We start from the raw sequence: 57,671 nt of genomic DNA, 5'->3' as shown, positions 1-57,671 counted from the left end.
CTTTCTGAGAACCGCTATACTTACCAGAAAGAATTGGTTGAAAGCCGGAACCATTTGAAGGAGAAATTAAAATTAGACTATTCATTACTCGAATCCTCGGACTTCTAGGTAGAGGCCGCTCTCAAACTGTCAACTGTTGAACTATTTTCGCTCTCACATCCTTACTATGTATACTGCAAGTTGGCTCGCTCCGAACGATTTTTAGGATTGAGGTTATTACTTCTTGTTCAATCCGGTTATGAAGATTGAAATCGGTACTAGAAAGCAATTTTAGTCGTCCGGATTTAAGTAAGGCTCAATTAGTTTAATTATCGCATCATCGTCATAGCGATCGACTAACTGCCAAATTTTCCGAGCAAATAAGGTATAAGTCGGATTTAACTCTTGCAGGCGCTGTGCTTCGTACTTAATCTGCTCGAAATTACCGATTTGAGCGGCTTCATACAAATAAAGTAACTCTTCGTGGGGAGGCATTTCTACGTCTTCTGAGCCGATCGCCAATTCAGCGAAAGTACGCGGGGCGCAGTTATCCCGTAGGGAATCGCCCGAAGCCTCAAAAATCCAAATCACTCCCAGATAATTTTGTATTTTCGCCAAGAAATCATCAATTATAAAAAATTTACTGATAAAATCAGTGTAGCCTATTTCCTCTTGCTTTTCCAAATCCAACTCAAACAGCCCGCTAGTAGCAATCAAGATTGGCGTCTCCCGAAACATTGGCAAACAACGCAATTGAGCGCAGAGTTCAAAACCGCTGATTCCGGGCATCAACAAGTCAGCAATAATTAAATCCGGTTCCTGGGAAATTGCTGTTACTAAACCTTTTTCACCAGAATCAACCTCAATTAACTCAAAACCCAGCGGTGCTAAAATATCCACCATCAAAGAGCGATTTTCTGGACTATCGTCAACAACTAATATTTTACGCCGTTGACCTTCATAACCTGTAATTACGGGTTGCTGTGGTGGTGGCGAAACTGGTAGGAGCAAATCTGCAAGTGACAATTCAATCTCAAACCAAAACGTACTCCCAACACCCCAACAACTTTCGACTTTGAGTTCCCCTCCCATCAGCGAAACTAAGGTTTTGGCAATGTTTAATCCCAAACCCGTACCTTCTGTTTTTTGGCCGATTTCGCTCACTTGTTCAAAAGGTAGAAATATTCGTTCTATTGCATCGCTAGTAATTCCGATGCCTGTATCTTTAACTTGAAAGTGGATTTTGGTAATTGGGAAGGCGGGACTTGCATTAAATAAAAAATCTGATTCCTGGCCCGCGCTCAATATTCCTGCAACAGGTTCACTGTTCTCAATTACCTCTACTTTAAAAAGTATGCTACCTTCATCAGTAAATTTAATCGCGTTACTTAATAAATTCAGGAGAATTTGACGCAACCGCTTTTCATCTACAGATACAAAATTCGGAATTTTACCTGCTATTTGGGTGACAAAGACCAGGTTCTTTTCTTCGGCTTTGAACCGAAACATTTCTAATATGTCATTGAGAAAATCTGACAAACAAACATCGTTAACAGTTAACTCCATCTTTTCAGCTTCAATTTTAGCCAAATCTAAAATATCATTAATTAAAGTCAGCAACTGAGAACCGCACTGCTGGATCGTGCGAATTTGCTCTTTGTCGCGGGGAGAAAAATCTGGCTGTCGGGAAAGTATTTGAGCGTAGCCGAGAATGGCATTGAGGGGAGTCCGCAATTCGTGGCTCATATTGGCAAGAAAGGCACTTTTAGCTCGGTTGGCGACTTCGGCGGCTTCTTTTGCTGCTTGGAGTTCCGCAGTGCGATCGGTCACCTTTTGTTCTAAAGTGCGATTGTAGTCTGCTTGCAACTTTTCGGCTTTTTTGCGATCGGTGATGTCTTGAGAAGCGCCGATCGCGCCGATAATGTTGCCAGCTTCATCAAACAGCGGCGTACTGAAAAATTCTAAGGGAATAGTGCGATCGGGCAAACGAATTTCTATGTCTTCCACTCTCACGGTTTCTCCTTTGAGCGATCGGGCGAGCGGATTTTTGATTATTGAATATAATTCATCTGTTCCTGCATCGTAAAGTCTAAAAACTTCTGCTATTTGCTCAATAGTAGACTCCGGTATAGTTTGGATATTTACTAATTGCCGCGCTATCTGATTTATGTAAATCAGTTGCCCGGTATAGTCGTGAACTGACACTCCCACCGGCATAGCTTCTAGGATTTGTTTCATGCGGCTTTCACTGTCGGTTAAGGCAGCATTTAAAGATTGGAGCGATTTGAAAGCATATTGCAGTTTGTCTGCCATATAATTGAACGAATTTGCCAATTGCCCGACTTCATCAGCGCGATCGATCTCGACATTTGTATTCCCTTCATTGTTAGCTAGAGCTTTGGCGGCAGTATTTAAACGTAAAAGTGGCTCTGTTATCCATTTAGCTGTGAAAATACCGACAACAATTGCTCCCATCAAGGCAGTCACACATAGTATAATTGTGGTGAAATTATTGGCGTCAATTTCTGCCATAAAATCAGATTCTGGGATGACGATCGCAATCAACCAATCTAAACCAAAATTATCCCGGTAAGGTACTACTTTGAGTAATTGGGATTGGCCGTCAATTTCAAATTCAATGTGTTGAACATCATTAATTTGGGAAAAATCGCCAAAGTGATTCGTTAAAAATAGACCCGTGGCGCGGATTGTAGCATTTGGGCTTGCCGTTAATTTTAATCGATTAAACTGCTGGTTCCTCAAAATATAGGGATTGTCGGGCCCGGAATTGGCTACTAACAACCCGCTGCGTTCGACAATAAAAATTTTTGCCGATTTGCTAGTTTTTATGCTGTCGAGAAAAATGGCAATCTTTCTAATGTTGAGGTTTACCGAAAAGACTCCCAGCAGTTCCTTTGTCGCCTCATCATAAATCGGTCGATTGCCGTTAATTACTAAATCTGTATTGTTACCGACTTGAAAAATATTACTCCAGGTGGATTTCCCGGCAGCTTTAGCAGCTTGGTACCAAGGTCTTTTTGTGGCATCAGGTTGTCGAAAAGTTTTGTATAGTTTGGTTCTATTACCTAGCAAGTCTGGAACATACATATTGATGATGCCCCGATCGAACTCATCCGATCGCATAATCAGATTCTGTCCGATAGTGCGATCGCTTCCCACGAAGTCTCCCCGTTTGCTACCAAAAATAATGGTTGTCGGCGAATCGAACTGTTTGAGTTGAAAGAAAAGGTAGCGTTCGAGTTGCCGCAAATCTTGTAAATTGATTGTTTTTTGGCGCACCGCATCGGTGTTAATGCGGTTGATCGAATGAGGCGCAGACAGATATGTATCGAGGTAATGTATGACGCGATCGCCCATTTGTGCTGCTAGCCGATCGGCTAGGTTGTTAACCGCCTTTTGCCCGTTGGTATAGGAAAGATATCCCACCAACCCCGCAGTCCCGACAATTTGCAGCACAAACGGTACAATCAGCACTGTTCGTAGCGGGATTTTTTTGAGATGGGCAGTTAGGCGATAGACTGTTTTAATCGACATGATAAAACCGTGCTTATCAAAGTGGGGAAAGCGAACGATCGCACTTAGTAACGCAAGGCGATCGCTGACTGAGAGTTGGCAGGCTTTTTTTTAAATGTTTTGCAGAAATATAAAAAAGCACTCCAACAATGGTTGGTATGTGAATTATAGTACATTGGAAGGCGTGGGCGATCGAATCAAAAGAAATCCGACAGCGACAACTTCCGTAAAGCAGGACAAAAATCAGCTAGGAAATTAAAAAAGTGCGATCGAGTAGTGGCAATATTTTTTACCCTAGCCGCTGCCGACGGCTAAATTCTGTATTTCTTCTTGTCAATATAATCATCAATATTATTCAGCATATGAGTTAGATATTTAACCAATTTATCTTTGTCATCGACTAACTTGCTCCAAAGTATTTGACTCGAAGCATCAGAAAACGAAACATTGCCATGTGCCAAATCGCATCGAATCTTAACCACAAAATTCAGAAGGTCATCTATTTCTCTACTCGCAACTCCTAAATTCCCAAGGAAGCCATACATATCTATGGGTTCTTTGATATTTTTAGCATCCAAATTTCCCGATATGGGAATATTAGATGGATCTAACGGCACCATCTCATCATCCAAAACCGATTTAATTAATTCCTGAAGATTGTCAGCGATCGAATCTTTTTTGATATATGAATCTCTGAAACTTTTACTTCGATCGTTCAGCAACCACAATCTCTTTATTTTCGGACTTAAATCTTTATAAGTTAGTCAATCGATTACAATAACATCATGAATTGCAGTTATGCCGTTTCTAATAGAAGATTCGACGACATTGTATAATAGCAAATAACAATGAGACTTCAAGATTTTTTGAATTTCGCTATCAACAATATATTGCCCTGAGGGGAAAACGATCGATTTAGCAGACAATGCACCAAGTTGTTCTATTTTATCTACTAATTCAAAATATTTCTGAATTTCTGCCACTCGCCTGTTAAAGTCTCTGATAAACTCTTTCATTGGCTGTGACTTAAAAGTTGGTTTTTAATGTCATATGTCTTCAGCTTAATTGAGAAATCTGTCTTTACGCAATTCAATATCTTCTCAAGAATTTATGCGATAAAAGACTTCATTTATTACTCTGTCATCAGCTTTTTCTGAGAGAACGATCGTTCGGAGTGAAGTATTTTTAAACTTTCTTTGGCGTGAGGGTGCGAGATCCTTAAAATAGGAACCATTTAGAGAAGCTAATGTTTTGAGGTTGCTCAGTTGCAACTGATTTGTCAGGAAAGCTGCGAGAGTCATCACCCTCTGAGCTCCATCAACAATCGCTATTTTTCCAGTTTCTTCGATTTCTGCGACAATGATGGCAGCAATGGGCATACCAAGAATAAGGGATTCAATGAATCGAGATTGATAATTAGCGCTCTTTAATCACTCTAAGAAAGGAAAAATCTGACCATAATTTGATAATGCTAATCTGGCATGGCTTTGTGGAACGATTTTCTAACACCTTGCTGGCTTTGGGAGCATTTGGCAAGAGATCCTTTGCTGTCGTGTCTTCGAGAATTTACTCTCATGAAAGTGACAAAAGAGCGTTAGTATCCCATATCAATTTTCTTTGAAATTCAGGGATATAAATCTCACCGAGCCCTCCATCATCTTGTTGCAGGTATTTATTGACTAGGAATTCGATCGTGTATTCTGTGGTATGGTAGTCGATCTTTTTCCTTATTTCGTCAATCTGCTCTTCGGCGATATTGATGATGTCTTGCCTAATTGCTTGAGACATAACCACCTGCGTTTATAATCACAAGGACGTACAAAAATACTCCAACTTTTGTTGGTATCTGAATTATAGTACATTGGAAGGCACGGGCGATCGGGAGCATCTCAGTTTTGCAAAAAGTATTTTTTTATTTATTATAGTGCGAGCGTCCCCGCTCGCGTATTTTACAACTCGCGAGCGGGGACGCTCGCACTATAAATTCCAAACGCACTATAAATTCCAAACTGAGATGCTCCCGGGCGATCGCTGCTATTTGACATAAATCGATCGATCTAAAATCACTGATTTGCTGCGTGGAAAACTATATGAGTTTTCGATGGATCGCCTATTCCGGTTCTTAAATGCGCTGGGTAGTGATGTGGAGATTCGGGTAATTGCAAAACCTGCAAAGCTTCCAGAACAATAATTTTTAGCTCGTCATCTGGCAAAATCTTTATCGCTTCGTGAATAATGCCATATTCATCGCAGAGCGTAATAGTCTGTGCCATAAATAAACTTACGAAATTTGGGCAGTTGCTAGATTGTGGTGAAGCATATCCTGATATAAAGACTCTGCTACACCCTGATATGCGCGATCGAGCTCATCGTGTTTGACTACTCCAAAAAGAGTAAAAATAACTTGTCCAAAAATTGGATCTTCGTCAACTGCCCAAATTACTCTTAATGTTCGAGAAACCGTTAGTGTGTAAAGTGAAGATTCGTAGCCATTAAGATTTGACTGTAGGGGAAGGCGGTGTAGTTTACGATATAAATCAGCTTTTTGAGTTGGGAAGAGACTGGCGCAATCGTTGATTTTTTGAATTGCTGCTGTTTTTTCATCTTCACTCAACTTAGTAAGATCGTTTTCAAATCCTTTTGTTGACTCAATTAGAATATCCACGTTACTAACCGCCAGTCTGATTAAGTCTATTATACCGCTGTTATGGTACTATCGCCTGTTCCGGTTCTTAAATGCGCTTGGTAGTGATGTGGAGATTCGGGCGATCGCCAAACCGGAATCTGATCCTCAGGCTAAAACAAGGGCGATCGCTATTTAGGCGCAATAGAGCAAAGCATCTCAGAAATGGCGATCGCTGTTATTGTACGATTCATCTTCAACCATTTTCTCAATATCTCAAATTTCATAATAAATGTTTATCCATCTTTGTAAAGTTCAGATTCATATTGCTCTCTGTCAAACTTAAATGGCCCCAGACTATATTCCCAATCGCGATGAAACTGACCAAAATCTGCCCACTCAACAGTAGATTCATTAAGTGAGATCCGAACTTGCATAAACCAGCAGTCAATTACCCCACAAGTACAACCTAAAATAGTTGCTTTGCCAGCCTGCGTATCTTTCGATTGCAACTCAAATCCACAATCCCAAGGCTCGTCAAGCAAGTTGCGCGAGGGAAGCAGAATCATAGAAGGTGGTAAATACAAGTAGTCTCCTGCTGACAAGACTGATTCATCAATAGTATCTCCTGCCAATCGCCGCTCCTGAATCTCAGCTAAAACCAGCGGTTTTTCAACTTGGCGCACTAATTCTAGTAGCGGTTGATGATTGATAAAAATCTCAGCTACATAAAGTTTGTGGCCTAGTATCCAAGGAAAAGATCCTGGAGTGATTCGTACTTCAAAGCGGTCGTAATTTGGCACTTTAAGCAATATTTAAATGTCAAAATATTGATTATGACATTAAAGTTTATAATGGATGTTTTGCAAACTAAGTTTATACTTTCTGAACCTTTCTCTCACACCCAAACTGAGGATGTTTGGATTTAATCGAGAGTTCTGAATTATTTGTCTCGATAGAATCCTAGTCGCTGACTCAGTAACTATTCTATGAATTACTGTAAATAAATCGGTTGAATAAAATTAGAACAGCAAATTAACAACCAAAATTTTTGTCGTTAAGAACATAACGAATAACATTTCCTTCATTCTCAACTTCTGTAGCACATTGCCAGAACATTTCTTCTGACCATAAAGGCTCATGGTAGTACAAAGTCTCGAATGAAATGCAAGCCATATCCTCTTCTAGCGATAAAGGTTTGTCGTAAGGCACATCCTTAGGAACATCTCCAGACCAAGGAGGAGGCGGCTCGCCTGTATTGGTTTTATAGTCCTCATTTGTGAATTGTTTTTCCCTCCATTTAACTTCTCGATCGCAGTATAAGTCTGTTGCGCCGATAAACTCGCCTTGTTCTGCAAAGATTTCGATAAAGCTAGTATTGTTTTCCCAACCATCATCGCACAACCCTACAACAAACAAAAAAAATGTCTCTTGTTCAGCAATGGGAATTTTTACGAGAAATAACTCGCTAAGAGTCCACTGGGAATACCAGAAGTGACGGGCGAAAGCATCAGCGACAGTTTGAGGAATTTCCTGCTGTATTCTCTCGATTTCTACACAATCGAAACCTGAACTAACAGATTTTGCTAACAATTTAAGACTTGCAATTTGTTTATAGGTCGGGCAAGCTTCAGGGCATTTACCGCGCACGACTGTCTCGTGTAAAGAAGTGACTAAATAATTTTTTTCGCAAAACAGCTCGTAAAAATTCCTGACTGCGAGCCTTCTTTCATCTAAATCCATCAGTACCAACCTGAGATGCTAATTGAATGGGAATAGATTGCTTAAAACAACGATCGCTCAAGATGAGAACTCTAACTTAGAATTGTATCGAAGATGAGGATACAAAAATTAGAGCTTGTCGGATATCTTCATCCTCTAGTTCTGGAAACTCTTGATGTAGTTCTGCTCGATCGGGATAAGTTGCTAGCAGCTCAATAACTCGACGAACACTAAGCCGAAGATCGCGAATACATGGTTGTCCATTCATCCGCTTTGGATTGCTTGTAATACGATCTATTTTCATTGCTCCTAATCTCAACTCTTACTTATTATTTTATATCTCATCTTGCCAGTTCGGAAACTTAGACTGATAAATTCTCGCTTGCCTTGGGTGAAATCGCAAATCAAAATCAAGTGCGGTACAAGACATGATATAATCTAAAATACTGCCAATTGCTAGTGAATGTCAAAAGCTAAGTAAATAATTTTATATACTCATGACTATTTTTACTCTGCGATCGATCAAAAAAGACTTCGGCATCAAGGAACTCTTGACAAATGCCAGCTTCAGCCTTGATGAAGGCGATAAAGTCGGACTCATCGGCACCAACGGTTCCGGGAAATCAACGCTGCTGAAAATGATTGCGGGTTTGGAGTCGATCGACTCTGGCGATCGCTGGGTCAATCCTGGGTCTACAATTGTCTATCTGCCGCAACAGCCGGATTTAGACGAAAGTCACACGGTTTTAGAGCAAGTATTTGCCGACAGCGGCGAACAAATGGCTTTGGTGCGGGAATATGAAGAAATTTCCGATCAGTTGTCCCACGGTAAAGGCGATACTGACAAGTTGATGGCGCGTCTGTCTAGCGTGTCTGAACGCATTGATGAGGTGGATGCGTGGGATTTGGAAACTAAGGCTAAGTTGATTTTGACTAAGTTGGGGATTGAAGATTTTCATGCGAAAATTGGCGACTTGTCCGGCGGCTACCGCAAGCGCATTGCTTTAGCAACGGCGCTGTTGTCGGAGCCCGATGTGTTGTTGATGGATGAACCGACAAACCACTTGGATGCGCTGTCTGTGGAGTGGTTGCAGAATTATTTGAACGGCTATCGCGGTGCACTGCTGCTGATTACGCACGATCGCTATTTTCTCGATCGCGTGACGAACCGGATTCTGGAGATCGATCGCGCTGACCTATACAATTATGCTGGCAATTACGCTTATTATTTGGAGAAAAAAGCCCTAGCTGAAGAATCCGCCGCCAGCACTCAGCGCAAATTTTCGGGAGTATTGCGGCGCGAGTTGGAATGGCTCAAGAAGGGGCCGAAAGCTAGAAGTACCAAGCAAAAAGCTCGGATCGATCGCATTAAAGATATGCGCGCAGAGGAGTTCAAAACAGCCAATGGTAAAGTCGAGATTGCTACAGCGGGCCGCCGAATTGGCAAGAAAGTCATTGAGTTGTTGAATATTCGTAAAGCCTATGGCGATCGCACTTTAATTAAAGATTTTACCTACAATTTCACTCCCGAAGATCGGATTGGCATTATTGGTAGCAACGGTGCGGGAAAATCGACGCTGATGGATATCATCACCGGACGCATTCAGCCGGATTCTGGTACTGTGGAAATTGGCACAACCATTCATATCGGTTATTTTGACCAGCATTCAGAAGATTTGACACCGAATGAAGACCAGCGGGTGATTGAATATCTCAAAAGTGTCGCGGAATTGGTGCAAACGGCGGATGGGGAAATCATTACCGCTTCTCAAATGTTGGAAAAGTTTCTGTTTCCGCCCAACCAACAGTATGCACCCATTAACAAGCTTTCCGGCGGCGAAAAGCGCAGGTTATTTCTGCTGAAAGTGCTGATGAGTGCGCCCAACGTGCTGATTCTCGACGAACCCACAAACGACCTAGACGTGCAGACTCTGGCGGTTTTGGAGGATTATCTCGAAGACTTTAACGGCTGCGTAATTGTAGTATCGCACGATCGCTATTTTCTCGATCGGACGATCGACATGGTGTTCGCCTTAGAGCCCGGTGGCAATTTGCGCTTGTATCCCGGCAATTACTCGGTATATTTAGATTACAAGAAAGCCGAAGAAGCCAAAGAAATCCAAGGACAAAAAGACAAAGAAAAACTTACACGTCCCGTAGAATCTAACACTTCCACAGCCAAAGCTGCCAAACCAAAATCTACAAAAGTTTCCTTCAATGATAAAAGAGAATATGAGCAATTAGAGGCTAAGATTCCGCAGATGGAAGCCCAGAAAGCAGAAATTGAGCAGATTTTGTCCAACAATGCTCCGAGCGGGTTTGCAGAGCTCAAGAAGTTATCGGATCGTTTGGCTCAATTGACGCAGGAAATTGATAGCGCGACTGAAAGGTGGTTGGAATTGGCAGAAAGAATGAGTTAGGGGGAAGTTAAACAGTTGACAGTTGACAGTTGACAGCGAAGTGATAAGAACCGAGATTTAAACTCCATTCTTATCACAATCCGCCTGAAGGCAGGGGCTTCAAACCCCTGCTATTCGGTGAAGGTATGGGAGCATTTGGTAAGGAACGTACTAATGGGGAAGGTGAAGGTGTCGGAGTATTTTGTTGAGCTTGCACTAACGATGCAGCAGTCTCTTCTGGTTTTCCCGAGGAGGGAAATACCAAAATACTCTTAATTTGCGGGTTGTCAATCAGTTCTTTCAAGCGAGACAATTGTTTGTCAGAAATTGCCACTCCTGCATAATTTTTAGCATAATCGAGTTCTTGGTTGAAATTAGCATCGTTGTAAATTTGAATGAAAACTCGATCGGCACCCCAATTTACCCAATCCGCCGCAAAATAGCGTTTTCCCCAATAAGGATTGTGATGGCAAATGTCGAAACTAACGCGGGGATTAGCTTGCTTCATGTCAGATCTCATTTGCCTCACAAAATTGGTCAAGCCAGAAGTGCGATCGACTTTTCCAGGTAACTCAGCATGATAACCTAAGTAATCATCCCACTGAACTGCATCGATAGTTGGATACTTTTTGACAAACTCTACTGAGATACTTTTGAATAAATTAGCAACCTCTGGAATCTCCACATCTAGTACATAATGATCGATACCGGCGTAGGTTTTATCGACGCCAGGAACAATCCATCGCTTAGCAATTGCTAAGTCAAAAATCGGGCTATTTTTATCGATTTTAATCCCCTTCTCAAAATAGGCGTGAACTTGCATTCCCTGTTTGTGTGCCTCATCAATTAACCAATCCAACCATCGCTCTTGAAATTGGTTCGGACAACTTTTGTATCCGAATGTTTGCTGCATAACCTCGCTGTTATACATCGTACAACCATTCCCCCAAACTCCATGAATAATGGTATTAATTCCTTGGCTGCGATAATAACGAACTCGTTCGCGAATCGTTTGTTCGCTAGCATTATTAGTGGCTTGATAGCGACTTAAATAAATTCCCCTTATTTCCTTTTTCTCCCAAAGAGTTTGAGGTGATAGCGATTGCTTGGGGGTTGCTGAGGCTATAGGTAATGGTGGAATTTGTGGATTGGTTGTTGGTGTCGCTTGCCCGAGAGGAGTATTGCCAAGAGGTGCAGGCTGGACAGGTGCTTGAGGGAAATTAGCAGCAGTTGGTTGTTGATTGTTAGAAGTGCTTGTGTTTAGACGAGCGTTTTGTTGCTCGTTTTGTTGATTGTTGGCCAAAAACTTGCTAATACCTAGAATATCTAGATGTTTAAATCCCCAGTAAGCGGCACCTAACAATATTAGGATTAATGAGATTGGAATGCTCGTACATCCACATCCACTGTTTTCTTTTTTAGATGACATTGTATATAAAAATGAAGAACACTCAGGTGATACATCAAGCTACTACACTTTGCGAGTTCTCAATTCCGCATATAACGATTCTCACCGATATATCGACGATATCGGTAGTCCTAGGGTGCGACGAAGAGCGACAATATTACAAATACACACCTGACAAACTCTCGGTCGTTTCATTCAGTTGACAGTTGAAAGATGAAAGATGACAGTTGAGGGCGAACTCTACCTATAGCCGTTCTCAAAAAAGTGAGGTATGTCCAGCGCAAGCCAATACCCAGCGCAAGCCAATGCCCAGCGCAAGCCAATGCTCTGTTTGCCCTGTTTGCCCTGTTTGCCCTGTTTGCCCATAAGTACCTCATATGAGAGATCGAAAGGCTATAGAAGGAAGAGGATTGGAGTAATGAATCGTCTGATTTTAATTTTTCCCTACAAGGACAGTGAATCACCGGAGGCAGAACTTGAGTCGAAAATTTTGAGAGCACCGACAAAAAGAGTGCGGGGCCTGGTATCGGTTGATTGCGGGTAAAAAGGCGCAAAAACAAGTAAAACAAAAGTCGATCGGGTAAAGCAAATGGCCCAGGACTAAAAATATGGTGATGGGTGAGCTACAATTAACCTGTTCTAAGCCAAGAATTGGTCAACATCACAAGTATCCTGTAGAAATCTGAAGTTGAGAATCTCAGAGTTGTCGAGGAGCGGGAGCCAACAAAAAACTATGCCTCAAAAAGTAATCGCCAAACAGATGTCCTTGGAATCAGCGTCCGATCCGATCGCCGTGGTGGCGACCGTCGAAACAGTGCCATCCGAAACAGTGGCAGTAGAGTCCTACGCCGATCGGTTGATGGACGAACTGTTTGAAGGAGTCGATCGAGCATTCGACGGCAGCGAGGGACTGCCAGCCGAGCAGGTGCCACCAGCAGAATTCGTGGCGCTAAAATCCATCTCGGTACCTCAAATAGTTTTGTCGCAGTTGGCGCCAGAACCTCCGCGAGGCGGGGAACAACAGGTAGCAGCGATCGCCCGCCAAGTCGCCCTAGAAACAACCAAAAAACAGTCCAAACAATCATTTGACCGAATCCTGCTAGGAGCAGCCTGTGGGTCGCTGCTCCTAGTCATGGGATTGTGGCTGGCAAGCAGGTCGGGACTGGTGCGCTTGCCCGCAGCCCCGACCCCGCAGACGCCGGCAGCAAGTGGCAAAATCGCACCAGACACCCAGTTTGTCGAATACGTGCAGCGATCGCTAGTAGCGATCGAACAAAAAAAAGCTCCTCAGGCTAACTCGCAACTTGCCGCAGTTCCGGGAGCCGCAACCCCAGGGACACTCCCGAGCATTTCAATTTCCGGCGCGCCACCGGCAACCGCAGGTCTTTCGACAGCAGTCAACCGCATCGCGAATGCCTTAGAACAAGCCGCCGCCGCGCCGGGAGCACCTGCACCCCAAGTCGTAGTCATCCCTCCCCCCGCTCAGGTGACTGTGGCTCCGGCGGCTCCGACTCAGGTGAATGTGGCGGTTCCGGCAGCTTCTCAAACCGCAGCAGGTTCGCCTTCACCGTCAGCCTCTGCCTCGGGTCGCGCGATCGCCGCCGCTGGCAATCGCGCTCCCCTCGCGGCTTCTGCTTCCCCCTCGGAGTCTGTGCAGCCAAAGATTTTGGCTCGCGAAACTGATTCAGCACCAGCACCAGCACCAGCAACCGCAGCAGGGCAATCCGCGCCAGCGCCCCAGCAATCGGCAGCGGCTGTTACCGGCGCGCCGACTTCCGCCCAGACGCTAGTGGGAATTTTGGAATTGGGCGATCGATCGGCTGCTTTGTTTGAAGTAGACGGTGTAGCCCGCAGAATTTATGTCGGCGAAAGCATCGGCGCTAGCGGTTGGACTCTGGCAGAAATCAAAAATCAAGAAGCAGTTATCCGCAAGGGTGGAGATGTGCGATCGGTTTTTGTCGGACAAAAGTTCTAATCAGTCAGTTGACAGTTGACAGTTGTCCGTTGGTAGGGGCGGCGCCCCCGTGCCCGCCCTCTTAAATTTTCAGTTGACAGTTGACAGTTGACAGTTGTCAGTTGTCAGTTGCGCTGCCCTGAGCGAAGTCGAAGGGTCAGTTGTTAGTAGCTAATAAATCGATCGCTGGGGAATTTCAACTGCTAAAAACGAATAACAAATAACAAATAACAAATAACCAATAACAAATAACCAATAACACAGGATTCATAAAAAATGAGCATATTTGATGATGTCAGCCGCTTTCTAGAAACCCGATTAGAAGAATTTTTGCGTAGCAACCCCCACCTGGAATTGCAGGCAATAGAAGAACAACTCAAGGAACAAGAAGAAGACACCCTGCGACTGATTCTAGAGATTCAGAAACAAGAGAAAACACTGCAAGCAGAAATTCTGTCCGCCGCCCAAGAAATTCAGCGCTGGAACGATCGCGCCAACAAAGCCAAAGCAGCTCAAAGGCTGGATCTAGCTCAAGCCGCCCAAGAGCGACAAGCAGCTTTGCTGCGTCAGGGAAATCAGCGCTGGGGACAAATGCAAGGCTGCAAAGAACGGATAGAAAAAGCCAAAGAATTGTACCGCCAAATTCAATTGCGCCGAAAAGAAGTCCGCGCCAAAGCCGCAGAAGTGAAAACTAAAACTACGACTAAAGCAGATAAAACTGAGCAGAATTGGGATACAAAGGGTTGGAATCAGAGTTCTAATTTTAACAGTTTTAAGGCGGCAGACCCTCTCGAACAAAAGTTTCAACACTGGGAAGCTGAGGAAGAACTCGATCGCATGAAGCGCAATATGGGAAAGTAAGCTGCCAAGGGAGAGATTGTCTGCTATGTTCGAGGGATTCGGGGAGAGGATTTGAGGAGTTTCGATCAAAATTGAAATATACAATTTAAATGTGCAACAGCCGATCGAGGCTATCCATCCTTAACAATAATTTTTGTTAATTCTGTAGCCATATAGTCGTAAAGATGTAACCAATCTTAAATCTCCAATCCTATGACTTTGATTTTTGGCAAATCCAGTGCGTGCCTAATAAGATAGAGAAATATCCGCCTTCATGGCATCATAGAAACTTGTCCCTCACATCATTGAAATCGATGACTGCTCAAAAATCCCCCGTTTCCCCCATCACCTGGCTCGACAACCGGGTGCTGCTAATTGACCAAAACCAACTGCCGAAAGAATATAGCACAGTCGAAATTAGTAGCTCTCAAGATATGGCTGAGGCGATTAAAACGATGATCGTGCGAGGTGCTCCGGCGATTGGGGTAGCAGCAGCTTACGGGATGTATTTGGGTGCGAGGGAAATCGAAACGGGCGATCGCACGGAATTTCTGGCTAAACTAGAACAAGTTGGTGAATTATTGCGATCGACTCGTCCCACAGCAGTTAATTTGTTTTGGGCAATATCCCGAATGCTCAAAACAGCAAATCAAACTAGCGGTTCCGTCGAACAAGTACAGAAAACTTTGTTAGAAATGGCTAAAACCATTCAAGCAGAAGACGTACAAACTTGTAAAGATATCGGCGACAAAGGTTTAGAAGTTCTGCCGGCTACACCAGAAAAATTGAACTTACTAACTCACTGCAATGCCGGCGCATTAGCTACAGCAGGCTACGGTACAGCCTTAGGCGTATTTCGTTCGGCTTGGCGAGAAGGCAGACTTGGCAGAGTTTTTGCTGACGAAACTCGCCCCCGCCTCCAAGGCGCCAAACTCACCACCTGGGAATGCGTGCAAGAAGGAATTCCCGTCACCTTAATCGCCGACAATATGGCCGCCCACTGCATGAAACTCGGCATGATTCACGCAGTAGTTGTTGGTGCAGACAGAATCGCTGCTAACGGCGACGCCGCCAATAAAATTGGCACTTACAGCTTAGCAATTGTTGCCAAAGCTCACAACGTCCCCTTCTTTGTCGCCGCCCCTCTGTCAACAATTGATTTTGAACTTTCCGACGGTAGCCAAATCCCCATTGAAGAACGCGATTCAGTTGAAATGTATCAAGTTGGAACTACGCGAATTTGTCCTGAAGGAGTAGAATTTTACAATCCAGCTTTTGATGTAACTCCGGCTGCATTAATCTCGGGAATCATCACCGAACACGGTACCGTTGCTCCTGGAGATTTGAAACAGTTTCAAGCAAAACAATTAGTTTAATTGTATGTTACTCAACCGCTCAGTTAATCAGTCATTTTTGCGAACAATACCGCTTTGGCTAAGTAGGTCGATCGATGAATTTGACGTGAAATATGTAGGTAAAACCGCACGTATGTAAAGACACGGCCGTGCGGTGTCCTACCGCCATTCAAGTTTTAAGCAATGGTAAAAACATGATTTATAGCTCTCGTAACCAGCAGATAAAAATTGCGATCGCAACTCTAATTCTACCAGTTTTGTTTCCTACAGTGGCTCATGCTCAGTTGTCGCCAACCCTTAAAACTCAAGAATCAGCAGCCAAACAATATGTGGTAGAAATGAATAAAGCTCAGCAAGACTACTATCGCAACAATACGGGTTTTACAAGTTCTGTTTCTAATCTAGCTCTCGGCATTAAAGCTGACACAGCTAATTACAAATATTCAATTGATACAGCCAACAAAGCTGTATTTAATTATGCAGTGTCGAATCAATCTAATCTCAAAAGTTTTGTGGGTGGAGTCTTTTTGGCAGGAAATAAGACCCAAACAATCTTATGTCTAAATGTTGCTTCTGGCAAGATTAAACCAGCCAAGCCAACAATGGATACTAAAGGGGTTGTAGCCTGCGGTGCTAATACAGCAAAAGTTGCTCAATAAACCATCTCTAATTGATGTGTAATTTGTCCGATAATTGGATTGTAGGTGCAGATTTAGCCAAGCAATTGCTGGAAAAACGAGCTACCTTGCTCGATGCTCGCCAACCTATTTTAAAGTGGTTTTGCCGTCTCCCGCCAGCTATTCCCGTAACTTGGCAAGAATTTTCGCGATCGCACTTTCCGCACAAAGGCAAAATTCTCGAAGATGATACAATCTTAACAGAAAAACTGCAAGCACTGGGAATTTGTCAAGACCAACCTGTAATCGCGATCGCCGATTCCGTGAAAGGATGGGGCGAAGACGGGCGAATTGTTTGGATGCTGCGAACTTTGGGACACGAAAAAGCTGTTTTTGTAGGTGGAGGATATCAAGCTTTAGTCAAAGCTGGAATTTCTCATGTAACAGGTGCCAACAATCCACCTCAGCCCGGAGATTTTATCGTATCTCGCCGCTCGACTTGGGAAATCAATCGAGATGATTTAAAAGCTATTTTAGGCAATGCTAATTTAGCAGTTATTGATGCCCGAGAGCCGCGAGAATATGCAGGTAAAACGCCTTACGGAGAAACGCGGGGCGGCCGCATTCCCGGGGCAATTCACCTTTATTACAAACAGTTGATGGACAAGCAGGGACAACTCCTCTCTCGCGGGGAAATTGTCGAAATCTTGCAGCAGAAAGAAGTTTCGCTGTCAACTGAGATTGTCACTTATTGTAGTGGCGGAATTAGGTCTGCGTGGTTGACTTCTGTCTTGACAAATTTCGGATTTAATGCTAAGAATTATCCAGGTTCAATGTGGGAATGGTCGGCTTCGCCTGCCGATCGCTATCCGTTAGAAAAAAGTCGTAGGGTGCGTCAGTAAGTTTAAGATTTATAGAATTTTAAGTACATTATCAGCCATCAAAAGAGGTTCGTAGTGAGGACTTCAGTCCGCATCTCTCATCAAAGGACTGAAGTCCTTACTACAAACCAAATTTACTGTTTTTTTTGGAGTAACGTGCGCCTAACTAAAGCAGCCTACTAAGCTTTGACAAAACCCGCTAATCTTTGACACTCTCAGGGAGTCAACGCCACTGAGATTCTACTGACAGAATTAGACCAAGGCTGTGGCCTAAATCTAATCTCGTTACGACCGTCAAACGCCGTCTACTTAGTCACCAATCGTCAAGCGATAGTTACTAGCTACTTTGGTTTTTAATGCTTTCAGAATCCATCACGAAGCCAAGACGCGGTACGCTCCACAACCTGCCATTATTTGCTCTTTCCTGTCATACTGACATCAGGACTTAAACCTAACCGTTGTTTCATAGGAGCCGGGATTTCTCCGATACTAGGATGTTTCAACACGTAGATGTTTTTGTTCCTGTTCCTACTCACAATCTAATTATAGCACAAGTACCACGGCGGTTAAAACCGCACGAGTCGCTTCCCTAGGAAGGACTAAAGTCGCGCTCGTTTCCCGCATCCCGTATTAATTTTTATGAGCAATTGAACCTTGATAAACGGACGGGTTTCAGATTGAAGCATCTCTCTCAACCGACTTGTTCAATATACTGAGCGAGATCGTCGCGCAGGCGGCTCAGTTCGGCTTCGGTGGTGACGCGCAGGCGATCGTCCCTAACCGTAATCAGCACTTTCGCAGCAAAAGGAGTCGCCCAGATATTCGGGTTGCAGAAAACCTCCAAAAATACATCCCCTGCATACCGATATTCCATCGGTTTTTGGGGAGAAGCTTTGCCACCAGCGGTTTTTGCCGCTACGGCTTTCAAGCTGTCCATCAAAGTGGCGATCGCACTTTGCAAATCCCGTGCAGCTTCCGGGGAAAAGCTAAACGAGACAGAACCTTCAACTAAATTCAGTGTCAGCGGAGAAAGAGACATGGGCAATGAAATTTAATATACAATCGTTAATGCTAAAAAATATAGTAACCCAAAAGAAGTACGTTCCAGCTCAATTGGACTGCGAGAATGCTATTAATTGAAACTTCTCTCAACAAGCTTGGCTAAATTAATGAATATAAATCTAGTTGCAAGCTAGATTCTGTAATACTTTTAACCTTTGGTGACTTGATACGCTTTAAACTAAAAGCCAGAAAACTCGATCGCTGATAGAGGAGATTCTATGGTTGCCGATAACCGTTCCGAAGTCCGCAAGGTTTTAATCATTACCTTATTGCTAAACTTGGTGGTGATGGCAATTAAAGCAGGCGTGGGATGGCTGACTGGTTCCCTGAGTTTGCTGGCAGATGCCTTGCACAGCGTCACGGACAGTGCTAATAATATTTTAGGATTGGTCACTAATCATTATGCCAATCCGCAGCCCGATCGCGATCATCCCTACGGACACCAGAAATTTGACGCTCTCGGAGCTCTGGGAATTGCTGTTTTTCTGGGAATTGCCTGTTTTGAAATTCTCAGCGGTGCTGTCGAAAGGTTGCTAAACGGCGGTAAAGCTGTCAAAATATCCCCAAATGAACTGTGGATTTTGCTGCTGGTACTGGGAATTAATATTTTTGTGGCTTTTTACGAGCGCAGAGTTGGCAAACGTCTCGGTAGCGCGATTTTGGTGGCTGACGCCCAGCACACGATGAGCGATGTTTGGGTAACAATTATGGTCATCGGCGGGTTGATCGGTGTTTGGCAAGGTCAGATTTTAAACATACCTCAATTGCAATCCCTGGACGTGTTTTTGTCTTTTCCTGTCGCTCTTTTGGTATTTAGCAGCGGTTGGAAAGTTTTAACGGAAAATTTGCCTTGGTTGGTGGATGAAATGGCGATCGCACCGGAAGTCATCCAAGCAATTGCCATGGATGTGCCCGGAGTTGTTAACTGTCACTCGATCGCCTCTCGCGGGCTGATCGGGCGTCAAGTGTTTATTGATATGCACATGATTGTCAATGCTGTCGATGTAGAAACTGCTCACCGGATTACAGAAGAAGTTGAAGCCCGTTTGGAAGAACGTTTCAGCCCTGTACGCATCTTAATTCACGTTGAGCCGCCGGCTTACCATTCCGACCAAATTAGCTACGAGGCCTAAGAGAAGGAAGAAGGAAGAGGGAAGAAGGAAGAAGGAAGAAGGAAGAGGGAAGAGGGAAGAGGGAAGAAGGAAGAGGGAAGAGGGAAGGATGAAGCAAGAAAGATTTAGGTTGTATTTCCAGCAAAAAGCAGGTTGAGGGATGAAGGAGGAAGGCGTTGAAAAGCATCGCAATTCCTCCAATTTTTTAAATGCTCTCAATCTGTTGAGAGCAATCGCCCTTCGTTTATTTGTGGTTTTCCACAGCAAAAACGGGGTTTTCCACAGAAATATGCAAGTTTTCCACAATAACTTTAATAATTATCGGGCAAAAGACTATCTGTATAAGTTGCCAGTATTTTGGATTTTTACAGCCATTTTCTCTCGCAAGTCCCAAGGTACCAGAATTTCGACTTGTAAACCCAAAGCTCGCAACCACCTCAGCGGGTAGTAATCTCTCAGTCAGTGTTGGCTGTCTTGTGATGTAGTAGCTATCGATCGCACCATTGGCGATCGCTGGGCAATTCAGAATCTACTGCACTGGTGTTAAATATTACCTTGAGTCCGGGGTGGCGACGATCAATGAGTAGCAATTTATAGGGCATTTTTTGACCATTACTGGCCGTAGGGGCGATCGACAACCAGAAAAAATGCAGTAATCCAGAACTATAAATGATCCTATAGCCAGCAGTCAAAAATCCTGTCATGTTTGTAGTGGCAATCCGGCTGCGATCGGTATTTCAGCTCCTGCGACACCGCCCCTAAATACTTGCACAAATGATTGAGGCTCGCCATACACCAATACGCTTGGGTTGAGACAGTCATCCAGTCAAAACGATGTTAAAAATAGACTCTGGGATTCTTTTCCTAGTCCTTACCGAAGCGATCGCAGAAGAGCGTTTGTCTCTTCCGACAACCCTAAGCGAAGAGTATTGCCTTATACACTACCAATCCTAAGATACTGAAAAATTTAGATAATTTTTTATAGTAGAACTTGACAGTAAAAAGCATATGCGGCATTTTGGGGTGGAATCAGGTGTTTGTGGGAGATTTCCGCGTTCAGGGTTTAAAGGTAAATCTTCAATGAATAAACTAAGGAGAGTATAGAGTGGCAAAGGCACTTGTTACGCTAGCAATAGGCAAGAACTATGAACTCATGTTTGAGAAACATTGTAGGTCTCTATGGCAGCACTATGCTGAAAAATATCAATTTGAAGTTGTTGTTTTGACACAACCGTTAGATAATTCGTCCAAGGCTCAGTCTAGAAATCCATCATGGCAAAAGTGCTTAATTTTGTCAGAACCCAGTCTTCAAAAATACGATCGAGTTGTTTGGGTCGATGCTGATATATTGATTAACCCAAACAGTCCCGATATTACCGAGGGAGTTCCACTGGAGAAGATTGGGGCAGTAGATGATTATGCAACTCCTAGTAGAGCCGATCACGAGATTTGCCTGAAAAGACTTTATGATTTTTGGTCTAAGAATGGTATCGAATACATAGACAACCTTTCTCCTACAGCTTTTTACAAAAGTTATGGGATAGATGCAGAATTTCAATCCGTTGTACAAGCCGGAGTTATGGTGCTTTCTCCTCGTTATCATAGAGAATTGCTGGAGTATGTTTATCACTCCTATGAAGACAAAGGTTCGGGAGAATGGAACTATGAAATGCGCCCATTGAGCTATGAGATATTGATGCGCCATATTGAGTGCTGGATTTCTCCAAAATTTAATATGCCTTGGCCGTTAATCCAGCAATTTCTGTACCCCTTTCTAAGTTCGAGAGACAACGTAGTACAAAAGGGATTACAAAAAATTGGTTTGAATCCTAAGGCTTCACTAATTTCTAAATGTGTAACAACAGCATTTTTCAATAACTATTTCCTTCATTTTGCTGGAGGAACTACTGGTGACATGAAATATGTTGATACAAAAGTCACTTCAATATTTGACCTTTGATCGAGCTTTCAGAAGTTATATAGCCTTTCGAGGGAAAGATTAGGTACGACTGGGCATAGGGCATAGGCCAAACCGGGCATAGGGCATAGGGTATAGGGTATATCTCACTTTTTTGAGAACCGCTATATAACCTTTCGAGGGCAACAGGAACTCTTATTTGTGAGTTTAAGAAGCCCCCACCACACCCGATAGGGTTGGCGGCGGGGATTGTCAAGTGTGTATTAACTATTTCCTGCTGGTATGCGTACAGTGAAAATAGACCCTTTGCCCTCCTCGCTTTCGACCAAAATCTCGCCGCCCATCATCTGACAGTAGTGGCGGCTAATTGTCAGCCCCAATCCAGTGCCACCGTACTGGCGCGCCGCCGAAGAATCAGCTTGCGCGAAGGCTTCAAACAATTTTTGCTGTTGTTGGGGAGACATTCCAATGCCGGTATCTTTAACTCGAAAGCAAATCCAATCCGATGCTTGAACATTCGCAACTGGACAAGCAATTAAACTCGATTTCGCCTCGCCCGCAACCATTAAATTTTCAACACCCGACAGATGCGCTACATTCGATTCTCCGGTTCCCTCAACACGGCTGACGCTGACTTTCACTATCCCATTTTTGGTGAACTTAGCAGCATTGTTCAGCAGGTGCAGCAGGACTTTTCGCACTTTCGCTACATCTGCGTGCATGGTGCCAACAGTTTGACTGTCACACTCTATTTCTAAAACATTGCCATTCTGTTGTAAAGACAATTTTACCGCCATTGACATGTGATCGAGCAGGGATTCGATGTCAAACTCTTCGATGTCGAGGTTCATTCCCCCCGCTTGAATTTTTGATAAATCGAGGATGTCGTTAACCAAAGATAGCAGGTGCGTGCCTGCATTCTGAATCTTGTCTAAGTCGGTAACAAAATCTTTGTACCCGGAATCTCTGGCATCTTCTAAAAGTAGTTGACTGTAGCCGATAATCGCGTTTAAAGGCGTCCGCAACTCGTGACTCATATTGGCTAAAAAGTGGCTTTTAGCAGTGGTAGCCACTAAAGCATCTTCCTTAGCTTGTGCCAATTCTTTTGTATGTTCGGAAACTCGCTCGATCAGGTGATTGAGAGATACAGCTAACGAGCTTATTTCGTCTTGTCCGCTGACGGGGGCTCGCAAATCAAAATTCGACTCGGCAGCGACTTGTTGAGCCACCTGAGTGACGCTGACGACTGGTTTGGCGATCGCCCTACTGGTGCGGCAGGCCACTATTCCAGCCAGCCCTACCGACAGCAGCATACTAATCATAATTATGCCCTTTTCGATTCCTTGGGCAGCCTGCATCACTGCACCACCTTGGCGCTCTTGCTGCTGGGCAATATCGAGGATTTTGCTCAATTCCTGAAGGTGTCCCTCAAGCTGTTTTGCACCTTCTCCGCTTTCTGTGGCCAACAATTTTCGGATCGACTCTATCTTCCGAGGCGACAGTTGCGATTGCTGGACTTGCAGCAAAGTTGAGTTGAGAGTATCGGCGTAGGATTCTAAATTTTCCGTGCAATCTTGGAGTAAAATTTTGAGAGCTTCCGGCTTGGCTGCGAGCCAAGCTGGTTGGCTTTCGGCAAATTTTTCGATCCGCAACCGCAGGTTTTTGGCCTTAACAATACTGTTGATAAACTGCTGTTTTTGCAGTTCCAACTTAGGGGAATTGTCTACAAAAGAATCTAGCTGTGCTCCCTGCAATTGTGCTGCCAGTGCTGCATCTTTAAAGTTACCGATCAATTGTGCTTGTATGTGAGCATCATTGAGTTGCCTCAATCCTTTTTCTTGGTGGTATTCAGCGATTGTAAGTCCGCTCAGCGAGCCAACAAATCCGATTCCTATTGCTAGCAAATACCCGCCACTGATTTTTTTGTCTATGGGCAGACAGCCAAGCTTAAAAGACAAGTTTTTGGTAAGTTTCAAGGAGGGTTGTTTTGCCAGATTGTGGAGCAATGATTGTTTGGGTTCGGTTTCTACAGAAGCAAATTGTGCGGAAATAAAGGGCCACATCCGTTTACCTAAATTGCTATTTTCGGGGTTATTTGTTTGCGGTAATACAGCTTTTTCCTGCTGGCTCAATGGTTGCAAATCTGGATTTGCCTCGCCCTTGCCTTGCCAAGCACCAACCGATAAACCTACTTCGTTGCGTGTTTTTTTGAGCAAATTTGTTTTTGACATATGCAACCGCTGTATTCTGTGAAAATTTACCACGCTCGTAAGTTCTCCAAAGGGAAAAGCTTGTGTGTTTTCCTGTAGACATCTGCGAAAAAGTATCTGAAACTCTTGTCGAGTCAGGGCAGAAGCTTAAATTCGGTTGATGTCTAATAGATAATTAGGCTGTTGATGGCTGTTGCCAAATTACTTTTTCGACTGGTAAAAGTCTCCAGCAGGCAAAAAAAGAAAGATTTATCCCGGCAGTGAATTATTGCCACATGAATTTTTACAGGCAGAAAATTCTGTCTGATGCGTTTTGCCTGTGAGTAGCCCAAAGCTGATATTGTCTCTTGACAATGCACCCGATTCCTCAGCTTTGGGGTGTTGCTACCAGCAATGCGACGATTGCTTGACAGTTTTTGTTGCGTATCCGACTAATACATAGCACAGAATGTCACAAATGCGGCAGCCGATCGCGCTTCTGCACCCTGGCGATCGACTTTTGGCATCGCAGCCCCGCAAGTCGTGTAAATCGAGTATAACTTTAGAGCTTACGAAAAGAAACCGGGTTTCTACGGGTTAACTGTTGCAATTGCGAGCTCTCTCTGTGGCGACGGTCAATTCGATCGCTCCTATTAATACCAGTTCAAAAAAATAATGCAACTCTAAGCAAGCTTCAAACTCTTAGAAAATAAGTTATTCGCAAATCTAAAATCGTTCGACGCGATCGCAGCGGTGGAAATCTAAAATCTAAAATCGGATAACTTTCCATTTCTACCCAAAGCTTCATCGGCCAATTGCACAATCCAGCGATTCGGCCTGGCTTGGGCTCTGGCGGCAAGCACCACGGCCCAAGCTTCTTGTTCTTTGCCCCGGCCCAACAGGGCAGCACACACAGTCAAAGCTGCTGCTGTTGAACGGCTGATGCCACTTTGACAGCAGACGAGCAATTTGCCGGGGTGCGCCGATATTTGGCGGGCGAAGTCAATAATTTGGAGTACGTCATCAATTGTAGCCAAGACGCGATCGGGGTCGTCAACGGGGGTTTCGAGGTCGTTAAATTCTAACCGCAATCGGTTAGGGACTTTGTGAAAAGTTTTGGGATCTGGTACGCCCGGAGTGCCGATCGAGATTAAGTATTGGAGATTCCGGCCCGCAGGGCGATCGATAATATATTCAGTGGCTTCTGCTTCCGAAGCAATCTGGATTTGCGACAGTTTTTCACCCGAGACATCCGTAGCAGATTCCTGCTCAAAATAAACTGTTTTTACCTCAGCGCCGACATCCGGCAAATATTGGGCGGCGAGGGCGCGAACGTCAGCAAATTGGCGTTTTAAAGCTGCTTCCAGAGCCAAAAGAGCAGCACGAGAGCCAATTTGACCGAGGGATTTAACAGCCTTTTGGCGCACTCCAGAGGTTTCGTCTTCCAGCAGTCGCACCAAACCTGCTACAGCCTCGTCTGTCCCAATCTGCCCCAAAGCATCAGCAACTCTCCACCGCACATAGGATTCGCTGTCGCCTAGGGCGATCGCCAGTCCCGCAGCCACCATTTTTTGCAAGTTAGCATCTCCGGCTATATTGATGTTCCCGAGTGCAACAGCCGCCCTGCCGCGCACGAAAATGTCTCGATCCGAGAGCGATCGCATTACCGCCACCGCAGCCACCTCGCTGCTGATTTCCCCCAAGGCAGAAACTGCACTGCCGCGCACATCTGAGTCTTGGTTGTTGAGCGCTTGCAGCAGCCCAGCGACAGCCGTTTCCGTCCCGATTTGTCCCAAGGCCTCGGCGGCCCTCAAAGAAACGGCATAGGAGTCGGGTTCGTGAAGCAATTCTACTAAGCGGGGTACTGCGTCGCGATCGCCAATTTTCCCCAAAGCCGCCGCCGCCCTAGCACGGACGAGGTGATTGTCGTCTCTGAGGGCATTCAGCAGCCCCGGAACTACCTCAGCCACCCCGATTTTCCCGCAGTTGACGGCGGCCCGCCAGCGCACCTCTGAGTCTTGATGTTTCAAGGCTTTGATCGTGGTGGGGACGGCTATTTTGGGGTTAATTTTACCCAAGGCCCAAACCGCCCAGGCGCGCACTCCGGCGGCTTTGTGGTTGAGGGCTTCGATCAGTGCTGCGGCTGCTGGTTTCGAGTCAATTTCTCCTAGGGCCCAAGCGGCCCAAGCTTGCGCTTGGGAATCGGCAGATTCGAGCACCCGCGCTAATTCAATTACTGCCGCCCTAGAGCCAATTTTGCCGATCGCCCGAATGCAATGAAGGCTCACGGCACGGTCTTTGTGGTTCAATGTTTTGACAAGCATTGGAATTGCCATATCGGAACTTGTCAGTGCCAGCAGTTGAATTTTGAGCGGCAGCGAAGTTTTAATTTTTACGATTAATCTTACTGTTTTTAGTTGAAACTCCGGCTTGACCATTCCTGCTAGCTTCGAGCCGAGTTTTAAATTTACTTTTAGGGCTAATTTTATTGCGCGCAAAGCCTGGCTTTGCTGTTCTACTTGCGGCAATATTGTCGCCAAGGTGTGCATCCCTTGTTTTTGTTTCAAATATTTTTGGTTGAATTCAGCATCGCTGAGCTCTGGTAGCTGTTGGATGAGGGTTGCTACTGAGTTCATTCATTTATCCTCATATTTTGGCGATCGTTTGAGATTGCTTTTTTTTAACTCGGTTTCTTTAATAAAATACGGCTGCACCCACAAAACTCAACTTATCAAAAAACTTGTACCACTTATAAAATATCTCCGATTAGACTATTTTTACCAGAAAGAATTGGGTGAAAGCCCCAAGTCTTGGATGGAAAAATTAAAATCAGACTATTCATTACTCCCCTACTCGGACTTAAGGGTAGAGGTCACTCTTAAACTGTTAAGAGGGCGGGCCCGCACCATCCACCGCCCCTACAAACTGTCAACTGTCAACTGTTGAAAACTCCGCAATGATTGACTATCTGTTTTTTGGGCGATCGGCTTAACAATTAGTAACGCTTGCTGCTTGGCATTGATGCACTGTTTGCTAGACTTGGTCTGCGCTATATAATTTTATACCAAGTTGGCTTCAAATATCGATCGACTCCGTTGAACGCAACAAACCGGAAACAGCCCGATTCCGGGAGAGTCTCAACCGTAGGGCCCATTTTTCAAAGCCTCAGCCAAAGCATTATCGTTATCCCGCAAACCTTCGTAAAAAAACAGCACTTCTCCTGGAACGCCGCGAGAACGGTTGCAAGCAATTACTTGCAACAACAGCTCCGGATTCATGCTATAATTGCTCCCTCGATTCGCCAACAGGATACCGGGAGACACACAGGACACTTGCTCGCAGGTAAGTTGTCGATCGATCAGTCGATCGAGCAATTGTTTGTAACCGTTAAAATCGCGGCGATAAAACTGCGGGTGAAGCATATCAACCAACTTTTTGTCAACCCAAGCTTGAGAATCTTGCAAATATTCTACGAATCCCCAGTCATAGGGACTTGGCGACATTGACAGCAACAAATCGGGACTAATCGCTTTCAATTCTCGATGCAATCGAGCCACAAACTCAGTAATTAGATCGGCGCGCCAGTGCAGCCAATGTTGCTCTCTACAATTATGTGGCGGTTCTCTCCCGCACTCTTGGCGGTAGCGTTTAACCGTTTTTTCATCGTAGCCGCCTTCACAGGGTAGCGCAATGCGATCGTCTCCTTGAACGCCATTGACTGGATAATTTCTGGCAACTTCCAGCATCAAACCCAGCAAAAAATCTTGCACTTCTGAGTCAAGGGAATTCATCCACTCGAAATTATTTTTTTTCAGCAAATTTCCAGTGCGATCGCGCGCCGCCCACTCAGGTTTTTTCGCCAGCAAATGACCGCCGTTGAGATTATAAGAACTCACAAATCCGTATTCAAACCAAGGAATAACTTTTAAACAAACTCTATTAGCCTCAACAATTAATTCTGCTAAGGGGTCGCGGCATTGATAGCGCGCGTCAATTTCAACCCCAAATTGTTCCCGCATAATTTGAGATGGATAAGCCGTATAACCCCGGTTCCAAACAACAGGAAATACTGTATTAAATCCCGTGTCGGCGAGGAAGTCCATTGCCTCAGCAATTCGCTGTTTTGAAGTGAGAACCTTGCAGTCAGTGCTGGGTATCCAAACGCCTCGCATTCCCGGACTGTGGGGCGCGATATCGATTGGTAGCGTGGCTCGATTTTCCGCGCCAATTGCCACCGCAAACCGCTGTTTTAGTGAAGATGCAAACCTGAGAATTCCTGAATGAAAATAATTTAAAAATGGCATTATATTAACATAAAAGATATCCGAAGTAGTGGTAATATTAGGTTAGGTTAAATAGATATAATTCCTGTAGGGGCGGGTTCACCAATAATAATTGCCTAAAACCGACAATCTCATAAACCCGCCCGGCCGGTTCTTATCTCTATTCAGCAAAAAGTCTTTCCAAAGATGCAAGCTCAGCTTCTGTTCCTGCATCGATATTAGGCAGAGGTCGCTGCATGATAGAATAGAGCGATCGCCTTTGTCCTTTAGCAGACTGCAAACCTTCTTCCTTAAGAGTTTCCTCAATTTTGATTATCATTGGTTTGCGATCGCTCTTAGCAATGTCAGGACTCCGCATAATGGTAGTTCTAATTGCAGGAATCAAGGTAGCTTTTACCTCTTCATATTTGCCATTACTCACACCATCTTGAGCTAAATCCACTAATTCTTTAATTTTAGTTAGCGATTCCCAATCTTGTTGAGTTTGTTTTTCGATGCGAAACAGCATATAGCTGTAACCTGTCAATGGTTGACTATCTTTTAGAAACACTTTTGTATTTCCAGGAGAACCCATTTGCAAACAGTCATTGACTACACATAAAGTATCGCTATTAAACTGGTGTTCTTCTGCTAGAATTACAGCAAAATAACCCGATCGCAACAAGTTACTGCCACCGCCTGTAGCATCAGTAAATGCTTGCTGGTAAACTAATTCAAGTTGCCGATCGCCCATATCTAACAATTCTTCAATACCTTGATAAATTGGTTCGGCTAGCTTCACCACTGATGAAAGTTCGGGTACGGGTAGTAATTCCGAAAAACGTCCCATTACTTTGATAAATTTGGCAACTGGATCGTCTGATACCATGCTGAACAAACCTGCTTGTAACTCTACCAACCCTTGATTGAAGGGAAACAGAGGGGTAATCGGATAATTGGACTGAATAACTGTACCCACATCCCCAGTACCTAAACTTCTTAAATGACCGGGTTTAGCGAGGTAGGGAATCGTGACAACTTCATTACCGTGATGAAAGCGTACAGCAGCATGAACGACAGGATATCTTTTTTTGAACCACTCTACATCTTTTTGTAAATTTACATCTGCTAACCAGATGCGACAGTAAGCTTCCCCAGCTTTAATCGGAGTCGGATCGTAAGTCAAATCAACTCGATAGTCTGGTAGAAAGACTATTTTGTATTTCATAGCTTCGTGACTTAATTTATCTCCTACTTTTTGAAATAATCCCACAGTTTTATTCTCCCGATTTAGCTAAGTAGATGAGCGGTAATAAATATATCAAACCTTTGAGAAATCTCGTTTTTACCTGAGTCTAGATCCCCCTAAATCCCCCTTAAGAAGGGGGACTTTGATCGGAATCTTGTCCCCCCCTTCTTAAGGGGGGCTAGGGGGGATCTAGATTTAATAGTTAAATAAAAATCTATAACTGGGTTATAATTCAAGTTTACACTAATGAACATTGCCGTCTCCCTACTACACTTTATACACCTGGAATATGCTGAACTTTACATTCTGTAACATACCAAAGTTTATTTACACCTACCTACTTAAGATCGAGATGATTTGCAATTTGATTCCAGATTGCTGATATAGGTTGGCCTCCCATTTTACCTTTTGTAAGGCGAGCAACACCAGGATTCCCTTGGTGAATAGCTACTAATTCCCAAGCATGATTAAATATTGGTGCGCCGGAAGAACCTGCATCTGTATTCAGATTATGATCGATGTATTCTGGCCCTACTTGGACAATCTCACTTAAACCAGATATCTCTACAGGTTTACCCTGGGGATGGTGAATTAAGCGAATTTTTTGTCCGCTATCTAAGATAGCATTAACTGGGCGAATTGGTTGGAGCGAAGGAGTTGGTTGCAAGCGAATTAAGGCATAATCAAGATGAGGATGGTTTTCAACAAAATTCAGGTCTAATTCATAGGTATCTTCTGTGCCGTAGCTGTCGGATTTATAGCCAAATCTTACCCAAGCTTTTTCGACTCTAGTTTTGGTAAAGATATGATAGCAGGTTAGTAATAAATTTTGAGCTACTAGCACTCCTGTACCGATACCTCTGCCTTGAGGAGATTCAATTCTACCAACAGCATTGCGAGCAATTAAAGCTTTGAAATTTTCTTCGCCTTGGGTGATGAGGCGGTTGAATAGTTTTAAATCTTGGTCAGACAACCCATAAAATTCAGCTAAATTAACCAGGGATGCAAGTACATTTGTCTGGGGATGATAATCGTTGTGGATAGAAATCTTATAAGATCTGAATGCAGCAATTAAAGCTTGAGTAAAATCAACGGGACTTTCGCCAAGTATCAAGTTGCTACTAATAAATGCTGGGTCAACGTTAGCGTTTTCTAAAAGATTGCGACGATTATTTTCTCCATTGATTCTCGTAAATATTGGAATCAGTGCTTTCATTAAAGGCGTGACATCCCTTGGTTCTAAAAATATTTCTGGGTTCATTTGCTTGGGTTCTGGTAGTGGGATTATAAAAGAAATGATTTGTTTATGTTGACTATCAGGATTATAATTACCAAACTTTCCTAAAATAGCAATGATTTCTAAACGAATAAAATTAAACTCCTGTTGATTTAATGCTTTACATAAATATGGTATCGCTTCTTCACCACATATCTCTAATGCATTAGCACACGCACTACGAACTTTCGGATCTTCATCGGTCATTAAAGATGTGTAAAGACCTTCCAGTAGTGTTTTTTTATTATCTGGGTTTTTAATCGCATAATCTGGGTTTCTAATCATTTGTTCTAAGTTCTAGAGCTTTATTCATTTATTGCGCCAATTTTACCTAGTGCTTTGGCTGCGCCAATACGAACAATAGAAGATTTATCTTCTAGAAGAACTTCGCAAATAGTTGGAATAACCATTTCATTCTTTGTCTCTCCTAATGTATCAACGACTTTTCTACGAATTAAAGGATTTTTTGAATATAGAAATTTTTTTAATCTTGCCAGTAATATATTAATATCTGTTTCCCTCAATTTGTTTACTCCATATTCAAGTATATTAGGCTCAATAGAATCTAAATATTTCATCAATAAAACAATGTCTATGTCAAGACCTAAATTTGCCAGTTCTTCAAGAGCTTCTTGTCTTTGCTGCGCTTCTTCCAAAACAGAAAAATCTAAAGCTAAAATAGAAGGTTGACGAGCGAATTCTTGAGTATTTGTATTGTATGGCGTGAAATTAATATGTAAATTTATTTCAGAAGAACTATTGGATTCCCGTTCAAAAATGATATTTCTTTTATATAAAAAATCTTTTTGTAAAAATATAAAAGAATGATGATGCTTTTCCCAAGAATCCATGCTGTCTTTATTTACAGAAATAAATATATCTTTCTGTTCGTCTTTATTTTGACTTTTAATCAAAATATCTTTATTATATTTTGATTGCTTTTTGCGAGTATTTGTTTTTGAAAACTTTTTAGGATAAATATCCATATTTTTCTTTAATCCTCAAAAAGATTAATAATAACTTGACAGCGTGATAATCGATCGGAAATCTCTTTTTGTCTCACGCTGCATTGCAGCTTTTCATCAATCCAGCTACCGACTTTTAAAGCAGCACGATAACCGCGACGGGCGCGTGCTAAGGCATAGCGAGTAGCAGTGGGATTAGCTATGCGATTCGGTGGCGGAAATTCTAACCCGAATTCATCCTCAACAGCAGGCATCCCGGCAGCTTGACGGGCGCAGGCAAGATGGTAATCGCCCCACAGCAAGCGGATATCATAACGGTCATGTCCTGTTTCTGCATGGCGTTGAACTAAAAGACGAATTAACTCCTCCTGCGCCCTGCGGTTATCACCCATACACAGGAATGCTCGCACCATTAAGATTAAAGTTTCTATGTTGCTTTTATCTACCAGCATCGCCCGTCGCGCCCAATCTACTGCCTCAGTAAACCGCCCTTCTAGCCGTGCTAAATCGGATTGCCTACCGCATGACAACCTCTCTCTAGTTTTGGGTATTGTGTCATGTTTATCCATTTCCCACTCCCACAGATACATCTGGGCTTGTTCTGCATTCCGGAGGAGGAGGCTGATTTCAACTAAGCTATTTAAATGAGCATCAGCAATATAAACCGGATACTTATCTTGCCAAATTGCCCAACTTTCCTGCGCGGCTGCTAGGGCTTCGGGATACATTCCTCGGAGTTTGTACAAGGTTGCTTGCAACAAAAGTAGCCGATGTCGCCAGTCCAGATTGCTCGAATCTCGCAGAAAATTTTCTGTTTGCTGGTAAGCTTTTTCAATTGCCCCCAAGTTAACAGGTAAATCCTTTGCAATCTCGATATATGTTGCCAGAGTGTTGTAAATATCATCAGCATCGCCCTCTGTTGTCCCCTCTTTGAGTGTAGGTGTCAGCACAGCTAAGGCTTGGCGTAGCTTACCTGCCTGTAATAGAGAACTGCCACGCCAGAAGCGATATAACACTATTTTGCGAGTATCGTTAATCGACTCCGCAATCTCTAAAGCCTTACCAAAAATCTCCGCCGCCCGCAAAAGTTGTCTGTCTTTGTAAGCTTCCCACCCAGCATCCCAAAGAGACTCCATCTGCTCTTGGCCCACTTGAGAGAGGGGATTTTCTGCATCAAACATACTCGCTTATCCCCTCAGTTCCCCTTGAATGCCTACAATAATGTAATCCGGCAAACCCGTTTTGCGGACAGCTTCGGCGCGTTCTGCCGCTAGCAAATCTTCAACCGTTTTATATTCCTTCATCAAGCTAGCAATTTCATTCGACTCCAACCGAGTGCGACGCAATCCCTCCAATAATGTCCGCGAGAGAAACCGCTTTTTGCGCTGTGCTAACAAGGCATTAATCCCATCGTGAACAATCCGCCCATCCCGCTCAAAAGCTTTCCGAATCGCTGTTTCTAGGGTTTCTACGGGGTCTTTAATCGAGCCATAAGGCACAAACAGCTTTTCCTTCAAATCCGCCGGCACATCCTGACGGGCATCCTGACTGCGAAGCGAAAAAATCGGACGGCTATCATCGGGTAACATCACCGCACCCAATTCAAACATCACATTAGGATTCAAATCGCTAATTTCGGCAATAAAACCGTGAGCGCGGAGCAGATGTTCCCGCACATTTTCCAGCAATCCCGATTTATAAGTATAGTCCTGGGCCGACTTGATTTCAAAGCAATAAGGCGGACGCTCAAATACCCGCCGTACTGCTTCTTCCAGGGGTTTATATTCATCGCTCAACGGCGCAATAGTACAAATCAAAATATGATCTGGTTGTTTGGCCGTTGTCTCTACTTGTTTCTTCTGAAGTTCAATTTTCTGACGGCGTTCTGCTTCCAACTCTTTCTCTAGCTCTAATGCTTCAGCTTGATACTCGATTAACCTGTTAAACAAGCGAATAAACTGACCGTGCATTGCTTCAGCATTGTACTGATTGAGCAAATTATGAGAATAAAGAATGGCACTGTTATAAACCCCAAGCATTACTTCTTGGACTAAATCGCTGCGACGCTCGATATCTGCTAATTTTTGAATCAGGGGATTGTTAGCATTCAGAGAAAGATAAATCGGACGGCGCTGATTTTGCTTGAGTGCTTCTTCCGCTACATCTTCCATCCCTTCCATAAACCAAGGCTGACTCACCAGATTGCGAAGCTTTTCTTCCGCCTCAGTTTCAGGAGAAACGATAATTACTGATGGCAATTCTTTAGGTTCAAAACGGCGCATCTGTACCAACACATTAGTTAGTCCCGATAGCCGCAAACTCCGTTCTAAATCCAACTCCAACTGCCGAAACTTTTCTGCTTCTGTTGTTTCTAATCGTTGGAATAATTCTGCATCATCTGTGGCATCCAACCGTTCGAGATGTACGGTTCGATGGTGGAGCTTGCCATACTTAATTAACAGTTCTTCTTCAAATCTCCCCCCACCATTAATCACTACCCAGCCGCGAGCATCCGCCAATTTATAAAATTGTGCTGCCGCTCCCACATAAGCAAAATAGTAAATTGGTGCTTTATCTTCTCTAGCGCGATTTTTCGTCAAATAGTCTTGCAACGACATTAAGCCGTTATTAGCTTTAGCATTCGTCTGAAACAATAACAATTCCGCCACTTGCTCGAAAAAGTCATCATAAAAAAGTGCCATCCCTTTGAGATGGTAATGATGCCAAATATTAATCTGTTTAAATTTATTCGGCTCTTTTTGCGCTAAATACGATAACCGTTCGACAATTAATTCCCCTAATCGTTTTTGCAGAAATTCAAAAGCGGGATTATTGCGCTGAATATTATCTCTAGCGGCAGTTGGTTGCAAATCCGGGCTATCAATAATCCCCCGCACAAACTTTGCCCAAGGCGGTAATATAGTATTGTCACCCGATCGCACAAACATCCGCCGTACAAATATATCAACAATCCCGGTAGAATTGAAATCAGCTACTCGGTTGTCAGAAATATAAAGTACGCCTCTAGCTTGAAACGGTTCATTGATTTCGATCGGAATTAAATCTAACGCAGTATCGGGATAGCGCCGATTGATAAACATTTTATAAGTGGCTTCTTTCTCAGCTTGAGAAGGCCAATTTTCTCGATACCAAGGTGGAAAGACGGAATTAACTGCCCCTTGTCCGTTCAAATTAATCGGAAACTGCACGAAATCGCAGTATTTAACAATCGCCTCCCGCAACCGCTTTTCATCCAGCATAAAAGTATATTCTGGATTGATGGAGACAATAATCTCAGAACCAATTTCCTGGCGATTATCGGCATAAAGAATGCAATCTGTAGAACCCGTGTTGTGCCATGCAAAAGCCTGTTTTTCGTTCAGCTTCCGCGTCCGCACCACAACTTTTTCTGCCACCACAAACGCCGACAGCATCCCAATCCCAAACTGCCCGATCAGATTATAAGCGGCGGCCCTGCCTTCCTCTTTGAGTTTTTGCCGCGCCGTCCCCGTCCCCGTAGAACCAATCACCGACAGGAAATCTTTAATATCCTGCTTGTCCATCCCAATCCCATTATCTCGGAAAATAATCTGGCGGTTGCTGCTGTTTAACTCAATATCAATCCGTCCAGCAAAATCTGGCTCTACTTCTTGCCGCCTGACGATACTGTCATGGGCATTTTGGATCAGTTCGCGGACAAATACATCTGGTTCTGGGTAAAGACTTTTAGCAAGTAACTGAATGAGACCTTCAAAATTGGTCTCCATCTTGAATTGTTCTAGGGGTTCAACCACAATGCTTCACCTAGCTAATGTTGTCGCATCAAACACGATCTTTGAGTAATTTTAGCAGTAATTTTAAAATTTTAAATGTATGCCAAAGCAACTAGGGTATACAACATATCCCAGGTTTATGAAGTGTAGTAGGGACACGGCATTGCCGTGTCCCTACGGGGATATATCGATCCGGGGTGGGCTTCTAGCCCGCCCCTGAAATTTTAGTAGCTTGCCCCTGAAATTGTACTATCGGGCTACTCCAGACAACTGCTGGCTCAAAGCTGCTTTCAAAAGCTCGGCCTTATCAGTTTGCTCCCAAGGCAACTCTAGATCCGTGCGTCCGAAGTGACCGTAAGCCGCTACATCTTGATAGAAACGACCGCCTCTTTCCGCAGGCAAATTCTGCAAGTTAAAGGTCTCAATGATGCCCGCAGGACGCAGTTCAAAATGCTGCTTCACAACTTCCAAAAGGCGATCGTCCTCAACTTTACCAGTGCCAAAAGTTTCGATCATCATGCTAACCGGCCGCGCAACGCCGATCGCATAACTCAACTGCACTTCGCACTTTTCGGCCAAACCGGCCGCCACAATATTTTTAGCAACATAGCGACAAGCATAGGCCGCGCTGCGATCGACCTTCGTGGGGTCTTTCCCTGAAAAAGCACCGCCACCGTGACGGGAATAGCCGCCGTAGGTATCCACAATAATTTTGCGGCCAGTCAAACCCGAATCTCCTTGAGGCCCGCCGACGACAAATTTGCCAGTGGGGTTGACAAGGAAGCGAGTTTCTGCATCTGGCTTGACGCTAATATCGGCAAACACGGGTTGGACAACAGCAGTCCAAAGATCTGCTTTAATCTTGGCTTGAACTGCGGCTGTTTCGGTGATATCGTCGATCGCCTCAGTGTGCTGAGTAGAAATTAAGATCGTATCAATGCCAACAGGTTTCCCGTCTTCGTAAATTACGGTAACTTGGCTTTTACCGTCCGGACGCAGGTAAGGCAATTGACCAGTTTTGCGGACTGCGGCCAGTTGACGGCAAATCCGGTGCGCTAAACTAATCGGTAAAGGCATCAATTCCGGCGTTTCGTTGCAAGCAAAACCGAACATCAAGCCTTGGTCGCCAGCGCCGATGGCATCCAACTCCTCTTCACTGGACTGTTCGCGACTTTCGTGGGCTGTATTCACCCCTTGAGCAATATCGGGAGATTGAGAGTCCAAAGCCACCAGCACCGAGCAGCTATTGGCAGAAAATCCGTTGTCAGCGTGGATGTAGCCAATATCGGCTATTTTTTTCCGCGCCAATTCTATGTAATTTACCTGAGCTTTGGTGGTAATTTCGCCCGTCAGCAGCATCAAACCCGTGTTGACGACAACTTCGGCTGCGACGCGACTTTTAGGGTCTTCGGTCAGCAAGGCATCTAAGATAGTGTCTGAAATTTGATCGCAGATTTTATCGGGATGGCCTTCAGTGACCGATTCAGAGGTAAACAGGTAGCGGCGTGACAATGATTATTTCTCCTATTCGTGCGAATCTGCTTGACATTGGCGACAGACGACTGACTTTTCAGGTAGAGGCGCAGAATCATCGCGTCTCGGTCGCCAGAAAATTTGTGTCGGTCTGGTGCGAGTTTAGGCAGGGTTTGAGATTAGCTAAAGTGACACTACTATAGCAAAGTGAGTTCCGAGAAGTCCTGAAAAACTTACATTTTGTCCGATTGTCAATAAGTCTTTGACACCGATCCTCTATCCCCCCCAATCTGACAAAGGTTAAGATACAGTCAGGGTATCGCCTCGCGGATGCACTATGGCAGGAATCCCAAAATCACCAAATTTAATCCAAATGGTTGCAGACCTAGAATTTCCTGGGGGCCCTATACCGCTTGACTCTCGATTTTATATCGATCGATCGCCCGTCGAAGCCCGAGCTTGTGCAGAAATTAGCAAGCCAGGGAGTCTGATTCGGATTAAAGCTCCCAGAAAAATGGGCAAAAGTTCGCTGATGCTGCGGATAATTCAAGCTGCGGTCGATCGCGGATACCGCACAGTCACTGTAGACTTTCAGCAAGCCGACGAAGCAGTTTTTGCTACCTTAGATAAATTTTTGCGCTGGCTGTCTGTCAATGTCGCTCGCCAACTCAAACTAGAACCAAATCTCGATGAATTTTGGGATGAAGATATGGGCAGCAAAGTAAGCTGCTCTCTTTACTTTGAGAACTATTTGCTCGAACAAATTGACAGTCCCCTGGTCTTGGTACTCAACGAAGTCAACCGAGTATTTGAACGCGCCAATATCGCTCAAGAATTCCTGCCGCTGCTCCGTTTTTGGTACGAACAAGCGAGACAGAGCGAAACCTGGGAAAAACTGCGAATCGCGGTCATTCACTCGACAGAAATTTATATTGCTTTGAGTCTCAATCAATCTCCATTCAATGTAGGGCTACCGATTAAACTCTCAGAATTTAGTGCCGAACAAGTCCAAGAGTTGGCGCGCCGCCACGGACTGAACTGGAACGACAGCTATCCGGTCGAGCAATTAATGCAAATGGTAGGCGGTCATCCTTATTTAGTGCATTTAGCACTTTATCACCTGGCAATTTTACAGCAAAACCGCCTGTCGGTTGGCGAGAATGAGTCTGGGGAGGAGCTGGGGCGAGCCGAGTTAGAAGAACTATTAAAAGCAGCTCCTACTCAAAGCGGAATTTATAGCGACTACTTGCGGAATCAGTCGATCGCCATTCAGCAGCAGCCAGAACTCGCCTGGGCATTCCAACAGGTTCTTGATGTTAAAAATAGCATTCACCTCGAACCTTTGATGGCCTATCAGTTAGATAGCATGGGACTTGTCAAATTAGCGGGCAATAACTGTAGTTTGTCTTGCGAATTATATCGGCTGTATTTTCAAGAACAAAATTTATGCGAGGACGGTTTCTCGGCTGTAGGTTTTGAGGAGTTGCAGCAAGAAAATGAAAGACTGCTAGCTTTAGTTAATGTGGACGAACTTACCCAAATTGGCAACAGACGACATTTTGACAGTTGCTTGCGAGCGGAATGGAAACATAATGCTCGCGATGAGTCTCCGATATCTTTAATTTTGTGCGACATCGATTATTTCAAAATTTATAACGATACCTACGGACATCAAGCTGGAGATAGTTGTTTGCGATCGGTAGCTCAGGCAATTCGCCGATCGCTCCAGCGTCCTGCTGATGTAGCTGCTCGCTACGGCGGTGAGGAATTTGCGATCGTTTTACCTCAAACTGATGCGGCGGGCGCTCTGCTGGTTGCGGAACGCATTAAAGCGAAAGTTAAAGCTTTGAATATTGTTTTTAACCCGAGTAGTGTTGAATGTTTGCCTAATTCTGTGGTGACAATTAGTTTGGGAATTGCCAGCGTTGTTCCCGGCCCGGAAAATGATGCAGCAACGCTGGTACTGGCGGCTGATGAGGCTCTTTATGACTCAAAAAGGCACGGGCGCGATCGGAGCACTATGAGTACGCTGTTAAATTTTCGATTTGCTGCTGTTAATTAGCATTCAGATCCTGTCAGCCCAAACCCGATAATAAACAAAGGTTCGTAGTAAGGACTTTAGTCCGCATCCGGTTCGTAGTAAGGACTTTAGTCCGCATCCGGTTCGTAGTGAGGACTTTAGTCCGCATCCGGTTCGTAGTGAGGACTTTAGTCCGCATCCGGTTCGTAGTGAGGACTTTAGTCCGCATCCGGTTCGTAGTGAGGACTTTAGTCCGAACGATAAAACCTATATTGCGGTAGTTGGAGCGGACATCAGATTAATAGCGGGGGATGGTGCGATCGACCAATATTGAGTAAGCATCGATGCCACCAACGATATTTTTAACGTTGTTAAATCCTCGATCGCTCAACCAGTGACACATTTGAGCCGATCGCACTCCGTGGTGGCACAGCACCAGGGTTTCTGTCTCGCGATTTAGTTGATCGTCAATATCACCACACCATTGGGCAAACTCGCTCAGCGGAAAAGCCACAAATCCCGGCAGCGCGGCGAGTTCAATTTCGTCAGGTTCCCGCACATCTACAAGCTGCAATTTATCAGCATTGGTTTCTGCTAATTTGCGAGCTAATTCTTCGACTGTAATTTGACCAAAAACTTCTGACATTTGATTATAAAAAAGAAGGAAGAGGGAAGAAGGAAGAACGAAAAAGGTACGTAGTTGCGCTTCAGCGCTCCGGCTCTTTTGCGTTTGTGGTGGATACGGTATTAGGTACGTAGTTGCGCTTCAGCGCTCCGGCTCTTTTGGGCTTGTGGTGGGTACGGTATTAGGCACAACTGTTTGCGATTCTGCGATCGCTTCCGTCAATCAAGTAAGGATATGCACTTTGCTTTATCACTACTCAGGAAAACCAGCGCTTGTCTATATAAACAAAGAGCGCTAAAGCGCAACAACGTACCTAATTCCCAATTACCCATAACTAATTAATTGAGTCGCGAAGGCGGTGGAATTAACTCCGTAGGAGGTGTCGGTGCAGGACGCCCGTCCAACTGACTCACTGCGCCCCTGGGATCGAGACAAGTGGCAACTAACCTGTCCGTGGGAAAGTCGAGTCTGCCGCTCAACCCGACTACGCATTCAGCAAATAGCTCTGGCAATAAACTGCGGCGGCACCCATCAAGAACTAACAGGGCAGCAGCAGGTTGAGTTTTAGTTTTGCTATTAATATTCACCACGCAAGTAGTTAATTCGTTGGGGCGCCTCACCCGCCGACAACTAGAGAGCGCTTCGAGACCAGAAATATTGGTTTTGCGGCTGATTTGGAGGGCGCATCTAGATATGTCGCGGGGGTGGAGCGCGTCGGCACAAGCTGCTGCTGCTTCCTCTGCACCGATTCCCGCTTCGATTAGTTCCTTAGCGCAGACGCGATAGGGATTTTGAGTTCGGGGGAATCTCAGGGTGATGGCTGATGCTGGCGAGATTGGCAGTGCTGCTGCCAACAAACTCAGCGCTACTAAGGGAGTGCCGCAAGCCAACATCCAGCGCGGTGCTGGCTTTGGGGAAGCAGTGCGGAAAAAATTGGGGTTTTGCATGGCAGCTCGGTTTGTGAGTTTTTTGGGCTGGTTGGGTCGATCGCTCGATCGGCTTTTACTTCAAAATTTACCGCACATTACGGATGGCTGCGGTCGATCGATTTTTTTTATCGATTTTTGTTAGAATTTTCACCCTTATCAACATATAATATAGAGTCTGCATAAAATTGCATACAGAGATTAGAGAGGAAAATAAATGTCTCGATATCGAGGCCCCCGATTAAGAATCGTCCGTCGCCTGAAAGAGTTGCCGGGTCTAACCCGCAAAACTCCCAGACGGGATTATCCGCCTGGGCAGCACGGTCAAAACCGCAAAAAGCTCTCTGAGTACGCGGTTCGCTTGCAAGAAAAGCAAAAACTACGTTTCAATTACGGTGTGACGGAACGCCAATTGCTCCGTTATGTCCGTAAAGCCCGTCGAGTGACGGGTTCCACAGGTCAAGTGTTACTGCAATTTTTGGAAATGCGCTTGGACAATACTGTGTTTCGGATGGGAATGGCTCCAACCATTCCGTCCGCTAGACAATTGGTAAATCACGGTCACATTACTGTGAACGATCGTGAAGTCAATATCGCCAGCTATCAGTGCAAGCCTGGTGAAGTGATTGCAGTCAAAAATAGAGAACGCTCTCGCACAATGGTTGAAGCTAACCTCAAAGATCCAGGCTTGGCTCACTTGCCCAGTCACTTGGAATTTGACAAGCAAAAACTGGTTGGCAAAGTTAACGGCATTGTCGAACGTGAGTGGATTGCTCTTCAGATTAATGAACTGCTAGTTGTTGAATACTACTCGCGTCAAGCTTAATTTATTAGTCATCAGTCGTTGGTCATTAGTCATCAGTTAGTTGGTAGCAAAAAATTAATAATTGGGTTCGTCTCTAATTATTAGTTAATTGCTACTGAATAATCAGGGCTAAGGACTGAGGACTAATTTTTTACGAATAAACGGCTATGCTGAAGGCTGAAGACAGCTTTGTAACGGTCAATAATTAACTTTTAACAGTTAGTTGTTGGCCGTTATATTATTTATTTCTGGTCAATGACCCGGAATCCAAACGGTTTGATCGTTCGGACTTTAGTCCTCTAATGATGCGGACTAAAGTCCTCACTACAAACCAGATGATAGTTCTCTTCTGACATAAATTAATCGTTGAATTTGAATTGTAGAAAAGTCAGGACGATCGCCCTCAGCGACAAGCTGTGCGGTTCTCGAACCAAAATTAAAGGCAGCAAGCCCACCAGCCGCACAGCAGCCGAAAGGGCAAACAGTGCGCCCAAACTCATGCCCGGAAGTTCGGCAAGAAAGCCGCCGGCGGTAGTTCCCAAAGCCCCAGTTACTCCCGAAACTGCTGCGGCGATCGCAAAATAAGTCGATGGTTGTTCGATCGGCGCTATCTCCATTTGAATATTGTTCGTACACAGCCCGATCGCCCCTAGAGTAGTTCCCCCGAGCAAGTGCAGCAGCGGCAACCACACCCACACCGCAAGCGGATAATTGCCCGTGCCCAACCACAGCAAAGGCGTCACCGCTACCACCAGCCCCACGGCAATTAGCAAGGGGCGATTTCCCCAGCGATCGGCCAACTTGCCCCAAAACATCAACAGCAGCAGGTTTGCCCCGGAACTCAAGCTGTTGTAAACCGTTACCAAACTGACATCCAAGCTTAAATCTTTCAGCAGGTAGATATTAAAAAAAGGCGCGCTGAGATTAACTGCAAACGTCCACACGCTAAAGTAAATCAGAAACATTAAAAAATTAGAATCTTTCAGCACCGAAGGTACAAAATCTGTTAAAGGTTTTTCTTTTTTGCCGGGAACTCGATCGCTCTCTGCATCTTTTCGGTATGCCTGCGGGTTCACATCCACCATGAAGAATTGATACCCCAAACTAATCATTCCCGCCACAACACCCAAAAATAAAACCACACCGTAGCCCAAAATTGGATCTGCGCCCCAAGTTGACATCAACAGTCCCATCAGTGGCACTCCCAGCAAAGTAACTAAGCTAGTAGCACTGTTGCGAAATCCAAAATAGCGTCCCCGCAAACGGTGAGGAACCACCGCAGCCATCCAACTAAACCAATTAGAAGTAGCAAAAGCTGCCAGCACGCTAGCGGCGATGACAGTGACCAGAGTCCACTGGAGCAATTGTTGGGGATCTGCGTGCTGTCGGCCCCAAACAATTGCGATGACGAGCACTAGCCACAGCAGCCGCGACACGCCGAATATTGCTAGGTTGTACCAGTGGCGGCTGGTTGTGCGATCGGCGATGTATGCTCCTAATGGTTGCAGGAGATTTACCAGCATCGGAATAGCAGATAATATACCTATTTCCACGCTGCTCGCGCCGACTTGCAGCAAGAAGTTGCTCAGCAGCAGGCCGGTAGTCGCCGACTCGAAGACAGCGGCAAAAACTCCCTCTATAGTTGAGGCTTTGAGAGTGGCTCGAATGTCTTGTTTAGAAATTTTGAGAGCTGTTTTTGGAGGTAGAACGAGCTGAGATATTGTCTTTTCTAGTATTTCAGGAGTCTGAAGACAGAGAGGTTCATTTAACTCTGCAACTGGTTCAACCATAGTCATAGGATTTTAGATTTTAGATTTTAGATTTTAGATTTTAGATTTTAGAATTGCAAAATCCTTGGTTTGTAAAGGTTTTGGGCTTGATTGGGATTAAATTATTTTTATACCAAAAAGAATTGGTTGAAAGCCCCAAGCGCGATCGGGAGAAATTAAAAGAAGACGATTCATTACTCTAATCCTCGGACTTCCAGGTAGAGGTCGCCCTCCGAAGTCAACTGTCAACTGTCAACTGTCAACTGTCAATTGAAGCCTTGGCGTCAATCAAATTTAATCTTTCTGCTCTTATAGCGGATCTAGCTCTCATATTCGCGGACGTTGTTGGGAAGAGGGCCCTATACGTTTAAGCGGTTATGTAAGCTGTCAGTCATACCTCACCTTTTTGAGAAAAGCTATAATTGCTGAGTCCACCTAGCAAGATAAAGCCAGTCTAGCTTTCAAGATGTTAGCTTGAAAGCTAGACTGGCACTTCCGGGTAATTGTTATAAATATAAATGACAATCGCTCGCTCGGACATCAACCGCTTGGAAGATTTGACATACTCACGCCTGCTGAAGCAAGGGTGATTCTTATTCATGGTTCACAGAAGTCGGCTTGCGATATCAGGCTTCCCTTTTATAGTAGAGGCAGTCTTCTCCCCATGCTTTCCCGATTGCTCGGCAGATTCCTAATGCCCGCGAGGTACTGTTAGATGGAATTAATTATTGTTTTTGTTTTTTTGGGTACTTATTTATTTCCCCTAGCTATGTTTTTCTTGGCTTTCGCTACCCAATATTTTGCAGATCTAAGCTCTACTTTCTGGTTCAAGGAGTCTTAACAAGCCACCACCATGGGATTTCCAACCGCTATAATTATAGTAAAAGTCGTGCTAGCACGGGGCTTTAGACCCAATTTTTTGGTAATTTTGCAAATTGTAAAAAAGTAGGTTTTACCGCTTCACAAGGAAGCGATCGCAACATTTCGTCTGTCAAAAATTGCTCGAATTTCCCCTCGAACAAGTCGCCCCAAGGGCCAAAACAAATTTCGCGGGAGCTCCTCCACTCGGCTCTCAAACCTATATAGGTGGCTAAATCTATAGAATCAAAGACGATCGACTTGCCGAGTATAGCTGCTAACTCCAGCCCTCGGGCCAGCATGGCTATTCCGTCTGGGGCGACAACATCCACTTGCTGCATATCCACAACAACTCTCAGAGCGGCCATTTCCAAAGCTTGCTCCAAATTAATTGGGAAATCTAGGACATACCGCTACGTGCGCGTAAGGCTTCGGTGTGGGTTGTTGACGATCGCACCTGAAAAAAAATGTTGCTTGCTTCAAGACAACAGGTTGGACAAAATTCTTGCTTGACAAAAATGAGGCTAACTGCTAATAATAGCAAACCCTAGAATGAAGCTCAAGTGTTTGATGGGTATCACTACCACACTGTGATGTCGATCGCCCACTAATTTAAGGATTTCTGCATTTTGTGACAAAAACTCAACCTTTATCCGGGTATACACTGCCAGTATTTGCCTGTGCGGCCGCACTTGCAGCTTTGCGATGTTTGCGCGCAGGTACTCAGTCTGTAGGTAGCGTATCAGTAGATTTACTGGAACCGCCGATCGCGGCAGAAATTGCGATCGAACAGGCGTCCGTACTCAAAACTGGTACAGCTTTAGGCGTGACTCGCTCCGATCCCGGAGACAACCTCGATCTGACTCGCAATACGCCCGTTTGGGCAATGGTGGAATTGCTCCCAGAGGGAGAGGGGGAGAATCGGGGAGAGGGAGAGCAGATTGTGATTGTCGGGGGCGAGGGAATTGGACATCACAAAGTAGGTGGTGGAGCGGCAATCTATGATTACGCAATGCGGCTGCTGCGATCGAATCTGAGCCGAGAGATCGCACCGGGAGAGAGAATTACTGTCACCCTGATTCTGCCCTCAGGGCGCCAACTCGCCACCCGCACTTCTAACGAAGCTTTCGGCGTCGTCGAAGGACTTTCGCTGCTGGGTACAACTGGGATTTCTCAACCTCTGAGCGCCCCCGGACAGTTGGAAATTTACCGCGAACAACTGCAACAAAAAGCCGAACTGTTTGACACTTTAGTCTTCTGCATCGGCGAAAATGGCTTGGATTTGGCGCGACAACTGGGCATCGATCCGCAGCGGCTGGTGAAAACAGCTAACTGGCTGGGCCCGCTGCTGGTAGAGGCTGGATGTCAGGGCGTGCGATCGATCTTGCTGTTTGGCTATCACGGCAAATTGATGAAATTGGCGGCGGGGATTTTTCACACTCACCACCACCTCGCTGACGGGCGCCGGGAAATTTTGACAGCTTTCTGTGCTAAAGCTGGAATGCCCGCTGCTGCCTGTTCCGCGATTTTTGCTGCGGCGACAGCCGAAGAAGCTCTCGGCCAACTGCGGGCTCTAGATGTGGCAACTGGCACCCATTGGGTCGATCGAATTTACGGCGACATCGCCCGAGAAATCGACTTGCGATCGTCCGATTGCATTTTCACTCACACAAACCAGCGTATCCCCGTGGGTTCAGTGATGTTTGGGCGCGATCGCAAAATAATTGTTAAGAGTGACACAGGAGATACATTTTTGACCCAAATTTGCTAATGTGGTGTAAATATCCCTCAATTCTGTTTAAAAGATAGCACAGGGATCGTATTTAACAAGTAATAATTCTGAGTCCCTAGATCTTAATTACAGGTTCATTTCTGACCCATAATACCTCCGCTACCTTCTGCCCAATTAGCAATTATTAACTACGCAATCACCGTGACTACTCAAATAGAAACTGAATCCGACCTCACCAATTCTTCTCTGGGGCAAATAGACCGCCAGATGATCGTGATTCTCGACTTCGGTTCGCAATATTCCGAACTGATTGCTCGACGCATTCGCGAAACTCAAGTATATTCAGAAGTTATTTCTTACCGCACTACGGCAGAACAGTTAAAAGCTATCAATCCTAAAGGAATTATTCTTTCAGGAGGCCCGAGTTCTGTATACGATGAAAGAGCTCCCCAATGCGACCCGGAAATTTGGAATCTGGGAATACCAGTGTTGGGCGTCTGCTACGGGATGCAGTTGATGGTAAAGCAGCTCGGCGGGACTGTTGAACGGGCTAAGTTGGCCGAATACGGCAAGGCATCGCTATTTATTGACGATCCGACGGATTTGCTCACAAATGTCGAAGAAGGCGCGACGATGTGGATGAGCCACGGAGACTCCTGTAACGAATTGCCATCTGGTTTTGAGATTCTTGCTCACACGGACAATACTCCGTCTGCTGTTGTTGCTCACCACGAGAAAAGTTTATACGGAGTACAGTTTCACCCAGAAGTGGTTCACTCGATCGGCGGACAAGCTTTGATTCGCAATTTTGTTTACCATATTTGCGAGTGCGAACCGACTTGGACGACAGCTACTTTTGTTGAGGAAACTATTCGCGAAATTCGAGCTATAGTGGGAGACCAACGAGTTTTGTTGGCTCTATCTGGTGGGGTTGATTCTTCAACTTTGGCTTTTTTGCTGCACCAGGCGATCGGCGACAAACTTACCTGTATGTTTATCGACCAAGGGTTTATGCGGAAGTACGAACCGGAACGGTTGGTGAAATTGTTTCAAGATGAATTCCACATTCCGGTGCAGTACGTTCTAGCTCGCGATCGCTTTTTGGCTCAACTTGAAGGCGTTACCGATCCTGAAGTAAAACGCAAGCGGATCGGTCACGAATTTATCAGTGTATTTGAAGAAGAATCGAAGCGCCTCGGCCCCTTCGATTACCTCGCTCAAGGTACTCTTTACCCGGATGTAATTGAGTCGGCTGACACGAATGTAGATCCGAAAAGCGGCGAACGAGTTGCTGTTAAGATTAAAAGCCACCACAATGTCGGCGGATTACCTAAAGATTTGTGTTTTAAGCTGATCGAACCGCTGCGAAAGTTGTTTAAGGATGAGGTGCGAAAAGTCGGTAGATCGATCGGGCTTCCCGAAGAAATCGTCAACAGACAACCTTTCCCGGGCCCGGGATTGGCGATTCGGATTACGGGAGAAGTTACCGCAGAGAGGCTGAATATTTTGCGGGATGCAGACTTCATCGTGCGCCAAGAAATCAACCGCCACGGATTGTACAACGAACTTTGGCAAGCTTTTGCAGTTTTGCTCCCGATTCGCAGTGTAGGCGTTATGGGCGATCAGCGCACCTATGCTTACCCAATTGTTCTGAGATTTATCAAAAGCGAAGATGGGATGACGGCTGACTGGGCGCGGGTTCCATACGATTTGTTGGAATTGATCTCGAACCGGATTGTGAATGAGGTTAAGGGCGTTAACCGGGTGGTTTACGATATTACTTCTAAGCCGCCTGGTACGATCGAGTGGGAGTGATTGCTAGAAGATTATTTTAACACAGATAAACGCAGATAAAATCCCATCTGCGTTCATCTGTGTTCATCGGCTGATATGTGCGGTTAAAAAATCCAATTAATGAGATACACCTGTAAAATTCAAAACAATCACACCCATAATGATTAGGAAAATAGCCACAACTTTAAAAATTGTGATCGGATCTTTAAAAAATAAAATGCCTCCAATCGCGACAAGAGCAATTCCCAATCCGGAGAAAATTGCATAGGCTGCGCTTACGTCCAACTTTTTAATGGCTAAGTTTAAAAATAGAAAACTGATTCCATAAAAAATTAGCATTAAAATCGATGGAACCAGTTTTGTGAAACCATCTGAGAATTTCATATAAATGGTACCGGCTGCTTCTAAAATGACGGCAAGCATTAAATAGATCCAGCTTACCGAATTACTTGTTTTTGGAATTGACATTTTTGTTCCTCAATAACTTTCTGTATTTTGCTTGTTTCCTGGATTAGTTAACGGTTTTAAATTTTAACTTCAGGATACAGAGAATTTTGTTTTGCTCTGAGAATTTTCTGTTTGACTTGATCTGCCAAGTTATCTATAAGTGAATAGGCTGCATCAAATCCCAAAAAGGCCAGAAAATATAAATTAGGCTTATACCCAAAAAGGCAAAATAATAAAATAGTTATTTTGGTAATAACCCGATTGTGAAAAATTGCTTTTAATACAAAATGTAAGGAACTTTTATTGCGGTCGCTAAAATCATTCAACCATTCATCTGCAAAAGATGCAAGTGCTATGGCAATAAAAACAAACAACCAAGTAAATAGTGACGAGAAGTCGATTGCAACTGGAGAAAATAATAGTCTCAATAAAGCAGAAATAAGGATCGACACTGTTAAAAGCCTAAAAATTAAGTTGTCTATCTTACCCGCTGCTAATAATCCTACAGCTACAGCTATGAAAATAATCCCAGATATGTAGTCTATAAAAACTAAAGAAACAAGTAAAAACATAGATATAGCAGCTAGGAATAGTGCAATTTTTTTATTAAAAATCGATTCATCATAGGCTTCATCAATGTATTTACTGGAACCTCCTAAAAAAATATAACCACAGAGAATGTAAAGTTTTAAGCCAATAATATTAGTATTTGTTATGGCAAAAAAAAGTTCAATCAACATAACTAATATTAGGACAGCAGCAGGGGTGAAGATTTTCATCGTACATATCAACCAAAGGAATCTTTGGGTGCAAAGGAGAATTATGCTGAAACAAATTATAAACCGATACAGATCTCTTGGCAATACCTACAAAAAAATATTCGATGATGCGAATTAAGAATGGTATGCTTATTAAAAAGTAATTAACGATGACACTCTGACTCGAAACAGAGCTACGATCAACTGCTGGATTCTGACTCCAACCGAGCAGCAGCGCCAGCAAAAAGAACTCGCTCAGCAACGAGCCGAACTTGCACAGGAACGAGCAGAGCGTTTAGCCGAGAGATTAAGGGCGATGGGGATCGATCCTGATGAACTGTAGTTGAGAACCGAAGCAGGTACATTCCTCGATGTACTATCAATCTCAAAAACCCGGTTTCTGGCAATCCTCATCAATCAAAAATGATGCAATTAGGTTGAGAAACCGGGTTTTGATGCGTAAGTCCTATGTTTAATTGCGATCGCCCCTTCACCCCATCCACACCAACTCAAACTCATAATTAATTTTCAACCATTGTGAGGTCGAAAGCCCAAGCAGTTTAAGGTTCGCACTCTTTGAATTGTTTCAAAATCGCGATCGTTATGAATTAGAACAAGTTGATATGCAATCGCAAGTTCGGCAATGGAGCAGTCGATACTACTTCTAACCGTTAACCCCTGTCGTTGCAGATCGTAGTAAATCCGGGCAGCAGCCACCCAAGTATCGGCAGTTGGCTCAATGTAATCTTGATCTTGAAGATAAGTTTCTAATAGCGTCCACTCGCGATCGTCTCGGCAACCTTGCAAAAGTTCCATCTGAGTAAATCGGCTTAGAAAAATGCGTTCATCGTTGATTAAAGCTTCGAGGGATTGACGGACTACACCTGTGCGATCGCGGAAAACATCGATCCAGACTGACGTATCAATCAGAAACATTTTTGTTGGCCCGCAAAGCTTTATAATCGTAATCAGTCGAAAATTGAATTTGTCCGCTTAAATCCAGTAAGTTCCGTTTTTTGTGGGTGCGTATTAATTCTTTCAAAGCAAAATCAATCAATTCTTTTGCTGTTTTGAATTTGGTTAATTGCAGGGCTTCTTTAACCAATTCTCCGTTAATTTCAACCTTGGTTGTCATAGTTAATGGTTGATTTGATTGTTTGATAATTATGGCATAGCCGTTTCCCAATTGTCAACCTCGTCCAACTGGCAAAAATCCACCGATGACATCGCCCGGTGGGTAAATCGGTTAAACCAAGAATTTTCAACCATTTTAGTCTGCTCGCCCTAGGACTACTCACTGTAATGATACTTACAACTGGCGATCGCAATTTCGACCTCCGTCACTCGGTAAACTAAACGATGTTCATTATCGATTCGCCTAGACCAAAAACCACTTAACTCGTATTTCAGAGGTTCAGGTTTACCCAATCCTTCAAAGGGCGATCGATCTATATCTTTAATCAGTTCGACAATTTTACGATAAATCTTTTTGTCCAATTTCGCCCATTCGTTAAAATCTGCAAAAGCAGAGGATTCAAAAACAATTCTTCTGCTCATTCCAAATCCTGTAAGTTAACTTCAACTAAATTTTGACCATCTTTAACATTCTCAACTGCTTTCAAAAGTCTATTTTTGTTGCTTTCTGACTTTAAAAGATATGCGGTTTCATCAAATTCGGTAACAATAATTTCAATCTCTTTGTCTCCAAAAATCGCTTTGATTTTTTCTAAGAAATTGCGATCGAGTTCGCTAGCTTTTAAACGATAAACTGTTGACATCGTTTTTACCTATTTTTAACTTTTGATAATTATACAGTAGCGCCCAAACTGCGATCTTCTCTAATCTAGTATGGCATAGCGACTTAAAAGTTGCCAAATCGCGCGCAGGACACGGCATTGCCGTGTCCTGATATCCCGTACAAGTAGCCAACAATCAAGGAAAAGTCGAGCCATTTTGTGGTTCTATGTATTCATTTTCCCACAGCAGTCGGCTGCTTGCGGTTTCGCACTTCCAGATAAATTAACAAAGCATTAACATCCGCCGGATTCACCCCGCCAATTCTCGCCGCTTGGCCAATAGTCAAGGGTCTAATTTTAGTCAACTTTTCTCGCGACTCCTTCGATAGAGTTGTAATTGCCATATAATCCAAATCCGCAGGTAATTGGCGGCGTTCGTGTTTGGCAATGTCATCGATTTGATTTTGCTGTCTTTGCAAATAACCGGAGTATTTGAGCTCGATTTCTGCACCATCTTTCTCAGCTAATTTTAGACTGGAGTTGCCTAAATTGTAGCGTTCTAAATCGACGTAGTGAAAGCCTGGACGGCGCAGCAAGTCGGCGAGAGTTATTGAACCTTTAATCACTTGTTGAGTGTCAGCAAAAATTGCTTTACCAACTTCTTCGTGTTCTTTAACGCGAGTTGAATATAAACGGGCTTTTTCCGCTACAATATTAGCTTGTTTGCGCTCGAATAACTCCCAGCGACGATCGCCAATCAAGCCAATTTCCCGTCCAAGCGGAGTCAAGCGTTGGTCGGCATTGTCCGATCGCAACAACAGCCGGTATTCCGATCGCGAAGTCAACATCCGGTAAGGTTCCCGCAAATCCTTCGTACACAAATCGTCAATCAAAGTGCCGAGATAACTTTGCTCGCGAGGAAACACAATCATCTCCTGATTATTCGCGAATCTAGCCGCATTAATCCCGGCGACAATCCCCTGTGCAGCCGCCTCCTCATATCCCGTCGTACCGTTCACCTGTCCCGCGCAAAACAGGCCTTCGATCTTCTTCGTCATCAGCGTCGGAAAGCACTGAGTCGCAGGCAAATAATCATACTCCACAGCATAAGCAGGGCGCATCATTTCGCACTTTTCCAAACCCGGAAGAGTTCGCAGCATTTGCAACTGCAAACTTTCCGGTAAACCAGTCGAAAATCCTTGGATATAAAGTTCAGGAATATCCCTACCTTCGGGTTCAATAAAAATCTGGTGGCTTTCCTTATCTGCAAAGCGCACGATTTTATCTTCAATACTCGGACAGTAGCGCGGCCCCTTCGCATCAACCCAGCCGCCGTAAACTGGAGAAAGGTGCAAGTTGTCTCTAATTAACTGGTGAGTTTCGGGCGTGGTTCGAGTTAAATAGCAGGGCATTTGTTCCCGTTCCACCCAAACTTCTGGATCGAAACTAAACCAGCGAACATCTGTATCTCCAGGCTGCGGTTCCAGGTTTGTATAATCGAGAGTGCGCTTGTCAACTCTTGCCGGAGTTCCTGTTTTTAACCGTCCGGTTTCAAAGCCCAAACGGTTGAGAGTTTCTGTCAAACCGACAGCAGCAAATTCTCCGGCGCGTCCGGCCGGCATCGACTTATTTCCTACCCAAATGGTGCCACCTAAAAAAGTTCCGGTGGTCAAAATTACGGCTTTGCATCCAAAGCCGACGCCGAAGTAGGTTTCAACACCGATGACTTCTTCGTTTTTGCCCAAAACTAAGTCTGTTACCATCGCTTCGCGGATGGTCAAATTCTCTTGATTTTCGACAATATTATTCATGACGGCGGCATATTCCCGCTTGTCTGTCTGGGCACGCAACGCCCAAACTGCGGGGCCTCTCGAAGCGTTGAGGATGCGTTTTTGTAGATAAGTGCGATCGGCCATTTTGCCGATTTCTCCGCCTAGGGCATCGACTTCGTTGGTAAGTTGAGTTTTAGCGGGGCCGCCGACGGCTGGGTTGCAGGGTTGCCACGCGATTTTGTCGAGGTTGAGGGTGAGTAAAAGCGTGCGGCATCCGAGGCGAGATGTGGCGAGGGCGGCTTCGCAGCCGGAGTGTCCGCCACCTACTACGATGATGTCGAAACTGTCTTGGAATTCTGTTGGGGTTTGTGCGGTCATGGTCTGCATTTGAGCGGCAAGGACTCGTACTTTATTTTAGCAGTAATTTGAATAATTAGGTAAGCATAAAAAGACCATAATATTTGGCAAATAATTGGTGGACGGGTAATAATTCCATCGAGAAGAAACAAATCAAAAAAATATTTTTTTTGTGGAACGGGCCGGAGAGCCTGTTCCGAAGCAGAGAAGATTTTCACCTTATAATAAATAAATCAAAAAAATCCTTTTTTTTGTGGAACCAGTATCTTTCCCATTCCGAGGCGGACTGATAGCGCAGCCCTGTCTCCACTCAGCGCATCACTTTGAATACAAATATCATTGATTGTACTGCTATTCTGCTGCATCGGGCGTGCGATCGCCCGATCGCCCTGCACGCGCGCCCCAGTTACACTCTGTACTCCCATTTAAAATCAGTACCAAAAAGTAACATAACTTTACGATAGCTTCCCAACCTCGATCGCATTACTTGCCGAGTCAGTCTAAAATCCCAAATCTCAAATCTCAAATCGATCGACTCGCCCTACTGTATTAGTAGCGCCCAAGTAATGTATCATTGTCACCAAACCTAAAGCAACAAATTTCCGTGTTAGAAGCCTTCGTATTTGGCACAGTATTGTGCGGATTTTTTGGTATCATCCTCAAAAAGAACCTGGTGATGAAGATCGTCTCTATGGACGTGATGAGCACCGGTGTAATTGCCTATTATGTCGTGATTGCATCCCTAAATGGCTTGTTCACGCCAATTATGGGAGATGTCAAAAATAGAGCTTTCGCCGATCCAGTCCCCCAAGGGATCATCTTAACTGCGATCGTCATCGGCTTTTCGATTCAAGCCCTGATGCTGGTAGGTGTGATGAAACTAGCACGGGATAATCCCACATTGGAAACCAGCGAGATCGAGAAAAATAACACGCCGTAAACCTATCCATGAATATTATTACGATCGCTTGGCTGACAATACCATTTTTTATCGGGTTCGTCATTTATCTACTTCCCAAGCTTGACAAATATCTCGCCTTAGCAGTCACATTTGTTTCAGCAGGCTACGCGCTACAACTATTTCTCGAAAAGTCGCCCCTCAAACTCAAATTACTGGATAACTTCGGGGTTGAAGTAGTCGCCGATCAGTTAGGCGCCTACTTTATCTTGACAAATGCCATCGTAACTGCTGCGGTGATTTTCTACTGTTGGCACAGTGGTAAATCAGCCTTCTTTTACTCCCAGATGATTATTCTGCATGGCAGCATAAATGCTACCTTTATCTGTGCAGATTTTATCAGTTTATATGTCGCCCTAGAAGTCAGCGGGATTGCAGCTTTTCTGTTAATTGCCTATCCTCGCACCGATCGCTCTTTATGGGTAGCCTTGCGCTATCTGTTTGTCAGCAACACCGCCATGCTATTTTACCTCGTGGGGGCGGTGCTAGTCTATCAAAAACATAACTCATTTCTGTTTGACGGTTTAAAAGGTGCGCCACCAGAAGCTTTAGCCCTGATTTTTCTGGGATTGTTGCTCAAAGGCGGGATTTTTGTATCGGGATTCTGGCTGCCGCTAACTCATTCAGAATCAGAAACTCCAGTCTCCGCCTTACTCTCAGGAATAGTCATCAAAGCTAGTATCTTACCTTTGTTGCGCTGTGCTTTGGTTTCCGATGACATTGATACTATCGTCAGGATTTTTGGCGTAGCAACAGCTTTAATGGGAGTGTCCTATGCCATCTGTGAAAAAGATACCAAACGGATGCTCGCTTGGAGTACAATTTCCCAGCTAGGCTTTATTCTAGCAGCACCGGCAGTCGGCGGATTTTATGCCCTAGCTCACGGTTTAGTTAAATCAAGCCTTTTCTTACTTGCCGGTTCCTTGCCCAGCCGCAGCCTCAAGGAATTACAATCTAAGCCGATCGATCCTAGCCTTTGGATTGCCCTAGTTATCGCCAGTCTCTCGATTTCTGGCTTTCCCTTGTTGGCAGGATTTGGGTGCAAAGTATTAACGGTGAAAAGTCTCTTACCTTGGCAGGTAATTGCCATGAATATAGCCACCGTAGGTACAGCAATAGCCTTCGCCAAATTCATCTTTATACCTCGCGGAGAGAAACAAGAAGTCAAGCCTGGTTTGTGGCCAGCAGTCATGATCTTATTTGGCGGGCTAATTATCGGAAACATAGCATACTTAGATGCCTACAACATTGAAAGTATCCTCAAAGCAGTGGGGACGATCGCGATCGGGTGGCTGATTTATGTTTTAATTATTAAACGGTTAGCGATCGCCCTGCCGCGTGCAGCCGAGCAATTCGATCATCTGGTAGGTGCGATCGCTCTCACCTTAATCGTACTCTTTTGGATGGCATTGGCGACAGGAACCCACACTTAAAGTATCTAAATTGCGATCGCTAATAGTAAAGGTATGCAAGAAACCTCTGTTCATTCAGTTGACAGTTGACAGTTGACAGTTGACAGTTGACAGTTGACAGTTGACAGTTGACAGTTGACAGTTGACAGCCGCCCCTACCTGGAAGTTCGAGGATTGGAGTAATCAATAGTCTGATTTAAATTTATCGATTACAAGGGAGAGGATTTAAACCACTTCTTTCTAGTAAAAGTAGAAAGAATCTTGTAATTATGTGTGTGGCTGTCTGTTTATCTGCCTGATATCTGCGGTTTTTGTACCAATCCCAGAGTTGTGCGAGAAATCTAACAAGGAAAAAAGATGATTGGAAGTTTCATATTACGATTGACAATTTGGTTTTTGTTGACAGCCGATTTCACGGTGCCAAATATCATCATTGGTATAGCGATCGCATTTCTCCTACCCCGCGGCAATACACCCCCGGAAAGGATCAAGGAATGGCTAAGTATGCTCAAAAAAATCCTGATTGCGATTCCGGTAGCATACATTGAAGCCTTTGAAATTATCATTCGTCCCCATAACGGAGAAGACATGATTTTGGAACGGGCAAAAATGAAACGATCGCCAATCATGATATTTTTGGATGTATTCCTAATCACGTTTACGCCCAAAACAATTGTGGTGAGACACAACCAAGAAGGCTGCTACGAAGTTCACCGGGTTTTCCCGATTAAAAAACCATGAATTTGCTCTTAATTGCGATGATTGCAGCCATGCTCATCCCCATGTACGAGGCATTGAAGGATGAGAATATTTGGCAGAAAATGTTAGCCTTGGGCAGCATTTCCACCAAGGCAGGAATTATGACTTTGTTCATCTCTGTCTTGCGGGACGATTGGATGATTGGGGCTGTAGGGGCAATTATCCTGACTGTGGGAAATGCGGGATTAATGCTGTTAGCACACATAATAAAACGAATGGACGATCTATGATTGATGTGGTGAGTTATGTCTTTTTTGGTGTGGGAATATTCTTCTGGTTTTGGGGAACTTCTCACCTAGTCGGCAAGCGATCGGTATTATTTAAGTTACACAGTCTTTCGGTTGCCGATACCTTGGGCTCGATGCTAATCGTGATCGGGCTACTGATCAAAATACCTGGCAGATGGCCGCTGCTAACTTTGGCAATTCTTTCCTTAGCAATTTGGAATACAATGCTGGGATATGTGTTGGCGCATTGTTCGAGTGAAGAGCAAGAAAATCAGACGGAGTTTCCGACAGAGATATTATGAATGATGATAGCTATATCTATATCTTAACTGCGCTGTTACCATTGGCTGCTTTTATGGTAGTAGTTCAGGCTAATCCCTACCATGCCCTAGTCATTCGCGGCATATTAGGTGCGATCGCAGCATTGATCTATTCAGTGTTTGGGGCGGCGGATGTGGCTTTGACGGAAGCCTTGATGGGTACGATGTTGGCAATAACCCTGTATGCGGTGGCAGTGCGATCGTCCTTGGTGATGCGTTTGGGCGTGTTGGAAGAGGAGACAGTCGAGTCGGATGGCGATCTTTTGAAAGTAGAGTTGACGGTAGAGAGTCCCCGCGATTTCAACTCGTTGATGAAGGATTTTCGCCGGATTTTTAGCAAGTATTATCTCCGCATTGAGGTAGTACCTTTCACCTGTGCGGAGGCTTTACATCGCGCATTGATGGAGAAAGAAATTCATGCAAGTTGTGTACCTGTGCTAGATAGCGATCCAGCAACCAAACATTATCAAACTGTAACTAGAATCCAACGGCTTTATGACATTATGGAAGCCGAAATTTCATCAGTAAATACCAGTCTGACTTACAAAAATGCTACGGATTTAGCGGAGGATTTTCAATGAAATGGGTTTACATTGCGGCGGGAATAGTGCTTTACATTAAAATGCTATTTTTCGCCAATCCAGCGTCAGGTTTATCAGGTTTGGCGATCGTAGAATTGATTGTCAAAGATAGCGGAATTCCGAATGCAGTATCGGCGATTATTTTCCGCAACCGCCTTTATGACACGATTTTTGAAGTGGTGGTATTTACGATCGCCATTATGGGCGCTAATTTTCTGTTAGCCACGGAAAGACCATCCTGCACAATTTATCAGTTTACCGATCAACCTTCAATTGTGTTAGCCCGTTTGGGAGCGACTATTGCGGCTTTGGTGAGTATTGAATTGTCACTGCGGGGACATTTGACTCCCGGAGGCGGTTTTGCGGCGGGTGTCGCGGGGGGAACTGCGATCGGTTTGGTGGCGATTACTTCGTCATCTGAGTGGATGCAGCGGATTTACGATCGATCGCACGCGGCGACTTGGGAGAAGATTTCGGTATTGGTTTTTGTCGTATTGTCTGCGATAACTTTGTGTGGGTACGAGTTGCCGCACGGACAGTTTGGGGCTTTGGTGAGTGGTGGTGTAGTACCTTTGCTGAATATTTTGGTAGCTGTAAAGGTTGCTTTGGGATCGTGGGCGGTAGTCTTGATTTTTATTCGGTATCGCGGTTTGTTGTGATGGATTTTTAGGGGATGTTCGTGAGATTCTTATTCAACCATATAAGTAGCTACAAATTCCCGCGTAACAATTGTTGAAAACACTCAGCTACTGTTGTCTGCACCCGTCACTCCATTTCGTTAACAGCAATCGTTGAAACCAGGTAAAACGATGATAGTCCGACAACCCCGCTACAGCAAAGAAGAATTTGCCAAGGCGGGCGATCGGATTTATGAATCTCAAGTCCGGCCTCAAGTCGATACAGGCGATCGCGGTAAAATGCGGTAAAATAGTGGCGATCGACATTTAGACAGTAGCTTTGGCGCGATCGCACTTTACCCAACAAATCTCTCCACATCCGCCACCTCCCCAGACAGCACCTGAACCACTTCCTCTACCCCTCGCTATCTCCCCAACCTAACCATCGCCACGTCCGATCGCAGATAGCTACCTTCCTATAGGGTTGACGACTGTTGACGATTTACCTAGATTTACCTAGGATTTAGTAGTTAGATTCTAGGTAAATCAATGGATAGACTGATTAGCATTGGCGAGTTAGCAGAGCTTAAAGCCGTAAGCGTTGACA

The 57,671-nt window shown here is 44.5% G+C and carries 55 protein-coding genes and 1 pseudogene (1 of these 56 running past the window's edge); 22 read left to right on the top strand and 34 right to left on the bottom strand.

The annotated features are described in order from the left end of the window. From QZ918_RS08180 to QZ918_RS08160, 5 genes and pseudogenes are all read right to left on the bottom strand, one after another. Nucleotides 1-85, bottom strand: partial view of a hypothetical protein gene (locus tag QZ918_RS08180; protein WP_293333308.1) — the 5' portion only. Its footprint begins 50 nt before the window's first position; only the first 85 of its 135 coding nucleotides appear in the window; its start codon is at nucleotides 83-85; the stop codon falls past the left edge of the window. Between the two features lie 185 nt (nucleotides 86-270). Beyond that, nucleotides 271-3,534, bottom strand: coding sequence for a HAMP domain-containing hybrid sensor histidine kinase/response regulator (locus QZ918_RS08175; RefSeq protein WP_293333306.1), 3,264 nt, complete (start codon nucleotides 3,532-3,534; stop codon nucleotides 271-273). Between the two features lie 290 nt (nucleotides 3,535-3,824). Further along, nucleotides 3,825-4,529, bottom strand: a pseudogene (locus QZ918_RS08170) (MAE_28990/MAE_18760 family HEPN-like nuclease). An 84-nt stretch (nucleotides 4,530-4,613) separates the two neighbouring features. Then, a complete protein-coding gene (locus tag QZ918_RS08165) occupies nucleotides 4,614-4,913 on the bottom strand; it encodes a GmrSD restriction endonuclease domain-containing protein (RefSeq protein ID WP_293333442.1) in 300 nt (99 codons plus the stop codon). A 172-nt stretch (nucleotides 4,914-5,085) separates the two neighbouring features. After that, nucleotides 5,086-5,301: a hypothetical protein gene (locus QZ918_RS08160; RefSeq protein ID WP_293333304.1), complete on the bottom strand. Its 216-nt coding sequence runs from the start codon at nucleotides 5,299-5,301 to the stop codon at nucleotides 5,086-5,088. A gap of 283 nt (nucleotides 5,302-5,584) precedes the next feature. Here QZ918_RS08160 and QZ918_RS33065 point away from each other — a divergent pair, with 283 nt between their 5' ends. Continuing rightward, the gene (locus tag QZ918_RS33065) at nucleotides 5,585-5,704 is read left to right on the top strand and encodes an XRE family transcriptional regulator (protein ID WP_367275283.1); all 120 of its coding nucleotides are present in this window, start codon (nucleotides 5,585-5,587) and stop codon (nucleotides 5,702-5,704) included. Nucleotides 5,705-5,794: 90 nt separating this feature from the next. On the opposite strand, the gene QZ918_RS08150 is transcribed toward QZ918_RS33065, so the two are convergent. The 4 genes from QZ918_RS08150 to QZ918_RS08135 form a co-directional block, all read right to left on the bottom strand. Continuing rightward, the gene (locus QZ918_RS08150) at nucleotides 5,795-6,178 is read right to left on the bottom strand and encodes a hypothetical protein (protein WP_293333300.1); all 384 of its coding nucleotides are present in this window, start codon (nucleotides 6,176-6,178) and stop codon (nucleotides 5,795-5,797) included. 254 nt (nucleotides 6,179-6,432) lie between these two features. Further along, nucleotides 6,433-6,939, bottom strand: a complete 507-nt coding sequence (locus tag QZ918_RS08145; protein ID WP_293333298.1) for a hypothetical protein — start codon at nucleotides 6,937-6,939, stop codon at nucleotides 6,433-6,435. A 232-nt stretch (nucleotides 6,940-7,171) separates the two neighbouring features. Then, nucleotides 7,172-7,879 carry a hypothetical protein gene (locus QZ918_RS08140; RefSeq protein ID WP_293333295.1) on the bottom strand — a complete coding sequence of 236 codons (708 nt, stop codon included), beginning with the start codon at nucleotides 7,877-7,879 and terminating at the stop codon, nucleotides 7,172-7,174. 76 nt (nucleotides 7,880-7,955) lie between these two features. Then, nucleotides 7,956-8,126: a DUF433 domain-containing protein gene (locus QZ918_RS08135; RefSeq protein WP_293333292.1), complete on the bottom strand. Its 171-nt coding sequence runs from the start codon at nucleotides 8,124-8,126 to the stop codon at nucleotides 7,956-7,958. Nucleotides 8,127-8,355: 229 nt separating this feature from the next. Here QZ918_RS08135 and QZ918_RS08130 point away from each other — a divergent pair, with 229 nt between their 5' ends. Beyond that, on the top strand, nucleotides 8,356-10,278 hold the full coding sequence (locus QZ918_RS08130; RefSeq protein WP_293333289.1) for an ABC-F family ATP-binding cassette domain-containing protein: 1,923 nt from the start codon (nucleotides 8,356-8,358) through the stop codon (nucleotides 10,276-10,278). Nucleotides 10,279-10,351: 73 nt separating this feature from the next. Here QZ918_RS08130 and QZ918_RS08125 read toward each other — a convergent pair whose 3' ends face one another. Further along, nucleotides 10,352-11,686 carry a family 10 glycosylhydrolase gene (locus tag QZ918_RS08125; RefSeq protein ID WP_293333286.1) on the bottom strand — a complete coding sequence of 445 codons (1,335 nt, stop codon included), beginning with the start codon at nucleotides 11,684-11,686 and terminating at the stop codon, nucleotides 10,352-10,354. Nucleotides 11,687-12,083: 397 nt separating this feature from the next. On the opposite strand from QZ918_RS08125, the gene QZ918_RS08120 reads away from it, so the two are divergent. From QZ918_RS08120 to QZ918_RS08095, 6 genes are all read left to right on the top strand, one after another. Then, the gene (locus QZ918_RS08120) at nucleotides 12,084-12,209 is read left to right on the top strand and encodes a hypothetical protein (protein ID WP_293333283.1); all 126 of its coding nucleotides are present in this window, start codon (nucleotides 12,084-12,086) and stop codon (nucleotides 12,207-12,209) included. A gap of 189 nt (nucleotides 12,210-12,398) precedes the next feature. Then, entirely contained in the window at nucleotides 12,399-13,640 is a 1,242-nt protein-coding gene (locus QZ918_RS08115; protein WP_293143168.1) for a hypothetical protein, read from the top strand. A gap of 255 nt (nucleotides 13,641-13,895) precedes the next feature. After that, nucleotides 13,896-14,480, top strand: coding sequence for a TIGR04376 family protein (locus tag QZ918_RS08110; protein ID WP_293333280.1), 585 nt, complete (start codon nucleotides 13,896-13,898; stop codon nucleotides 14,478-14,480). 293 nt (nucleotides 14,481-14,773) lie between these two features. Continuing rightward, nucleotides 14,774-15,835: an S-methyl-5-thioribose-1-phosphate isomerase gene (gene mtnA, locus QZ918_RS08105; RefSeq protein ID WP_293143162.1), complete on the top strand. Its 1,062-nt coding sequence runs from the start codon at nucleotides 14,774-14,776 to the stop codon at nucleotides 15,833-15,835. Between the two features lie 128 nt (nucleotides 15,836-15,963). Continuing rightward, nucleotides 15,964-16,473, top strand: coding sequence for a type IV pilin-like G/H family protein (locus tag QZ918_RS08100; RefSeq protein WP_293333277.1), 510 nt, complete (start codon nucleotides 15,964-15,966; stop codon nucleotides 16,471-16,473). Between the two features lie 14 nt (nucleotides 16,474-16,487). Then, complete coding sequence (locus QZ918_RS08095; RefSeq protein WP_293333274.1) at nucleotides 16,488-17,333, top strand: sulfurtransferase; 846 nt, start codon at nucleotides 16,488-16,490, stop codon at nucleotides 17,331-17,333. 670 nt (nucleotides 17,334-18,003) lie between these two features. On the opposite strand, the gene QZ918_RS08090 is transcribed toward QZ918_RS08095, so the two are convergent. Further along, the gene (locus tag QZ918_RS08090) at nucleotides 18,004-18,351 is read right to left on the bottom strand and encodes a hypothetical protein (protein ID WP_293143153.1); all 348 of its coding nucleotides are present in this window, start codon (nucleotides 18,349-18,351) and stop codon (nucleotides 18,004-18,006) included. Between the two features lie 241 nt (nucleotides 18,352-18,592). Between QZ918_RS08090 and cdf31 the strand changes: the two genes are divergently transcribed. After that, a complete protein-coding gene (gene cdf31, locus QZ918_RS08085; RefSeq protein WP_293333271.1) occupies nucleotides 18,593-19,507 on the top strand; it encodes a CDF family zinc efflux transporter Cdf31 in 915 nt (304 codons plus the stop codon). A gap of 467 nt (nucleotides 19,508-19,974) precedes the next feature. Here cdf31 and QZ918_RS08080 read toward each other — a convergent pair whose 3' ends face one another. Further along, the gene (locus QZ918_RS08080) at nucleotides 19,975-20,190 is read right to left on the bottom strand and encodes a hypothetical protein (RefSeq protein WP_293333268.1); all 216 of its coding nucleotides are present in this window, start codon (nucleotides 20,188-20,190) and stop codon (nucleotides 19,975-19,977) included. A 401-nt stretch (nucleotides 20,191-20,591) separates the two neighbouring features. On the opposite strand from QZ918_RS08080, the gene QZ918_RS08075 reads away from it, so the two are divergent. Further along, entirely contained in the window at nucleotides 20,592-21,446 is an 855-nt protein-coding gene (locus QZ918_RS08075) for a hypothetical protein (protein ID WP_293333265.1), read from the top strand. Nucleotides 21,447-21,667: 221 nt separating this feature from the next. On the opposite strand, the gene QZ918_RS08070 is transcribed toward QZ918_RS08075, so the two are convergent. The 9 genes from QZ918_RS08070 to metK all read right to left on the bottom strand — a co-directional run bounded on the left by QZ918_RS08070 (nucleotide 21,668) and on the right by metK (nucleotide 36,630). Further along, nucleotides 21,668-23,635, bottom strand: coding sequence for a sensor histidine kinase (locus tag QZ918_RS08070; RefSeq protein WP_293333262.1), 1,968 nt, complete (start codon nucleotides 23,633-23,635; stop codon nucleotides 21,668-21,670). 719 nt (nucleotides 23,636-24,354) lie between these two features. Then, entirely contained in the window at nucleotides 24,355-26,229 is a 1,875-nt protein-coding gene (locus tag QZ918_RS08065) for a HEAT repeat domain-containing protein (protein ID WP_293333259.1), read from the bottom strand. 501 nt (nucleotides 26,230-26,730) lie between these two features. After that, complete coding sequence (locus QZ918_RS08060) at nucleotides 26,731-27,897, bottom strand: glycoside hydrolase family 10-like protein (RefSeq protein WP_293333256.1); 1,167 nt, start codon at nucleotides 27,895-27,897, stop codon at nucleotides 26,731-26,733. Between the two features lie 139 nt (nucleotides 27,898-28,036). Beyond that, nucleotides 28,037-29,128, bottom strand: a complete 1,092-nt coding sequence (locus tag QZ918_RS08055) for a hypothetical protein (RefSeq protein WP_293333253.1) — start codon at nucleotides 29,126-29,128, stop codon at nucleotides 28,037-28,039. 313 nt (nucleotides 29,129-29,441) lie between these two features. Next, on the bottom strand, nucleotides 29,442-30,665 hold the full coding sequence (locus QZ918_RS08050) for a trypsin-like peptidase domain-containing protein (protein ID WP_293333250.1): 1,224 nt from the start codon (nucleotides 30,663-30,665) through the stop codon (nucleotides 29,442-29,444). Between the two features lie 20 nt (nucleotides 30,666-30,685). After that, nucleotides 30,686-31,366, bottom strand: coding sequence for a HEAT repeat domain-containing protein (locus QZ918_RS08045; RefSeq protein ID WP_293333247.1), 681 nt, complete (start codon nucleotides 31,364-31,366; stop codon nucleotides 30,686-30,688). An 8-nt stretch (nucleotides 31,367-31,374) separates the two neighbouring features. Next, nucleotides 31,375-32,526, bottom strand: a complete 1,152-nt coding sequence (locus QZ918_RS08040; RefSeq protein WP_293333244.1) for an ATP-binding protein — start codon at nucleotides 32,524-32,526, stop codon at nucleotides 31,375-31,377. Nucleotides 32,527-32,532: 6 nt separating this feature from the next. After that, nucleotides 32,533-35,139, bottom strand: a complete 2,607-nt coding sequence (locus QZ918_RS08035; RefSeq protein ID WP_293333241.1) for a heat shock protein Hsp90 family protein — start codon at nucleotides 35,137-35,139, stop codon at nucleotides 32,533-32,535. Between the two features lie 228 nt (nucleotides 35,140-35,367). Continuing rightward, the gene (metK, locus tag QZ918_RS08030; RefSeq protein WP_293333238.1) at nucleotides 35,368-36,630 is read right to left on the bottom strand and encodes a methionine adenosyltransferase; all 1,263 of its coding nucleotides are present in this window, start codon (nucleotides 36,628-36,630) and stop codon (nucleotides 35,368-35,370) included. 334 nt (nucleotides 36,631-36,964) lie between these two features. Here metK and QZ918_RS08025 point away from each other — a divergent pair, with 334 nt between their 5' ends. Beyond that, the gene (locus QZ918_RS08025; protein ID WP_293333236.1) at nucleotides 36,965-38,653 is read left to right on the top strand and encodes an AAA-like domain-containing protein; all 1,689 of its coding nucleotides are present in this window, start codon (nucleotides 36,965-36,967) and stop codon (nucleotides 38,651-38,653) included. Nucleotides 38,654-38,909: 256 nt separating this feature from the next. Here the strand turns inward: QZ918_RS08025 and QZ918_RS08020 are convergent, their stop codons facing one another. After that, on the bottom strand, nucleotides 38,910-39,257 hold the full coding sequence (locus QZ918_RS08020) for a rhodanese-like domain-containing protein (RefSeq protein ID WP_293333234.1): 348 nt from the start codon (nucleotides 39,255-39,257) through the stop codon (nucleotides 38,910-38,912). Between the two features lie 317 nt (nucleotides 39,258-39,574). Then, entirely contained in the window at nucleotides 39,575-40,183 is a 609-nt protein-coding gene (locus tag QZ918_RS08015) for a hypothetical protein (RefSeq protein WP_293333232.1), read from the bottom strand. Here QZ918_RS08015 and QZ918_RS08010 point away from each other — a divergent pair. Both QZ918_RS08010 and rpsD read left to right on the top strand, forming a co-directional pair. Next, nucleotides 40,182-40,307, top strand: a complete 126-nt coding sequence (locus QZ918_RS08010; RefSeq protein ID WP_293186122.1) for a hypothetical protein — start codon at nucleotides 40,182-40,184, stop codon at nucleotides 40,305-40,307. The two genes, QZ918_RS08015 and QZ918_RS08010, sit on opposite strands and share 2 nt — an antisense overlap. A 72-nt stretch (nucleotides 40,308-40,379) precedes the next feature. Then, the gene (rpsD, locus tag QZ918_RS08005; RefSeq protein ID WP_293143096.1) at nucleotides 40,380-40,988 is read left to right on the top strand and encodes a 30S ribosomal protein S4; all 609 of its coding nucleotides are present in this window, start codon (nucleotides 40,380-40,382) and stop codon (nucleotides 40,986-40,988) included. Between the two features lie 338 nt (nucleotides 40,989-41,326). Here rpsD and QZ918_RS08000 read toward each other — a convergent pair whose 3' ends face one another. After that, entirely contained in the window at nucleotides 41,327-42,763 is a 1,437-nt protein-coding gene (locus tag QZ918_RS08000) for an MFS transporter (RefSeq protein ID WP_293333229.1), read from the bottom strand. A gap of 878 nt (nucleotides 42,764-43,641) precedes the next feature. Next, nucleotides 43,642-43,962, bottom strand: a complete 321-nt coding sequence (locus QZ918_RS07995; protein ID WP_293333226.1) for a hypothetical protein — start codon at nucleotides 43,960-43,962, stop codon at nucleotides 43,642-43,644. Between the two features lie 263 nt (nucleotides 43,963-44,225). On the opposite strand from QZ918_RS07995, the gene cbiD reads away from it, so the two are divergent. Together cbiD and guaA are read left to right on the top strand one after the other, a co-directional pair. Then, a complete protein-coding gene (gene cbiD / locus QZ918_RS07990; protein ID WP_293333223.1) occupies nucleotides 44,226-45,365 on the top strand; it encodes a cobalt-precorrin-5B (C(1))-methyltransferase CbiD in 1,140 nt (379 codons plus the stop codon). A gap of 162 nt (nucleotides 45,366-45,527) precedes the next feature. Then, the gene (guaA, locus tag QZ918_RS07985; RefSeq protein WP_293333220.1) at nucleotides 45,528-47,141 is read left to right on the top strand and encodes a glutamine-hydrolyzing GMP synthase; all 1,614 of its coding nucleotides are present in this window, start codon (nucleotides 45,528-45,530) and stop codon (nucleotides 47,139-47,141) included. A 96-nt stretch (nucleotides 47,142-47,237) separates the two neighbouring features. Here the strand turns inward: guaA and QZ918_RS07980 are convergent, their stop codons facing one another. The 8 genes from QZ918_RS07980 to QZ918_RS07945 form a co-directional block, all read right to left on the bottom strand. Next, nucleotides 47,238-47,588 carry a DMT family transporter gene (locus QZ918_RS07980; protein ID WP_293333217.1) on the bottom strand — a complete coding sequence of 117 codons (351 nt, stop codon included), beginning with the start codon at nucleotides 47,586-47,588 and terminating at the stop codon, nucleotides 47,238-47,240. A 56-nt stretch (nucleotides 47,589-47,644) separates the two neighbouring features. Then, nucleotides 47,645-48,346, bottom strand: coding sequence for a hypothetical protein (locus QZ918_RS07975; RefSeq protein ID WP_293333214.1), 702 nt, complete (start codon nucleotides 48,344-48,346; stop codon nucleotides 47,645-47,647). Between the two features lie 507 nt (nucleotides 48,347-48,853). After that, a complete protein-coding gene (gene vapC, locus QZ918_RS07970) occupies nucleotides 48,854-49,261 on the bottom strand; it encodes a type II toxin-antitoxin system VapC family toxin (RefSeq protein WP_293333211.1) in 408 nt (135 codons plus the stop codon). Beyond that, nucleotides 49,248-49,460, bottom strand: coding sequence for a type II toxin-antitoxin system VapB family antitoxin (locus tag QZ918_RS07965; RefSeq protein WP_293333208.1), 213 nt, complete (start codon nucleotides 49,458-49,460; stop codon nucleotides 49,248-49,250). Before QZ918_RS07965 ends, vapC begins: the two co-directional genes overlap by 14 nt. 155 nt (nucleotides 49,461-49,615) lie before the next feature. Continuing rightward, nucleotides 49,616-49,882, bottom strand: a complete 267-nt coding sequence (locus QZ918_RS07960; RefSeq protein ID WP_293333205.1) for a Txe/YoeB family addiction module toxin — start codon at nucleotides 49,880-49,882, stop codon at nucleotides 49,616-49,618. After that, nucleotides 49,879-50,103 carry a type II toxin-antitoxin system Phd/YefM family antitoxin gene (locus QZ918_RS07955; RefSeq protein WP_293333202.1) on the bottom strand — a complete coding sequence of 75 codons (225 nt, stop codon included), beginning with the start codon at nucleotides 50,101-50,103 and terminating at the stop codon, nucleotides 49,879-49,881. Before QZ918_RS07955 ends, QZ918_RS07960 begins: the two co-directional genes overlap by 4 nt. Before the next feature lie 191 nt (nucleotides 50,104-50,294). After that, nucleotides 50,295-52,211, bottom strand: a complete 1,917-nt coding sequence (gene mnmG / locus QZ918_RS07950; protein ID WP_293333199.1) for a tRNA uridine-5-carboxymethylaminomethyl(34) synthesis enzyme MnmG — start codon at nucleotides 52,209-52,211, stop codon at nucleotides 50,295-50,297. Nucleotides 52,212-52,423: 212 nt separating this feature from the next. Continuing rightward, entirely contained in the window at nucleotides 52,424-52,615 is a 192-nt protein-coding gene (locus tag QZ918_RS07945; protein WP_293333196.1) for a hypothetical protein, read from the bottom strand. 179 nt (nucleotides 52,616-52,794) lie between these two features. Between QZ918_RS07945 and QZ918_RS07940 the strand changes: the two genes are divergently transcribed. Further along, on the top strand, nucleotides 52,795-53,130 hold the full coding sequence (locus QZ918_RS07940) for an NADH-quinone oxidoreductase subunit K (RefSeq protein ID WP_293333439.1): 336 nt from the start codon (nucleotides 52,795-52,797) through the stop codon (nucleotides 53,128-53,130). Nucleotides 53,131-53,138: 8 nt separating this feature from the next. Beyond that, on the top strand, nucleotides 53,139-54,581 hold the full coding sequence (locus QZ918_RS07935; RefSeq protein WP_293333193.1) for a cation:proton antiporter: 1,443 nt from the start codon (nucleotides 53,139-53,141) through the stop codon (nucleotides 54,579-54,581). Nucleotides 54,582-54,600: 19 nt separating this feature from the next. Here QZ918_RS07935 and QZ918_RS07930 read toward each other — a convergent pair whose 3' ends face one another. Further along, nucleotides 54,601-54,747 carry a hypothetical protein gene (locus QZ918_RS07930; RefSeq protein ID WP_293333190.1) on the bottom strand — a complete coding sequence of 49 codons (147 nt, stop codon included), beginning with the start codon at nucleotides 54,745-54,747 and terminating at the stop codon, nucleotides 54,601-54,603. Nucleotides 54,748-54,917: 170 nt separating this feature from the next. Between QZ918_RS07930 and QZ918_RS07925 the strand changes: the two genes are divergently transcribed. Genes QZ918_RS07925 through QZ918_RS07905 form a run of 5 tightly spaced genes read left to right on the top strand, consistent with a single transcriptional unit; the run spans nucleotide 54,918 to nucleotide 57,106 of the window. After that, on the top strand, nucleotides 54,918-55,301 hold the full coding sequence (locus QZ918_RS07925; protein WP_293333187.1) for a Na+/H+ antiporter subunit E: 384 nt from the start codon (nucleotides 54,918-54,920) through the stop codon (nucleotides 55,299-55,301). Further along, a complete protein-coding gene (locus QZ918_RS07920; protein ID WP_293333184.1) occupies nucleotides 55,298-55,549 on the top strand; it encodes a hypothetical protein in 252 nt (83 codons plus the stop codon). The genes QZ918_RS07925 and QZ918_RS07920 overlap by 4 nt, the downstream gene beginning before the upstream one ends. Continuing rightward, on the top strand, nucleotides 55,546-55,848 hold the full coding sequence (locus tag QZ918_RS07915) for a monovalent cation/H(+) antiporter subunit G (RefSeq protein WP_293333181.1): 303 nt from the start codon (nucleotides 55,546-55,548) through the stop codon (nucleotides 55,846-55,848). Before QZ918_RS07920 ends, QZ918_RS07915 begins: the two co-directional genes overlap by 4 nt. Then, nucleotides 55,845-56,447, top strand: coding sequence for a DUF4040 domain-containing protein (locus tag QZ918_RS07910; protein WP_293333178.1), 603 nt, complete (start codon nucleotides 55,845-55,847; stop codon nucleotides 56,445-56,447). Before QZ918_RS07915 ends, QZ918_RS07910 begins: the two co-directional genes overlap by 4 nt. Then, nucleotides 56,444-57,106, top strand: coding sequence for a Na(+)/H(+) antiporter subunit B (locus QZ918_RS07905; RefSeq protein WP_293143039.1), 663 nt, complete (start codon nucleotides 56,444-56,446; stop codon nucleotides 57,104-57,106). The genes QZ918_RS07910 and QZ918_RS07905 overlap by 4 nt, the downstream gene beginning before the upstream one ends. Nucleotides 57,107-57,671 lie beyond the last annotated feature (565 nt).

The sequence above is a fragment of the Microcoleus sp. CAWBG58 genome (assembly GCF_020883045.1).
In the GTDB taxonomy this organism is placed as follows: domain Bacteria; phylum Cyanobacteriota; class Cyanobacteriia; order Cyanobacteriales; family Microcoleaceae; genus Microcoleus.
Note: the sequence above shows the minus strand (reverse complement) of the source record. Positions and strands in the feature narration are given on the sequence as shown.

What these genes read in the sequence shown, in the direction of transcription:
- QZ918_RS08175 (WP_293333306.1), bottom strand. Translation starts at nt 3,534, where the DNA reads ATGTCGATTAAAACAGTCTATCGCCTAACTGCCCATCTCAAAAAAATC.
- QZ918_RS08160 (WP_293333304.1), bottom strand. Translation starts at nt 5,301, where the DNA reads ATGTCTCAAGCAATTAGGCAAGACATCATCAATATCGCCGAAGAGCAG.
- QZ918_RS08140 (WP_293333295.1), bottom strand. Translation starts at nt 7,879, where the DNA reads ATGGATTTAGATGAAAGAAGGCTCGCAGTCAGGAATTTTTACGAGCTG.
- QZ918_RS08135 (WP_293333292.1), bottom strand. Translation starts at nt 8,126, where the DNA reads ATGAATGGACAACCATGTATTCGCGATCTTCGGCTTAGTGTTCGTCGA.
- QZ918_RS08130 (WP_293333289.1), top strand. Translation starts at nt 8,356, where the DNA reads ATGACTATTTTTACTCTGCGATCGATCAAAAAAGACTTCGGCATCAAG.
- QZ918_RS08125 (WP_293333286.1), bottom strand. Translation starts at nt 11,686, where the DNA reads ATGTCATCTAAAAAAGAAAACAGTGGATGTGGATGTACGAGCATTCCA.
- QZ918_RS08120 (WP_293333283.1), top strand. Translation starts at nt 12,084, where the DNA reads ATGAATCGTCTGATTTTAATTTTTCCCTACAAGGACAGTGAATCACCG.
- QZ918_RS08115 (WP_293143168.1), top strand. Translation starts at nt 12,399, where the DNA reads ATGCCTCAAAAAGTAATCGCCAAACAGATGTCCTTGGAATCAGCGTCC.
- QZ918_RS08110 (WP_293333280.1), top strand. Translation starts at nt 13,896, where the DNA reads ATGAGCATATTTGATGATGTCAGCCGCTTTCTAGAAACCCGATTAGAA.
- mtnA (WP_293143162.1), top strand. Translation starts at nt 14,774, where the DNA reads ATGACTGCTCAAAAATCCCCCGTTTCCCCCATCACCTGGCTCGACAAC.
- QZ918_RS08095 (WP_293333274.1), top strand. Translation starts at nt 16,488, where the DNA reads ATGTGTAATTTGTCCGATAATTGGATTGTAGGTGCAGATTTAGCCAAG.
- QZ918_RS08090 (WP_293143153.1), bottom strand. Translation starts at nt 18,351, where the DNA reads ATGTCTCTTTCTCCGCTGACACTGAATTTAGTTGAAGGTTCTGTCTCG.
- cdf31 (WP_293333271.1), top strand. Translation starts at nt 18,593, where the DNA reads ATGGTTGCCGATAACCGTTCCGAAGTCCGCAAGGTTTTAATCATTACC.
- QZ918_RS08080 (WP_293333268.1), bottom strand. Translation starts at nt 20,190, where the DNA reads ATGACAGGATTTTTGACTGCTGGCTATAGGATCATTTATAGTTCTGGA.
- QZ918_RS08070 (WP_293333262.1), bottom strand. Translation starts at nt 23,635, where the DNA reads ATGTCAAAAACAAATTTGCTCAAAAAAACACGCAACGAAGTAGGTTTA.
- QZ918_RS08065 (WP_293333259.1), bottom strand. Translation starts at nt 26,229, where the DNA reads ATGAACTCAGTAGCAACCCTCATCCAACAGCTACCAGAGCTCAGCGAT.
- QZ918_RS08060 (WP_293333256.1), bottom strand. Translation starts at nt 27,897, where the DNA reads ATGCCATTTTTAAATTATTTTCATTCAGGAATTCTCAGGTTTGCATCT.
- QZ918_RS08050 (WP_293333250.1), bottom strand. Translation starts at nt 30,665, where the DNA reads ATGATTAGAAACCCAGATTATGCGATTAAAAACCCAGATAATAAAAAA.
- QZ918_RS08045 (WP_293333247.1), bottom strand. Translation starts at nt 31,366, where the DNA reads ATGGATATTTATCCTAAAAAGTTTTCAAAAACAAATACTCGCAAAAAG.
- QZ918_RS08040 (WP_293333244.1), bottom strand. Translation starts at nt 32,526, where the DNA reads ATGTTTGATGCAGAAAATCCCCTCTCTCAAGTGGGCCAAGAGCAGATG.
- QZ918_RS08025 (WP_293333236.1), top strand. Translation starts at nt 36,965, where the DNA reads ATGGTTGCAGACCTAGAATTTCCTGGGGGCCCTATACCGCTTGACTCT.
- QZ918_RS08020 (WP_293333234.1), bottom strand. Translation starts at nt 39,257, where the DNA reads ATGTCAGAAGTTTTTGGTCAAATTACAGTCGAAGAATTAGCTCGCAAA.
- QZ918_RS08010 (WP_293186122.1), top strand. Translation starts at nt 40,182, where the DNA reads ATGGCAGCTCGGTTTGTGAGTTTTTTGGGCTGGTTGGGTCGATCGCTC.
- QZ918_RS08015 (WP_293333232.1), bottom strand. Translation starts at nt 40,183, where the DNA reads ATGCAAAACCCCAATTTTTTCCGCACTGCTTCCCCAAAGCCAGCACCG.
- rpsD (WP_293143096.1), top strand. Translation starts at nt 40,380, where the DNA reads ATGTCTCGATATCGAGGCCCCCGATTAAGAATCGTCCGTCGCCTGAAA.
- QZ918_RS08000 (WP_293333229.1), bottom strand. Translation starts at nt 42,763, where the DNA reads ATGACTATGGTTGAACCAGTTGCAGAGTTAAATGAACCTCTCTGTCTT.
- QZ918_RS07995 (WP_293333226.1), bottom strand. Translation starts at nt 43,962, where the DNA reads ATGGCCGCTCTGAGAGTTGTTGTGGATATGCAGCAAGTGGATGTTGTC.
- QZ918_RS07980 (WP_293333217.1), bottom strand. Translation starts at nt 47,588, where the DNA reads ATGTCAATTCCAAAAACAAGTAATTCGGTAAGCTGGATCTATTTAATG.
- QZ918_RS07975 (WP_293333214.1), bottom strand. Translation starts at nt 48,346, where the DNA reads ATGAAAATCTTCACCCCTGCTGCTGTCCTAATATTAGTTATGTTGATT.
- vapC (WP_293333211.1), bottom strand. Translation starts at nt 49,261, where the DNA reads ATGTTTCTGATTGATACGTCAGTCTGGATCGATGTTTTCCGCGATCGC.
- QZ918_RS07965 (WP_293333208.1), bottom strand. Translation starts at nt 49,460, where the DNA reads ATGACAACCAAGGTTGAAATTAACGGAGAATTGGTTAAAGAAGCCCTG.
- QZ918_RS07960 (WP_293333205.1), bottom strand. Translation starts at nt 49,882, where the DNA reads ATGAGCAGAAGAATTGTTTTTGAATCCTCTGCTTTTGCAGATTTTAAC.
- QZ918_RS07955 (WP_293333202.1), bottom strand. Translation starts at nt 50,103, where the DNA reads ATGTCAACAGTTTATCGTTTAAAAGCTAGCGAACTCGATCGCAATTTC.
- mnmG (WP_293333199.1), bottom strand. Translation starts at nt 52,211, where the DNA reads ATGACCGCACAAACCCCAACAGAATTCCAAGACAGTTTCGACATCATC.
- QZ918_RS07945 (WP_293333196.1), bottom strand. Translation starts at nt 52,615, where the DNA reads ATGGGAGTACAGAGTGTAACTGGGGCGCGCGTGCAGGGCGATCGGGCG.
- QZ918_RS07935 (WP_293333193.1), top strand. Translation starts at nt 53,139, where the DNA reads ATGAATATTATTACGATCGCTTGGCTGACAATACCATTTTTTATCGGG.
- QZ918_RS07925 (WP_293333187.1), top strand. Translation starts at nt 54,918, where the DNA reads ATGATTGGAAGTTTCATATTACGATTGACAATTTGGTTTTTGTTGACA.
- QZ918_RS07920 (WP_293333184.1), top strand. Translation starts at nt 55,298, where the DNA reads ATGAATTTGCTCTTAATTGCGATGATTGCAGCCATGCTCATCCCCATG.
- QZ918_RS07915 (WP_293333181.1), top strand. Translation starts at nt 55,546, where the DNA reads ATGATTGATGTGGTGAGTTATGTCTTTTTTGGTGTGGGAATATTCTTC.
- QZ918_RS07910 (WP_293333178.1), top strand. Translation starts at nt 55,845, where the DNA reads ATGAATGATGATAGCTATATCTATATCTTAACTGCGCTGTTACCATTG.
- QZ918_RS07905 (WP_293143039.1), top strand. Translation starts at nt 56,444, where the DNA reads ATGAAATGGGTTTACATTGCGGCGGGAATAGTGCTTTACATTAAAATG.